A 57,155-nucleotide genomic window follows, 5' to 3' on the forward strand; every position below is an offset into this window, starting at 1 on the left:
TCGCGAACGCGATCCAGTCCGACCTCAAGGAGATCGGCATCGACGTGGTCCGCGAGGTGCTGGAGCCCGGTGCGTACAACGAGCAGTACGGCCCGAAGACGTTCGACCTCACCGACTGGGGCTTCTCGGGCGTGGATCCCGACTTCCTGCGCAGCCACCTGCACACGGACGGCTTCCAGAACGCGTCGCAGGTGTCCGATCCGGCGGTCGACGCGCTGCTCGAGCAGGCCGTCGCGTCGAGCGACCAGGACGAGCGCAACCTGCTCTACACGCAGCTGCAGGAGTGGAACGCCGAGCACACGGCGATCGTGCCCCTCTACAGCCCGTCCGCGATCACCGCGGTCGGCGAGCGTGTGAAGGGACTCGCCTACGACCTGTACGGTCGGCCGCTGTTCTACGATGTGAGCGTCGGCTGATGCCTCTCGGTCGTTGAGCGAGCGGAGCGAGACGAAACGGTGAAGGCTGTGCTGCTCCGTGTCGCCGGCCTCGCAGCATCCGTGGTCATCGTCCTGTGGGGCGCCGCGACGGTCGCGTTCCTCGCCTTCCGGGTGATCCCTGGTGATCCCGTGTCGGTGATGCTCGGACCGCAGGCGCAGGTGAGCGAGGCGGTCAAGGACGGCATCCGCGCCGACCTCGGCCTCGACCGACCACCGCTCGAGCAGTACCTGACGTACATCGGCCAGCTCGCGCGTGGCGATCTCGGCGAGTCGTACCAGCTGCGGATGCCGGTGACCGAGGTCATCGGGCGACAGCTCGGTGCGACGCTGCAGCTCTCGGTGCTCGCGCTCCTGATCGCGGTCGTGCTCGCGCTGGCCGTGGCGCTGTTCGTGCGCGGTCAGGCCGGTCGCGCCGTCGCGGCGGGGATCGAGCTCGTGGTGCTGTCGTCTCCGGTGTTCTGGATCGGGCTGATCCTGCTCAGCGTCTTCGCGTTCGGGCTCGGATGGTTCCCGGTCTCGGGCGCCCGCAATCCCGCGACGATCGTGCTGCCCGCGATCACCCTGGCGCTCCCGGTGGCGGCGCTGTTGAGCCAGGTGCTCCGCGACGGGCTCGTGCAGGCGGAGCGGATGCCGTTCGCCGAGACCGTCCGCGCGCGCGGCGCCGGTCCCACCTGGTTCACGCTGCGGCACGGCCTGCGGCACGGTGCCGCGGGGGCTGTTACGCTCGCCGCCTACCTGACCGGCTCGGTACTGGGCGGGGCTGTGCTGGTGGAGACCGTGTTCGCTCGTCCCGGCCTCGGACGCGTCACGCTCGCCGCCATCAGCGACCGTGATCTTCCGGTCATCACGGGGATCATCCTGCTGAGCGCCGTCGTGTTCGTCGCCGTGAACCTCATCGTCGAGCTGCTGCATCCGCTGATCGATCCTCGGGTGACGGCCGCGCGCTCCGGCGGTGGCCGATGAGGCGCGCGCAGCGGTGGCTGCTCGGGGTCGCGGTCACCGTCCTGCTCGTGATCGCGTTCGCGGCGCTCTGGCCCGGTGTCCTCGCGACCCACGACCCGCTGCAGACCGACGTGCAGTCTGCGCTCCTGCCGCCCGGTGCCGAGCATCTCTTCGGCACCGATCAGAGCGGGCGCGACGTGTACTCGCGGGTCGTGTACGGAGCCGGACGCTCGCTGGGCATCGGTCTGCTCGCCACCGGCATCGCCCTCGTCGGAGGTCTCCTCCTCGGGGCGCTCGCCGGCGTCGCGCCGCGCGGCATCGACGCGGCGATGATGCGCATCAACGACGTCCTCATGGCGTTCCCCGAGTTCCTGGTCGCACTCGTCGTCGTCGCGGTGCTCGGCCCGGGGCCGGTGAACATCGCGATCGCCGTGACGCTCGCCGCCGGCCCGGTCTACATCCGCCTCGCCCGGGTGCAGACGCGCACGCTGCGGGTCGCGGAGCACGTCGAGGCGGCGCGCATCCTCGGCGTCCCTCCGCTCCGGGCATTCCTCCGGCACGTCGCGCCGGGGGTGCTCGGCTCGCTGAGCGTGCTCGCCACGATCGGCATCGGATCGAGCATCCTCGCCGCCGCAGGCCTGAGCTTCCTCGGTCTCGGTCCGTCCGAGCCGACGCCGGAGTGGGGGCTGATGCTCGCCGGCGGACGCAACGTGCTGGGGCAGGCCTGGTGGATCTCCGTGTTCCCCGGCATCGCCATCACGCTCACAGTGGTCTCGGCGACGGTCGTCGGACGGATCCTGCGGGCACGGGGAGAGGGCCGGACGCCATGAGCGCCGCACTCGAGCTGCAGGGACTGCGGATCGCCTTCGACGGAGCGAGCGTCGTCGACGGTGTCTCGCTCACGGTCGCGCCGGGCGAGTGCGTCGCGATCGTCGGGGAGTCCGGCGCCGGCAAGTCGCTCACCGCACGCGCCCTCCTCGGATTGACGCCGACCGATGCCGACGTGCACGTCGACCGGCTCGTGATCGACGGCACGGATGCAGCAGCTCTCGGTGAGCGCGAGTGGCGGAAGCTGCGCGGTGCGCGCATCGGCCTCGTCTCGCAGGACGCGCTGGTGTCGCTCGACCCGCTGCAGCGCATCGGCGCCGAGATCGCCGAGCCGCTGCGGCTGCACGGCATCGTCCACGGTCGCACCGCGCTGGCCGAACGGGTGCGCTCGCTGCTGGCGCGCGTGTGGATGCCGGATGCCGAGCGCCGCATCCGCCAGTACCCTCACGAGCTGTCCGGCGGGCAGCGACAGCGCGCGCTGATCGCCTCGGCCATCGCCGCGGATCCAGCCGTCCTCGTGGCGGACGAACCGACCACCGCGCTCGATGCGACGGTGCAGGCACGTGTCCTGGACCTGCTGCGCGAGATCGCCGACACCGGGACGGCCGTGGTCTTCATCAGTCACGACTTCGCCGCCGTCCGCAGGCTCGCGGACCGGGTGCTCGTGATGCGCCGCGGAGAGGTGGTCGAGAGCGGGCCGGTCGCCGATGTGCTGGGACGACCGCAGCACGAGTACACGCGACAGCTCATCGCGGCGACGATGCACGAGCCGCGGGTCTCGTCATCGGCGGCGTCCGCTCCCGTGCTCACCGTCGTGGAGGCGTCGAAGAGCTTCGGCGAGGTCCCCGCGGTCGTCGCGGCATCGTTCTCGGTCGCCGAGGGGCGCACACTCGGTGTCGTGGGGGAGTCGGGGTCGGGCAAGACGACTCTGGCGCGCATGATCGTCGGCGTCGAGCAGCCGGATGAGGGAACCCTGCGCTGGATCGGCGATCGTCGCGTGCAGCTCGTGCATCAGAACCCGCTCGGGGCCTTCGATCCGCGGTGGACGGTCGGACGCTCGCTGCGGGAGGCGCTCGAGGCGGGAGGGGTTCCTCGGGACCGACGTGCTGCACGTGTGGCCGCCCTTCTCGCCGAGGTCGACCTCGACCCTGCTCTCGCCGACCGGCGTCCGGCCGCGCTCTCCGGAGGCCAGCGCCAGCGCGCGGCCATCGCCCGGGCGCTCGCCGCCGAACCGGAGGTGCTCGTGCTCGATGAGCCGGTCTCGGCCCTCGACCCGTCGGTGCGCGAGCGCATCCTGGGTCTGCTGACGAGGCTGCAGCAGGAGCGCGGGCTGACGATGATCCTCGTCTCGCACGATCTCGACGTCGTGGGCGCGGTCGCCGACGACATCATCGTGATGCAGGACGGGCGCATCGTCGAGCAGGGGGCGACGGGTGACGTCTTCTCTGCGCCGCAGCATCCGTTCACCCGGGAGCTGCTCGACGCGAGCGGAACCGTCACTCCTTGATCTGGATACCCAGGCCGACGGCGATCACGGGGGCGAGCTGCTGCACCTGGAACCCGGTGAGCGTGGTGCCGCGCAGGCTGTTCGCATCGAGATAGGCGAGGGCGTCGAGACCGCGCAGGTCCACGTCCTTCGCCTTCATGCCCCGGGGATCGACCTCGTCGCTCGACGTGGCCGTGAAGCGCGCGCGGGTGACCTCGGCCTGGGGCAGATCGATCGCGCGGATGCGGCAGCCGGAGATCTCGACGTCGGTCGCGCGCACGGCACCGAGGTTCAGGTAGTCGATGCGCAGGTCGCGGAGCTCGAGCTCGTCGATGCGCGCCCCACTGAGGTCGAGCGTGCCGATCCGGCCTCCGCTGATCCGCAGCCGCCGGATGCCGGCGTCGCGCATCTTCAGCGACGCGATGCGGACGCCGTCCATCGCGACGTCGAGGATCGTCGCTCCGGTGAGGTCGACCTCGTCGGCGTCGGCGCGCACCGTGCACTGCTCGAGCGACGCGTAGGCCAGATCGGCGCTCGCGGTGAGGTCGAGACTCGCGGCGAGGAGGTCGCCGCTGCGCGTCGGGGCGGCCGGCTCGAACACGTCGGGAAGGTCGGGAGGGGAGACGCGGGGTGCAGCGGGAGATTCTGTCGTGCGGGGCATGGGTCGAGGCTAGTGGGGCGGACCGACAGTCGCGTCGCCCGTGCGCCTGGACAGGACTCGTGCGCCAGACAAGGGCATTCTGCGGCAGGTCGACCTTGTCAGACGTTCTTGTCCTGCGCTGGCGTACGAGTCGCACGGGCGGGCGGGTGGCCGGCGTAGGGGGTGGAATCGCCGCGCCCGTCTCGCTGCACAGGGAGTGCCCCTTTCGACCTGTCCACATCTGCGGCGTCCTCGCGGCGGGGCGACGCGACGACGGATGCCGGAGCGCCAGGCTGTTCCGGATGACGCGCCTCGATGAACTGTCCGCCTTCCTCACCGTTCTCGGCGGGGTCGCTCGCTCTGTGGTCGTCGCGGAGCGGGGGTTCTCCCGCCGGACGGTCGATGCGGGCGTGGCGCGCGGGATCATCACGAGACCTCGTCGCGGATGGATCGCGGCGACGGATGCCGATAGGCAGCTGCTGGCCGCCGCACGGTTGGGGGTGGTGCTGACCTGCCGCACTCAGGCGAGCCGTCTCGGCTTGTGGCTGCATGATCACCGTGGTCGACCGCACTTCGCGGTGGAGTCGCTGCACGGCCTCGCCTGGAAGCCGGCCGCGAGGGGGATCCTGCTCCGCGCGTCGCCGTTCGCCGATGCCGGGCTTGAGACCTACGTGCGCGAGCGGCTTCGCTGGCTGAAGCTGCGCGTCCTGGTGCAGATCTGGATCGCCGGCCATCGTGTCGACACGCTCATCGGAGATCGCCTCGTCCTGCAGATCGACGGAGCGCACCACACGGGATCCCAGCGGTCCGAGGACATCCGCCACGATGCGGAGTTGTTGCTGATGGGGTACCGGGTGATCCGGGGGGAGATGTGCGCCTCGCAAGGATGCATCGGCCGTATCCGGCCTTGCGAAGAGCACATCTCCGCGCGGGGCGCTCACGCGCGGCGCAGGCCTCCGCGCCGGAGCGTACAATGGACGCACGAGCATCGATCCGGCATCACCGGGGAGCTCTCGGAAGAACGCTTCGGCAGGCTCAGCGCAGGCAGAAGTCAGTAGAACCGAGCGGGGCAGGCCCGTCACAGCCGCAGTGAGAGTGGCCCGCCGTGAGGCGCGCACGCGAGGTGGTACCGCGGTCCGCGAGGATCGTCCTCGCAGGAGCATCCGCCACGACGATCACTGCGAGACACGATGACCTACCCCCGCCCTTCGACAAGCTCAGGGACCTCCTCCTTCGGCCCCGCCGCCGACTCCGTCGCGCCGAGCCCCCGCTTCCCCCAGATCGAGGAGGAGGTGCTCGACTTCTGGAAGGCCGACGACACCTTCCATGCCTCGATCGCGCAGCGCGAGGGATCGCCCGAGTGGGTGTTCTACGACGGTCCGCCCTTCGCCAACGGTCTGCCCCACTACGGTCACCTGCTCACGGGTTACGCGAAGGACGTGTTCCCGCGCTTCCAGACCATGACCGGCCACAAGGTCGACCGCGTCTTCGGCTGGGACACCCATGGGCTCCCCGCCGAGCTCGAGGCGATGAAGCAGCTCGGCATCACCGAGAAGAGCGAGATCGAGGCCATGGGCATCGACGTCTTCAACGCGAAGGCGAAGAGCTCGGTGCTGGCGTACACGCACGAGTGGCAGGACTACGTCACCCGTCAGGCCCGCTGGGTCGACTTCGACCGCGGCTACAAGACGCTCGACCTCGGCTACATGGAGAGCGTGCTGTGGGCGTTCAAGACCCTGTACGAGAAGGGTCTCGCCTACGAGGGGTACCGGGTGCTCCCGTACTGCTGGCGCGACGAGACGCCGCTCTCGGCGCACGAGCTCCGCATGGACGACGACGTGTACCAGATGCGTCAGGACCCCTCGGTCACGGTCACGTTCCCGCTGACCGGCGCCAAGGCGGAGTCACTCGGCCTCACCGGCGTGCGGGCCCTCGCCTGGACGACCACGCCCTGGACCCTCCCGACGAACCTCGCGCTCGCCGTGGGACCCGACATCGACTACGTCGTCCTCCCCGCGGGTCCCGCCGGCGCGGCCGACGTGCATCAGACGCCGGGAACGACGGATGCCGCGGTCGAGGCCTCCGCCCACCGCTACCTGCTGGCGCGCGATCTGCTCGGCGGATACGCGAAGGATCTCGGCTACGAGAACGCCGAGGAGGCGCTCGCCGCCGTCGACGCGACCGTCCGCGGCTCCGAGCTGCAGGACGTCACCTACGACCGGCTGTTCGACTACTACGCGGATGCCGAGACCTACGGCACCGAGAACGCCTGGCGCATCCTCGTCGACGACTACGTCACCACGACGGACGGCACCGGCATCGTGCACCAGGCTCCGGCCTTCGGTGAGGACGACCTCCGGGTGGCGGGAGCCGCCGGCATCCCCACGATCCTCTCGCTCGACGACGGCGGTCGCTTCCTCCCGAACGTCACCGACGTCGCCGGGGAGCTCTGGATGGAGGCGAACACGCCGCTCGTCCGGATCATCCGCGACAGCGGACGCCTCATCCGTCTGCAGAGCTACGAGCACTCGTACCCGCACTGCTGGCGCTGCCGGAACCCCTTGATCTACAAGGCCGTGTCGAGCTGGTTCATCCGCGTCACGGACATCAAGGACGACATGCTCGCGAACAACGAGCAGATCACCTGGGTGCCGGAGAACGTCAAGCACGGACAGTTCGGCAAGTGGCTCGAGGGCGCACGCGACTGGTCGATCAGCCGTAACCGCTATTGGGGCTCGCCGATCCCGATCTGGAAGAGCGACGACCCCGAGTACCCGCGCGTCGACGCCTACGGATCGCTGGAGGACCTCGAGCGCGACTTCGGCACGCTGCCGCGCAACCCCGAGGGCGAGATCGACCTGCACCGCCCGTACATCGACGACCTCACCCGCCCGAACCCGGACGACCCCACCGGCAAGAGCACGATGCGCCGCATCGAGGACGTGTTCGACGTGTGGTTCGACTCCGGCTCGATGCCGTACGCGCAGGTGCACTACCCATTCGAGAACCAGGAGTGGTTCGACTCGCACGCGCCGGCCGACTTCATCGTCGAGTACATCGGGCAGACCCGCGGATGGTTCTACGTCATGCACGTGCTGTCCACCGCGCTCTTCGACCGTCCCGCGTTCACGGGCGTCAGCTGCCACGGCATCGTGCTCGGCAGCGACGGCTACAAGATGTCGAAGTCGCTGCGGAACTACCCGGACGTGTCCGAGGTGCTCGACCGCGACGGCTCCGACGCGATGCGCTGGTTCCTGATGTCGAGCTCCGTTCTGCGCGGCGGCAACCTCGCCGTGACGGAGGAGGGCATCCGCGCAGGCGTCCGCGAGTTCCTGCTCCCGCTGTGGAACTCCTGGTACTTCTTCGCGACGTATGCCAACGCTTCGGGCCCGGACGGGTACGAGGCGTCGTGGCGCACGGATTCGACCGACGTGCTCGACCGCTACATCCTGGCGCGCCTGGGCGACCTCGTGCGCGAGGTGCGCTCCGACCTGGAAGGCCTCGACTCGACGACGGCATCCGCTCGTCTGCGCGACTTCGCCGAGGTCCTGACGAACTGGTACATCCGGCGTTCCCGCGACCGGTTCTGGGTCGGCGTGACCGACGACCCGAAGAGCCGGGAGGCCTTCGACACGCTCTACACGGTGCTGGAGACCCTGACCCGCGTCGCCGCCCCGCTCGTGCCGCTGGTCAGCGAGCGCGTCTGGCAGGGGCTCACCGGCGGCCGCAGCGTGCACCTGCAGGACTGGCCGGACGCCGCCGCGTTCCCGGCCGCGGACGACATCCGCGACGCGATGGATGCCGTCCGCGAGCTGTCCAGCGTCGGAAACGCGCTCCGCAAGAAGGAGAAGCTGCGAGTGCGCCTGCCGCTGGCCCGCCTCACGGTCGTGTCGCCCCAGGCCGCGTCGCTCGGGCAGTTCGAGGACATCCTCCGCGAGGAGCTCAACGTCAAGGCGGTCGAGCTGGTGACGCTCGCCGAGAGCACGGCCGCCGACTACGGCATCACCCACCGCCTCAGTGTGAATGCCCGAGCGGCCGGTCCGCGTCTGGGCAAGAACGTCCAGACGGTGATCAAGGCGGCGAAGGCCGGCGACTGGTCGCAGGTCGACGGTGTGGTGACGGCCGGCGGGCTGGCTCTGGAGCCTTCCGAGTACGAACTCGCGCTGGAGACCACCGGTCGACCCGAGGGTGAAGCACTCGCCATCGTGCCGTCGGGCGGCTTCGTGCTGCTCGACACGCAGACCACGCCGCAGCTCGAGGCGGAGGGGCTCGCCAGAGATGCGATCCGTGTCGTCCAGGAGGCGCGCAAGAACGCCGGCCTCGACGTCAGCGACCGCATCGTCCTCGCGCTCAACGCCGCTCCGGAGCACGCCGCGGCGCTCGACGAGCACGCGGAGCTGATCGCGTCCGAGACGCTCTCGGTGGCGTTCGCCGTGCAGGCGACGGAGGAGATGGAGACGCTGGTGGATGACGTGACCAGTCCGGGTGACGGGGTCTTCCGCTCCGGCGCCCGCGCGCTCGGCGCCACGAAGGCACCGATCATCGTGACCATCGACGCCACGGCGGTCGTCAGCGGAAAGGCGGCGTCATGAGCGATCGCGAACGGGCCGACGCGGTCTACGAGGCCCTGCTGAGTCGTGCGGGGGAGCGCTGGGTGCAGCCGCGCAAGGAGCGCACCGCGCGCATCCTCGCCTTCCTCGACGACCCGCAGCGGACCTACCGGGTCGTGCACATCACGGGCACGAACGGCAAGACCTCGACCGCGCGGATGATCGAGAGCCTCCTGCGGGCCCATGACCTGCGCACCGGGCTCTTCACGAGTCCGCACCTGGAGCGCTTCACGGAGCGCATCATGATCGACGGCGAGCCCATCGGCGATGCCGCGGTCGCCGACGCCTGGGACGAGATCGAGCCGTTCGTCGACATCGTCGACGCCGAGCTCGAGGCCGCAGGCGACGCGCCCCTCACCTTCTTCGAGCTGCTCACCGTCCTGGCCTTCGTGGCCGCGGCGGATGCGCCGATCGACGTGCTCGTGCTCGAGGTGGGCATGGGCGGCGAGTGGGACTCGACGAACACCGCAGACGGCGACGTCGCGGTCTTCGCTCCGATCGACATCGATCACGCGGATCGGCTCGGGAACACGATCGCCGAGATCGCCCAGGTCAAGGCCGGCATCATCAAGGAGGGCGCCGCCGTGGTGTCGGCTCAGCAGCCGCCGGAGGCCGCCGAGGTGCTGCGACGCGTCGCAGCCGAGCGCCACGCGACGATCGCGTTCGAGGGCGAGGAGTTCGGACTCGTCGACCAGAAGCTCGCCGTCGGCGGACAGCTCCTCTCGATCCGCGGTCTGGCGGGGGAGTACGTCGAGGAGTACCTGCCTCTCTACGGCGCCCACCAGGGCCACAACGCCGCTCTCGCCGTCGCGGCGGTCGAGTCGCTCATCGGCGGCGGCACCCAGCGCATCGCCGCCGAGGTCATCACCGACGGCCTGCAGGGCGCCACCTCACCGGGGCGCCTGCAGCTGCTCGGCATCGCCCCGACCGTCGTCGTCGACGCCGCCCACAACCCGCACGGCGCGAAGGCGCTCGCGCAGGCGCTCGACGACAGCTTCGACTTCGACGAGTGGGGCCTCGTGCTCGGCGTGCTCTCCGACAAGGACGCCGCGGGCATCATCGCGCAGCTCGCTCCGGCGGCGGCGCACGTGTTCGCCACAGCACCCGACTCCGACCGGGCGAGCGATGCGGATGCCATCGCCGACCTGGTCGAGCAGGCGGGTCACCGCGCCACCGTGCACCACTCCCTGGCCGACGCGGCCGACGCCGCGCGCGAATGGGCGGCCTCGTCGGACCGTCGCGCCGTGGTCATCGCCGGATCCGTCGTGCTGGCCGGCGAGGCCATCGCCCTCGCCGAAGAAGAGGACTGGAAGTCGGGATGGCGCGCGTGAGTGCGGATGCCGCGCCCGCGCGCCGGCCTCGTCCGCCGCGCACGCTCGTGCAGAAGCTCGCACCGATCGTGCTGGGCTTCGAGGCGATCGTGGTGTTCCTCGCCGGACTCACGATCTTCGGCCTGAAGGCTCTCCCCGCCGGCATCGAGCCCTGGTGGGCGATCGTCGCCGGTGCGGTCGTCGGTCTGGCGTGCATCGCCGTCGCCGGCATGATCACCAAGCCGTGGGCGATCGCTGCAGGCTGGGTCATCCAGGTCGTCATCGCGCTGGCGGCGTTCCTCGAACCGGCCATCCTGCTCGTCGTCCTGATTTTCGGCGGCATGTGGGCGTATGCGACGATCATGGGGGCCCGCCTGGACGCACGACGTCCCGCCGAGCCCTCGACCGAGACTCAGACAGAGAGTGAATGACATGGCCACCGAAGAAACACTCGTCCTCGTCAAGCCCGACGGCGTCGCCCGCGGCCTCACCGGAGCGATCCTGGCGCGCATCGAGGCGAAGGGCTACGCGCTCGTCGACATCCGCCTCGTCGAGCCGGACCGCGACCTCCTCGCCGCGCACTACGCCGAGCACGAGGGCAAGCCCTTCTACGAGCCGCTGCTCGAGTTCATGCTCTCCGGCCCGTCGGTCGCGATCCGTCTCGCGGGCAACCGCGTGATCGAGGGCTTCCGCTCGCTCGCCGGCACCACCGACCCGACCACGGCTGCGCCCGGCACGATCCGCGGCGACTTCGGTCGCGACTGGGGCCTGAAGGTGCAGCAGAACCTCGTGCACGGCTCCGACAGCCCCGAGTCCGCCGCGCGCGAACTCGGCATCTGGTTCGACTGAGACCACGTACGACGAAGCCCGCCGGAGGATCCTCGGATCCCGGCGGGCTTCGTCGTCCGTGCGGTGCGAATCAGGAGATCATGCCGATGACCTCGCCGAGGAGGTCGAGACCGCGGAGCTGCACGAGCAGGATGATGACGGCGTAGGCGAGGATCGTCGCCAGCGGAACCCAGACCATGAGGCGGTTCGCCCGCTCCTTGACCTTCTCGTTGCCGGTGAACGTCCCGTTGCGCGTGAGATGGAGCATGGTCGCGAAGAACGTCGGGATCGTGACCGACCAGGTGAGCATGCACCAGGGGCACAGCACGCCGAGGTTCGGAGCGTAGAGGCTCTGACCGATGAGCCAGCAGACGAAGACGAAGGCGAGGAGGACGCCTGCCCCGAACGTCGCCCAGAACCACCGGGGGAAGCGCGCTCGGGCCAGGAGTGCCACGCCCACGAAGATCGGGGCCATCCAGCCCGCGATGCCCAGGATCGGATTCGGGAAGCCGAACAGCTCGCCCTGCCAGGAGTCGAGGTTCTTGCCGCATTGGATCATCACGCTGACGTTGCAGCTGAGATCGGCCTCCGGATTCGCCAGCTGGATGAACTTGTCCATCGTCAGCTGGAAGGCGGCGAACCAGCCGATGACGCCGGCGATGATCAACCAGACGGCGTAGACCACGGGGCGGGTGCGCTGCTCGCTCATATCGGGATTATCTCAGTGACGGCTATGGATGCGACGAGAACAGGCCGGAGAAAACGCGGGCTCGACGGTGGGATGCCGTATTCCACGCGACTTGGTGCGATAATGGCCTGTGATGCGATGGACGGCGCCGCCGTCACGCGCATCGACGCAGACTTCGGGGCCCCATGGCCCCACGCGATCAGAGCCATGAGCCGGTCGCACTTCGATTGAGTTCGCGGCACCCGCGGGTGTCGCATGAGATTTCGCGGAGCACCTGGTGCTCTGCGCAGGGAGCAAGCCAGAGATGGCCGATGAGAACAATGACAACAACGTCCCTACCCTCGACAACTCGGCTGACGCCGCGGAGTCTCTGACGGAGTCGACGGCTTCCGAAACTGATGCGACGCCGGATGGCGAGGCGGCCGAGCAGGCCGCGCCGGCGGAGGCGCCGACCATCGACGAGCCGCACACCGACGAGCCGATCATCGACTCCGAGGCCGTCGCTGTCGCGGTCGCCGAGGCCGAGATCGCCTCGGACGAGGCTGACGGTGGAGCATCCGCTGCGGGCGTCGACGAGACGTCTGTCGCCGAGGCGACGCCGGTCGAGGACGAGACCGTCGATGCGCCCGAGGGCGACGCCGAGGTGATCGCCGAAGCCCTCGTCGCCTCCAGCCTCGAGATCGAGTCGGACGTGAAGCCCGCTGATGACGCTGAGCTCCCGGCGGAGCCGGCGGCCGAGACTGAGACGAAGGCGGCCGAGGAGACGAAGCCGGCTGAGGAGCCCGAGGTCGCAGCACCCGTGACCGCGGTGTCGCTGGGCCTGCTGCCCGAGGTGTTCGTCTCCCAGGTCTCCACCCAGCTGCACTTCTACGCGCCCGAGATCGTGCCGCTCCCGGCGCGCCCCGAGCGCAACGATCGCATCTTCGACCGTATCGCCGAGCGCGACCAGGACGAGCCGGCATCCGGCCGCCGAGGACGCCGCCGTCGCGGCGGTTCCGAAGGCGATGACCAGCGGGACGAGCCTCGTCCGCGTCAGCGCGTCGTCGAGTACATCACCGAGCCGAAGGCCATCAAGGGCTCGACGCGTCTCGAGGCGAAGAAGCAGCGCCGCCGCGACGGGCGTGACGCAGGTCGTCGTCGCCCGGTCGTGACCGAGGCCGAGTTCCTCGCCCGGCGCGAGTCGGTCGATCGCAAGATGGTCGTCCGCGCCAAGAACGGCCGCACGCAGATCGGCGTCCTCGAGGACGGCGTCCTCGTCGAGCACTACGTCGCCCGCAACCAGGACGCGTCGCTGATCGGCAACGTGTACCTCGGCCGCGTGCAGAACGTCCTCCCCAGCATGGAAGCCGCGTTCGTCGACATCGGCCGCGGCCGCAACGCCGTGCTGTACTCCGGCGAGGTCGACTGGGACGGCGTCGAGACCGGCAACCAGCCGCGTCGCATCGAGCTCGCTCTCAAGCCGGGCGACCGCGTGCTCGTGCAGGTCACGAAGGACCCGATCGGGCACAAGGGTGCTCGCCTGACCAGCCAGATCTCGCTTCCCGGCCGCTACCTCGTGTACGTGCCGGGCGGCTCGATGAACGGCATCAGCCGCAAGCTGCCCGACAACGAGCGCGCCCGTCTGAAGCGCATCCTCAAGGAGGTGCTGCCCGAGTCGTCCGGTGTGATCGTCCGTACCGCCGCCGAGGGGGCCACCGAGGACCAGCTGACGCGCGACGTGCAGCGTCTCACCGCGCAGTGGGAGCACATCCGGAAGCAGGTCGAGAACCAGCAGGCGCCGGCCCTCCTGCACGCGGAGCCGGACCTGCTCGTCAAGATCGTCCGGGATGTCTTCAACGAGGACTTCACGAAGATGCTCATCCAGGGCGACGAGTCGCAGCGCACCATCCGCGCGTACCTCGAGAGCGTCGCTCCCGACCTGCTCGAGCGGGTCGAGGCCTACGAGGACGAGACAGACCCGTTCGACGCGTTCCGCATCACCGAGCAGATCGAGAAGGCGCTGGACCGCAAGGTCTGGCTGCCCTCCGGCGGCTCGCTCGTGATCGACCGCACCGAGGCCATGACGGTCGTCGACGTCAACACCGGAAAGTTCGTCGGCTCGGGCGGAAACCTCGAGGAGACGGTCACCAAGAACAACCTCGAGGCCGCGGAGGAGATCGTCCGCCAGCTGCGTCTGCGCGACATCGGCGGCATCATCGTCGTCGACTTCATCGACATGGTCCTCGAGTCCAATCGCGATCTCGTGCTGCGTCGCCTGATCGAGTGCCTGAGCCGCGACCGGACGAAGCACCAGGTCGCCGAGGTCACGTCGCTCGGTCTCGTGCAGATGACGCGCAAGAAGCTCGGCCTGGGCCTGCTGGAGACCTTCAGCGAGGCGTGCGAGGTCTGCGCCGGTCGCGGTGTCATCGTGCACCACGACCCGGTCGTCAAGCACCGCTCCAACGGCAACGATCGCAGCAACGGGAACGGGAACGGCAACAGCCAGGGCAACCGCCGCCAGCGCGGCGGGGGCAACGGCCAGAGCCAGAGCGCGCCGCCCGCGCCGAACGTCACGCACAGCATTCCCGAGGGCGCCAAGTCGGCGCTCGCGCAGATCGCCGCGTCGACCCTGGCACCCAGCATCGAGCCGGTCGAGATCGCCGCGGATGCCGGTTCGGCCGAGGCGGCGCAGAGCGCTGTGCCGGAGCGCGCGAAGAAGCCGAGGAAGAAGCGCGGCTCCGACCGCAAGGCGCCCAAGTCGCCGGCGGAGGCGCTGCTCGACTCGGTTCTCGACGCGCTGCCGGAGCCCAAGGCTCCCGGTCAGGGCCGAGGACGTCGTCGCGTGAGCACGGCCGCGCTCACCGGTACCCCGGTGTCGGTCAACAACGACGCGTCAGCGGCGCCGGTCGCGTCCGCGGACACGGAGTCCTGAGGCGATCAGTCGTCGAACCAGCTCTTTGCCCGCGACGTGCTCGGCGCCCCCGGCGATGAGCCGGGGGACCAGCTCGGCGGGAACGTCGTAGTGATCCAGGTCGAAGGCGCGCGCAGGGACGTCGTGCGCCTTCGCGAAGGCGTGCAGCTCGTCGAGATCGGCGTCGCTCACCAGGTGGGCCCAGAGGCGCCCGTGCGCGGGCCAGAGCGGGTCGTCGACGAGTACGGTCATCCCGCAAGCCTAGGACGCGGACACGCCACCCGGCTCGCTTTGCGACACCGCTCCGCATCCGGTAAAGTAGTCCCTTGGTGCGTATGCCGTCCCGTCCTCGTCGGTCGGAGCGGAGAGCCTTGCTTTCGCACTCGTCGTCCTGCGACGCATGCAAGCAACAGTCTTCCCGTGAGATTCTCGGAGCCGCGTGCTCCCCAACGAAACAGGTATGAAGTGGTTTACGCAGTAGTGCGCGCCGGTGGGCGGCAGGAGAAGGTCGAGGTCGGCACGATCGTTCAGCTCGACCGTGTCAAGGCTGCCCAGGGCGAGAAGATCGAGCTTGCCGCTGTGCTGCTCGTCGACGGCGCCACGGTGACCACCGACGCTGACAAGCTGGCGAAGGTCAAGGTCACGGCCGAGGTCATCGGCAACCTCCGCGGCCCGAAGATCATCATCCAGAAGTACAAGAACAAGACCGGCTACAAGAAGCGTCAGGGCCACCGCCAGGAGCTCACGCGCGTCAAGATCACCGGCATCAAGTAAGACCGAGGAGACCAGGACATGGCACATAAAAAGGGCGCAAGCTCCACCCGCAACGGTCGTGACTCCAACGCTCAGCGACTTGGCGTCAAGCGCTTCGGTGGTCAGCAGGTCCTCGCCGGCGAGATCATCGTCCGCCAGCGCGGCACGCACTTCCACCCCGGCGTGAACGTCGGCCGTGGTGGCGACGACACGCTTTTCGCTCTGGCCGCCGGTGCGGTCCAGTTCGGCGCGAAGGGCGGCCGCAAGGTCGTCAACATCGTCGCCGCTGCCGAGTGATCTCAGCGCGACACTAGTCATCCGGACGGGGCGGGCTTCGGCTCGCCCCGTCTGTGTATCTGCCCGCCGGGACTTCGGCGGGCAGCACAGATTCAAACAGGAGGAGATCGAGACATGGTCACGTTCGTCGACACCGTGACGCTGCACCTGCGTGCGGGCAAGGGCGGCAACGGCTGTGTCTCGGTCCACCGCGAGAAGTTCAAGCCTCTCGGCGGCCCGGACGGCGGCAACGGCGGTGACGGCGGAGACGTCGTGCTGGTCGCCGACCCGCAGACCGGCACCCTCCTGTCGTACCACCACTCGCCGCATCGCAGCTCCGGCAACGGCGGACCCGGCATGGGCGACCACCGCTCGGGGTTCCTGGGCGAGACGCTGGAACTGCCCGTTCCCGTCGGCACCGTCGTGAAGAACACGGCCGGCGAGGTCCTGATCGACATGATCGAGCCGGGGGAGCGCTTCGTCGTCGCCGCCGGAGGTCAGGGAGGCCTCGGGAACGCGGCCCTCGCGACCCCGAAGCGCAAGGCGCCCGGTTTCGCGCTGCTCGGCACTCCCGGGTACGAGGGCGATGTCGTCCTCGAGCTGAAGACCGTCGCCGACATCGCACTCGTCGGCTACCCGTCCGCCGGCAAGTCGAGCCTGATCGGTGCGATCTCCGCCGCCCGGCCCAAGATCGCGGACTACCCTTTCACCACGCTGCACCCGAACCTCGGTGTCGTGCAGTCGGAGGACTTCCGTTACACGGTCGCCGACGTCCCCGGGCTCATCGAGGGCGCGAGCGAGGGGCGCGGTCTCGGCCTCGAGTTCCTGCGCCATGTCGAGCGCTGCACCGCCCTGCTGCACGTTCTCGACTGCGCGACGCTCGAGCCGGGCCGCGACCCGATCTCCGACCTCGACGTGATCCTGGCGGAGCTCGGGGCATACGAGGTCCCCGAGGGACAGACGCCGCTCCTCGAGCGTCCGCAGATCATCGCCCTGAACAAGATCGACGTGCCGGAGGCGCGCGATCTCGCAGAGATGGTGCGCCCCGACCTGGAGGCACGCGGCTTCCGCGTCTTCGAGATCTCCACGGTCTCGCACGAGGGGCTGCGTCCGCTCACCCTGGCCTTGGGCGAGCTCGTCGAGAAGCACCGGGCCGAGGCGGTCATCGCGCCGCCGAAGGAGCGCGTCGTCATCCGCCCTCGCGGCTCGAAGAAGGAGTTCTCGATCCGCGTCGAGGGCGGCACCTACGGCAACGTGTACCGCATCCTCGGCGAGAAGCCGGTGCGCTGGGTCCAGCAGACCGACTTCCAGAACGAGGAGGCCGTGGGCTACCTCGCGGACCGGCTCGAGAAGCTCGGCGTCGAAGACGAGCTCTTCCGCGTGGGCGCCGTGCAGGGGTCCACCGTCGTGATCGGCGAGGCCGACAGCATCGTGTTCGACTGGGAGCCGACGATGAGCTCGGCCGCCGAGCTGATGGCTGCGCCCCGTGGAACCGACCCGCGCCTCGCGCCGAACGATCGGCGCACCACGTCGGAGCGTCGCGCCACATACTACGAGCGCATGGACGCCAAGGCCGCTGCACGTGCGGAGGTGGAGGCCCAGCGCCTCGCGGCATACCGCGAGGAGGGCGAGTGACCGCTCGCACCCGCGCCGATCTCGCCACCGCCTCCCGCATCGTCGTGAAGGTGGGGTCCTCGTCCATCAGCGGGGAGTCGTCCTGGCGCATCCCGGTGCTGGTCGAGGCCCTCGCCGCCGCGCACGCCCGCGGCGCCGAGGTCGTGCTGGTCTCCTCGGGCGCCATCGCCACCGGCATCCCCTTCCTGCGTCTCGACGCACGCCCCACCGATCTCGCCACGCAGCAGGCCGCCGCGGCCGTGGGGCAGAACATCCTCGTCTACCGGTACCAGGAGTCGCTGCGTCCCTTCGACATCGTCGCGGGACAGGTGCTGCTCACGACCGGCGACCTGGAGCACCCGACCTCGCGATCGAACGCCCGCCGCGCGATGGAGCGGCTGCTCGGCCTGCGCATCCTCCCCATCGTCAACGAGAACGACACCGTGGCGACGCAGGAGATCCGCTTCGGCGACAACGACCGGCTCGGCGCCCTCGTCGCGCAGCTGATCGAGGCGGACGCGCTCATCCTGCTCAGCGACATCGAGTCGCTCTACACGAAGCCGCCGTCCGATCCCGGAGCGGAGCCGATCGACATCGTCGCACCGGATGCCGACCTCGCCGGGCTCGAGTTCGGCGCGACGGTCGTGAACAGCGTCGGTACCGGGGGAGCGGCGACCAAGGTCTCCGCCGCGCGTCTCGCCGCGGCATCCGGCATCGGCGTCCTGGTGACCAGCGCCGACCTGGTGGACAAGGCCCTCGCCGGCGCTGAAATAGGAACCTGGTTCGAACCGGCCATCTCCTAAACTGATCGGATGACCGACCAGACCCCGCAGGTGCGCCTGGAGCGCGCCAAGGAGGCGTCTCGCGCCACTGCCGCCCTCACCAGCGACGACAAGGTGCGCGCCCTCGAATCGATCGCCGTGGCGCTCGAGCAGAACAGCGCCCGCATCATCGAGGCGAACGCCCGCGACATCGAGCGCGGCCGCGCCGACGGCATCGGCGAGTCGCTCATCGACCGGCTGCGGCTCGACGAGAAGCGCGTCGCCGCCCTCGCCGCCGCGGTGCGCCAGGTCTCCTCGCTTCCGGATCCGGTCGGCCGCGTCGTGGGTGGGCACCGCATGCCGAACGGCGTGGCTCTGGAACAGGTTCGCGTGCCCTTCGGCGTGGTCGGAGCGATCTACGAGGCGCGTCCCAATGTGACGGTCGACATCGCCGCTCTCGCCCTGCGATCGGGCAACGCCGTCGTGCTGCGTGGCGGAAGCGCGGCGCGCGAGTCGAACACGGTGCTGGTCGAGGTCATGCGCGACGCGCTCGAGGGCGCCGGAGTCACGGCAGAGGCGATCCAGACCGTCGACGACTTCGGGCGCGAAGGCGCGAAGGCGCTCATGAACGGCCGGGGCTTCATCGATGTCCTCGTGCCGCGGGGGAGCGCCGGGCTGATCGAGACCGTCGTCACCGAGTCGACGGTCCCGGTGATCGAGACGGGCGCGGGCAACGTCCACATCCTGCTCGACGAGACCGCTCCCGACGACTGGGCGCGTGACATCGTGGTGAACGCCAAGGTGCAGCGTCCGAGCGTGTGCAACGCGGTCGAGACCGTGCTCGTGCACCGGCAGGCCGCGCCGCGACTGATCCCGCTCGTCGCCAGTGCGCTGCAGAGCGAGGGCGTCGCGATCCACGGAGACGACGTCGTCGCCGGCCTCGTGTCGAACGTGATCCCCGCGACGGAGGAGGACTGGGCCACCGAGTACCTGAGCCTCGACATCGCGATGAAGGTCGTCGATTCGCTCGACGAGGCGCTCGACCACATCCGCCGCTACAGCACGGGTCATACCGAGTCGATCGTCACGACCGACACGCGCAATGCGGAGCGCTTCCTCGCGGAGGTCGACTCCGCCGTGGTCATGGCCAACGCATCCACCCGCTTCACCGACGGAGGCGAGTTCGGGTTCGGTGCGGAGGTCGGCATCTCGACACAGAAGCTGCACGCTCGCGGCCCGATGGGGCTCTCCGAGCTGACCAGCACGAAGTGGCTCGCGCGTGGATCGGGTCAGACCCGCGGCTGAGGGCTAGACTGGGGGACGCTGTCCCGCTCAGGATCCCGAAGAGCACGCCACGAAACGGAGTCACGATGAACCTCGTCGCACAGATCGCGATGGCCGCCGCCGAAACCGAGCACCACGGTAACGTCGCGCTCGAGACGGTGATCTTCGGAGTCATCGCTGCGATCGTGTTCGCGTTCCTCGGGCTCGTGACGCTGTCGTACAAGAACGTCGCCAACCGTCATTCGGCGAAGGCCGAGGCCTGGGCCGCGAAGCACGGCAAGGACGGACACGAGGCAGGACACGGCCACTAGGCCCTTATGGACACTGCTGCGACCACGCGCACCCCGCGCATCGGCGTGATGGGCGGAACGTTCGACCCCATCCATCACGGCCACCTGGTCGCCGCGAGCGAGGTCGCGCACTCCTTCGACCTCGACGAGGTGGTGTTCGTCCCGACCGGCCACCCGTGGCAGAAGTCCGACGTCACCCCCAGCGAGCACCGCTATCTGATGACGGTGATCGCGACGGCATCCAACCCCCGATTCACGGTGAGCCGCGTCGACATCGACCGTGAGGGACCGACCTACACGATCGACACGCTCCGCGATCTGAAGCGCGACCGGCCCGATGCGGAGCTCTTCTTCATCACCGGAGCGGACGCCGTAGCGCAAATTCTCAGTTGGAGGGACCATGATGAGTTGTGGGAGTTGGCCCACTTCGTCGCGGTCTCTCGCCCAGGACACGTTCTGAGCACCGACGGCCTCCCGAGCGACAACGTCAGCCAACTGGAGGTACCGGCACTGTCGATCTCATCGACGGTCTGCCGTGAACGCGTTCGCGACGATCAGCCGGTCTGGTACCTGGTCCCCGACGGAGTCGTTCAGTACATCGCGAAGCATCATCTGTATCGGAGCAAGGCATGAGTACTTCGGATCAGCCGGATCACGGTCCGCTGACGCGCAAGCAGCTGCGGGAGATCCGCCTGACGGGGTCGACCCCCGTGATCACCCCGGAAGAGGCGGCAGCCGTCGCCGAGGCCGCCCCGCCGGCGCCGCCCCTGCCCCGCGCCGCAGAGCCGGTGCAGGTCCCGTCCGCCCCGACGGATGCCGTCGACGGCGCGGGAGCGCCGCTGACGCGCCGTCAGGTCCGCGAGCAGGAGCGCCTCAAGACCGGCGCCGTCTCCGTCGGCGAGACCGACGCCCCTGCCGTCGATGACGCGCCTGCCGCTGATGCTGCCGTCGTCGTGCCCGAGGTCATCGAGCCGGAGATCGTCGAGCCCGAGGTCATCGAGCCCGAGGCGGTCGCACCGGCGATCGCGCAGCCTGAGGTCGTCGAACCTGAAGCCGCCGCACCCGAGGCCGTCGAGCAGCCTGCTCCGGCGTCGTCCGGCATCGTGTCCGGTCTGCCGGACTTCTCCGCTCCCGCGCCGGTCGATGCCCCGGCCGACACGGCAGGCGACGACGACGACATCGACGACGAGATCGTGGTAGAGCCGGTCCGCGCCTCCGATGCGTCCGACAGCGTGGGCGTCGTCCCGCTCGACGTCCTCGAGGAGCCGGCGGAAGCCGAGCGACAGGACGACGTCGCCGCGGTCCTCGGGTTCTCGCCCGAGCCGCAGGACGCCACGGCCGACGACGACGTGCTCGCCGACGTCGATGACGCGGACGACGACGATGTCGTCGAGGATCCTCGCCCGACCGTCAACCCCGCATTCGGCGAGGGCGTCCTGACGGATGCTCCCGACGTGCATGCTCCGTTCCGCCCTTCGTTCGACGAGCTGCTCACCGTGGGCGACTCCACGGGGTCGCAGCATTCCGCTCCCAACGCGCTGATCTTCACCCCGTCCGCGGGGGAGGGCTCGCTGTCCGGTCCCGTCGCCTCGACCGGCGAGATCCTGGTGACCGGCTCGTACGAGCTCCCCAAGGGCCTCGGCTCGCAGGGCCACGCGCACGGGACGACCGACGGCAAGGACGTCGACGCCGTGCTGATCGACGGCGAGCTGCCGCCGGCATCCTCTCCCACGCCGATCGCCGCGAGCGCCGCGGTCAGCACCATCAAGCCCGCGGGCGAAGTCATCCGTCCGCCCGCCCCCGAAAAGGGCAACCGACTCTTGCTCATCCTGGCCATCGTCGCCGGAGGTCTCGCCCTCGCGGTGGGTACTGCCGTCATCGTCGCCTTCTCAACGAATGTGTTCTGATGCAATCACCTGAAACCGCCGAAGAGATGCTGCGCCTCGCAGCACAAGCCGCCATCGACAAGGGCGGTGAGGATCTCGTCGCGCTCAACGTGTCGGAGCCGCTGCCGCTCGTCGACATCTTCCTGCTCGTCACCGGAAACAGCGAGCGCAACGTCGCCGCGATCGCCGACGAGATCGAGGACCGGCTGATCGAGTCGGGGCACAAGCGCGTCCGCCGCGAGGGACGCGCCGAGGCGCGCTGGGTGCTCCTCGACTTCGGCGACCTGATCGTCCACGTCTTCCACCAGGAGGAGCGGGTCTACTACGGTCTCGAGCGCCTCTGGAAGGACTGCCCCGTGGTCCCGATCGACGTCGCCGAGCCGGCTGCGGATCGTCCCTGACGTGCAGACGCACCTGATCACCGGTGCGGGCTCCGGCATCGGCGCCGTCCTCGCGCGTCGGCTGCTCGATCGCGGAGATCAGGTCATCGCGGTCGCGAGAGACGTCGGTCGCGCCCGCGAGATCGTGGCGGAGCTTCCCGGTGCCTCGACGCTGGTCGCGGATCTCGCGAACCCCGGCCGCATCTCCTGGGCGCTCTCCAAGCAGCACCTGCCGGAGCGCATCGATTCACTGCTGCACGTGGCCGGCGTCGTCGACCTCGGCACGGTCGCGGACCTCCCGCCGACGCTGTGGGAGCAGCAGCTGGCCGTGAACCTCGTCGCACCCGCCGAGCTCACCCGGCTCCTCCTCCCGGTGCTGCGCGTGACGCGCGGACAGGTGGTGTTCGTCAACTCGGGCGCCGGCCTGCATGCACACGCCGGGTGGTCGGCATACGCCGCCTCGAAGCACGGACTCAAGGCGCTGGCGGACGCCCTGCGGGCGGAAGAGGCCGAGCACGGTGTGCGCGTCACCTCGATCTTCCCTGGACGGACCGCCACGCCGATGCAGGAACGCGTGCACCAGCAGGAAGACAGCGAGTACGTACCCGAGCGCTTCATCAGCGCGGATGCCGTCGCGACGACCGTCCTCACCGCACTCGATCTGCCGCGTGACGCGCAGATCACCGACCTGACGGTGCGTCCGGGCGTCTGAGCCCGGTCACGCCGTCAGACGCGTCCTCCGGGAGAGCATCCCTCGCTCGGCGCGCGTCTGCGGAGGGATCGCCGAGAGCAGCGAGCGCGTGTACGGGTGCGTCGGGTTCCGATAGACCTCTTCCGTGTCGCCGATCTCGACCATGTGTCCGAGGTACATCACGGCGACGCGGTCGGCGATGTGGCGCACGAGCGACAGATCGTGCGCGATGAAGACGATGGACATGCCGAGGCGCTCGCGCAGGTCGCAGAGCAGGTCGATGATCTGCGCGCGGATCGACACGTCGAGCGCGGAGACCGGCTCGTCGCACACCAGGACGTCGGGGTCGAGGGCGAGAGCGCGGGCGATGCCGATGCGCTGGCGCTGGCCGCCGGAGAACTGATGCGGGAAGCGCGAGGCCATCTCCGGGGTGAGCCCCACGAGCTCGAGCAGCTCGGCGACGCGGTCGCGTCGGCTCGCCGGACTCCCGGTGTGCGTGGCGGCGAGAGGCTCGGCGATGATCTGCTGGACGGTCATCCTCGGATTCAGCGACATGTACGGGTCCTGGAACACCATCTGCACGCCGCGACGCAGGATCCTGCGGTCGCGCAGTCGGCCTCGGGTCACGTCCTCGTCGCGGTAGCGCAGGGTGCCGGCATCCGGGGAGTCGAGGCCGACCAGCATCCGCGCCAGCGTCGACTTGCCGCTGCCGGACTCCCCGACGATCGCGAGGATCTCTCCGCTGCGCAGCTGGAGGTCGACACCGGCGACGGCGGCCACGCGATGCGCCCGACGCCCGCTCCCGGATCGGAAGGTGCGTTCGAGACCGCGTCCGTCGAGGATCGGCGTCGAGCCGTCGTCCTCCACCGCGGCGCTCACGTCCTGCGGCACGGCGTTCAACAGCTGCAGGGTGTACGGATGCTGGGGGCGGGTGAGGACGTCGTCGGCCCTGCCGGCCTCGACGATGCGTCCCGTGCGCATGACGGCGACGTGATCGGCGACCTCCATCACGACGCCGAGGTCATGGGTGATCAGCAGGATCCCCATGCCCAGCCGATCGCGCAGCGAGAGCAGCAGATCGAGGATCTGCGCCTGCACCGTGACGTCGAGCGCGGTCGTCGGCTCGTCGGCGATGATCAGGTCGGGCTCGAGGGCGATCGCCATCGCGATCAGGATGCGCTGTCGCTGACCGCCGGAGAACTGATGCGCGTAGTCGTGCACGCGCTTCTCCGGCGTGGGGATGCCGACCAGCGTCAGGAGCTCGACCGCGCGCACCAGTGCAGCACGGCGGCTGTCCGGTCGGTGCGCGCGGATGAGGTCGACGATCTGATCGCCGATGCTGAGCACCGGGTTGAGGGCGGAGAGCGCGTCCTGCATGACGAGACTGACCTTGACGCCGCGCAGGCGGCGATGCTGCTCGGGGGAGAGGGCGAGCAGGTCGGTGGAGCCGAGCGTCATGCTGGTCGCCTCGACCTCGCCGTTGTCGATCAGACCCATGATCGCCCGTGCGGTCATGGACTTCCCCGACCCCGACTCGCCGAGCAGGGCGAAGACCTCGCCACGGCGCACCGTGACGTCGATGTCGTCGACCACGCGGTTCGGACGCCCATCGGTGGACAGCGTGACTGTGAGCCCGCGGACGTCGAGGACGACGCCGTTCTCCGGCGCTGACGTGTTCTCCATGCTTGCCATCATGCCAGGAGAGTACCCCCGAATTGTTTCGAACAGGAAACATCTCAGCCGAATTTGTTCAGCAAGGTTGACATTTGCGCCGAAATCATCGAGATTCGAGGAAATCTCCCACTCGTTGATCGGGAGAGGCATCCGCACAACCGAACCGAAGGAGCGCATTCGTGCTCGAAGAAGCAGACCGCTACAGCGGCTACACCGCCTACGACTACCTCGAGGCGGGCAAGGACTACCGCGAGTTCCGCTACGCGAAGCAGATCGGCCGCGTGCCGGCGTACGAGGGTCTCGAGCTCAGCGACTCGCAGAAGGAGCGCACCGAGCGCCTGTTGCGCGAGGAGACCGTCATCTCGCTGCACGAGCACGTGCAGGTGTTCCCGGAGGACATGGGTGAGCTCCGCGACCACATCCGTCAGGGCCGCGAACCCACCGGCTACCAGGGTCTGGCCCGCTCGGGTCTGACCGCCGTCTTCGACAACGGCATGGACGGCACCTGCTGCATCTCCAGCGACGCCGGCTGGAAGTACCAGGACGTGCTGTTCGACCTCGGCGTGCGCATGGCCGACCTCGCGCACCAGGACTTCGTCATCAAGGCCGAGTCCATCAAGGACATCCGGTACGCGGCGGAGACCGGGCGCGTCGCCCACATCTTCGCGCTCGAGGCGTCGACCATGATCGAGAACGAGGTCGACCGGCTCGACGTGCTCTACGGCTTCGGCGTGCGGCAGATGGGCATCGCCTACTCGGAGGCCAACATGCTGGGCGGCGGCCTCAAGGAGCGCGGCGACGGCGGCCTGACGTACTTCGGCGAGCGCGCCGTCGAGCGCATGAACAAGCTCGGCATCGCGATCGACATCTCGCACTCCGGCGACCAGACGTGCCTCGATGTGATCGCCCACTCGCAGAAGCCGGTGTTCATCACGCACGCCGGTGCGCGCGGCCTCTGGCCGACCAACCGCATGAAGACCGACGAGACGATCATCCAGTGCGCGAAGCGCGGCGGCGTGATCGGCATCGAGGCGGCGCCGCACACGACCATCTCGCCGCAGCATCCGAAGCACTCGCTGGAATCCGTGATGGACCACTTCCAGTACTGCGTCGACCTGGTGGGACTCGAGCACGTGAGCTTCGGTCCCGACACCCTGTTCGGCGACCACGTCGGGCTGCACGACGCCTTCTCGTCGAACCTCTCGCTCGGCCAGGCGCACGCCAACGTCGAATACGAGAAGCAGCCGTACGTCGACGGCATCGAGAACCCGGCCGAGGCGTTCTACAACATCATCGGCTGGCTTGTGAAGCACGACTACTCCGACGACGAGATCCGCGCCGTCGTCGGGGGGAACACCATGCGCGTACTCGAGGAGGTTTGGGTCTGATGAAGCACAGCAAGTACCTCGCACTCGGCGCCGCCGCGGCTCTCGCCGTCGGCCTCGCCGCGTGCGCCCCCACGGCTCCGGAGCCTGGCGAGACATCGGGGAGCACCGGTCCGAGCGATGAGACGCTCAGCATCGGCACGACGACGGACGTCGTCAACTTCAACCCGGTGCTCGGCAACAGCCGGACCGACTCGTGGATAACGAACCTGATGTATCCGCACCTGCTGAGCATCAGCGAGGACGGCACCAAGGAGGCCCACGTGGCCACCGACTGGGGCTACGTGGACGACACGACCGGGTTCTACGAGATCCGCGACGATCTCACGTGGAGCGACGGCGAGCCGTTGACCGCCGAGGATGTCGCCTGGACGCTGAACGCGGTCAAGCGCGATCAGGCACCGGGCACGTTCTTCGGGCAGCTGGGCAACCTCGACACCGCGACCGCGGTCTCGGACACCCGCGTCGAGCTCACGCTCACCCAGCCGGACTCGTCGATCATCGAGGAGATCGGGTTCTGGGGCGTCGTGGTTCCGAAGCACGTGTTCGACCCGAAGGGCTCGATCGCCGAGTTCGCGAACGACGGCAGCGACGGCGGCTGGGTCGGCATGGGCCCGTTCGTGCTGAGCGACTTCCAGGTCGGCCAGCACTACACGCTCGAGCGTGTCGAGGACTACCCGCTCGTCGAGGGCGGCGTCCCCGGTCCCGCCGAGGTCGTCTACCGCGTGTATCCCGACGTGAACACCGAGATCCTCGCACTGCAGAGCGGCGAGATCGACGTGATCGCGAACGCGCTTCCGCCCGCGCAGGTCGAGCAGCTCAGCAGCACCGACGGGCTGCAGGTCATCGAGGCGGCGGGTCTCGGCTACGCGCACCTCGTGTACAACATGGAGAAGCCGGACCTCGCGAAGACCGAGGTCCGTCAGGCGCTCGCCCATGCCGTGGACTACGACGCGATCCGGACGGTGGTGCTGCAGGATCAGGCCGTCTCGACCGGCTCCAGCGCGCTGATGCCGGTGCTCGCGAAGTACTACGACGACTCGGTGAAGGAGTACGAGTTCGACCCCGAGAAGTCGCGCTCCCTCATGGAGGACGCCGGCTACACGGCCGACGCCAGTGGCAACTTCCCGGTGTCGTTCCGCCTGATCTACTCCCTGCAGGACAGCGTCACGAGCCAGTGGGCGCAGATGGTGAAGGACAGCGCGGCGGAGGCCGGCATCACGATCGAGCTCCAGGGCACCGAGCGGAACACGTACCTCTCGATGACCAGCGAAGGGGACTACGACATCTATGCGGGCAACTTCGCCATCATGGACGACCCGGTGACGAACTTCGCCCTGTCGTACCTGCCGGGCGGAGCGATCAACTACACGCACGTCGACGACCCCGAGCTGAACGCCCTGATCGAAGAGGGCATGGTCACCTTCGACGAGGACGAGAAGATCTCGATCATGCGCGACGCGAACAAGATCGTGCACGAGCAGGTCTACGACAACATCATGTACACGCAGAACCTGTTCTTCGCCGCCAGCGACGAGTGGGCCGGCTTCATCTCGAAGCCGAGCGAGCTGCTCTCGATCGTGAACCCGCTCTCGCTCGCGAGCGCGCACCCGGTCGAATAACACCACTGAAATCTCGAGGAAGGTCGCCCGGGTGTCCCGAGCATCGTTCATTCTCCGTCGCGCAGGTCGAGGTCTGCTCACGATCTGGTTCGCCGTGACCGTGACGTTCCTGCTCCTGCGGCTGCTTCCCGGTGATCCGGCCCTGGCGCTGGCGAGCCCGAACATGACGGACGACATCCGGGCGACCATCCTCGAGCAGTACGGGCTCGACCAGCCCCTGATCGTGCAGTACGGCCTCTACATGTGGCAGCTGGTGCAGGGGAACCTCGGCATCTCGTTCACGCAGTCCATCCCCGTGCTCGACGTGCTCCTGCAGCGGCTGCCCTGGACGCTGCTGCTGACGCTCACCGCCCTGGCGCTGACGATCATCATCGGCATCCCGCTGGGGGTCGCTGCCGCCTCGCACAAGGGACGATTCATCGACCGGGCGGTGCAGATCGTCGGGGTCACGGGCCAGTCCCTGTTCGTGCCGAGCGTCGCGATCCTGCTCCTGTTCGTCTTCGGGCTGAACCTCGGCTGGTTCCCGATCGGCGGCGCGTACACGAACAACACCTACGGCATCGAGTGGTACCTCAGCGTCGCCCAGCACCTGGTGCTCCCCGCCGTCTCGCTCATGCTCATCCAGGTCGGGTCCTACGTGCTCACGATGCGCTCGACGCTCATCGAGACGCTCGGAGAGGACTACATCCTGCTCGCGAAGGCCAACGGGCTCCGCGGTCGGCGCATCCTGTGGAAGCACGCGCTCCGCAACGCGCTGCTGCCGACGACCACGCTGATCGGCCTGCAGCTCGGCTTCCTCGTCGGCGGGGCGGTGCTGACCGAGACGGTGTTCGCCTACCCGGGCATCGGGCGCGGCATCTACGAGGCTGTCACGCAGCTCGACTTCCCGGTGCTGCAGGGCGCGTTCCTGATGCTCGCCACCACAGTCGTGGTCGCGAACACCGCCACCGACATCATCTACGGCTACCTGGACCCGAGAGTGAAGACCTCATGACCGCGCCGCTCCCTTCGTCCGTCCCTCTCGCCCCGAGCGAGCCCGCCGCCGTCGGCAGCGAGCGCGCCGGTGCGCACACCTGGCGGGCGTTCCGCCGCGATCCGCTCGGCATGATCTCGCTGGGGCTGCTGATCCTGCTCGTGATCATCGCGCTGGCGGCGCCGCTCATCGCACCGTATCCGGCCAGCTACGGACCCGACGTGCTGCGCCCGCCGAGCGGCGACCACTGGTTCGGGACCGACGCGCTCGGTCGCGACGTGTTCGCCGAGGTGATCTGGGGCACCCAGCAGAGCGTGCTCGTCGCTGTCGCGGCCTCTGTGATCGCAATCGTCTTCGGCACGATCATCGCCGTGATCGGCGCCTACTTCCGCAAGCTCGACAGCATCATCAGCGTGATCGTCGACATGACGCTCTCGCTGCCCGTGCTGCCGCTCATGATCCTGATCGCCGCGCTCGTGGGTCCCAGCACCTCGACGATCATCTTCGTCGTCGCGGCGTTCTCCTGGCCCGAGGTGACGCGCCTCGTGCGCTCCCAGGCGCTCACCGTGGTCGGCCTCCCGTATGTGGACGCCTCGCGGCTCATGACGACCTCTCCGCTCTGGATCATCTCGCGGCACGTCCTCCCTGCCGTCACCCCGGTCGTGGTCGTCTCGGTCGTGGTGACGGCGTCTCGTGCCGTGCTCTCCGCCGCAGGCCTCGCATTCCTCGGGCTGGGGGATCCGACCACCTGGTCGTGGGGGCGCATCCTCTACGAGGCGCAGCAGGCGGGTGCGATGGTGAGCGCCTGGTGGCTGACGCTCTTCCCGTCGATCGCGATCCTCATCCTCGTGCTCTCGGCGACGCTGCTGTCGATCGCCTACAACGACGCGCGCAATCCGCGCCATCTCGCCCGCTAGGAGACCGACATGACCGAGTTCGACCAGCGTCTCGACCCCGCGTTCTTCGACCGGGTGCAGGCCCGTGTGCGCGACCGCATGGCCGAAGAGGGCTTCGATGCCTTCCTCACCGACCACCCCGAGGACATCGCGTACCTCACCGGGTTCTTCCACCACCCGTCGGAGCGTCCGGTGGCGATCTGGATCGAGGCCGGCGGGCGCGTGGTGATGCTCCTGCCGGAGCTCGAGCGGGAGTACGCGCAGTCGCAGTCGGCGCGCGCGGAGCTGGTCGCATTCTTCGAGTTCCCGGGGGTCGTCTCGCCGTTCGAGGTGCTCGCGAACGCGGTGGCGCCGCGGGGCCGGGTCGGCTTCGCCTCGACCATGCCCTACCAGCGCCTCTCGGCGGCACGGGCGGCGATGAGCGGTGCGGAGCTCGTCGGGTCTGACCTGCTCGCCCGCGCCCGGTACGTGAAGTTCCCCGAGGAGGTCGTCCTGCACCGCGAGGCCGCGCGCATCACCGACCGGATGCTGGAGGCCGGCGTGCAGCTCGTGAGCGACGCGGTCGCCGCCGGCGGCGACCTCCCCACCGAGACCGAGCTCGAGCGTCACGTGACCTCGGCCGGGACCGCGCTGATGTACGCGGAGCACCGCAACGTGGTCGTCGCCTCGCTGCTCGCGGGCGGACTGGTCTACTCCGGGGCGAACTCCGCTTTCCCGCACGGTCTGCCGTCCGTCAACCGGCTGAAGTCGGGGGACACGTTCATGCTGTCGCTCGGGTGCGCGGTCGGCGGACGCTTCATCGAGGGGGAGCGGACCTTCGTGCTCGGCGAGCCGACGGTCGAGCAGCGGCGCTACCACGACACGATCCACGCGGCGCAGCAGCTGGGCCGGGAGACGATCCGTGCGGGGCTCGAATGCCGCGAGGCGAATCGGCTCTGCCTCGACGTCATCCGCGAGGCGGGTCTCGGCGAGTTCATCCGGCACCGTCAGGGGCACGGCATCGGCCTCGGCATGCACGAGGCGCCGTGGCTGGAGGACGGCGATGCGACCCTGCTCGAGGCGGGCATGGTGGTGTCGAACGAGCCGGGCATCTACGTGCCCGGCCATGCCGGCTACCGCATCAGCGACAGCATGCTCGTGACCGACGACGGCGCCGAGGCGCTCACGACCTTCCCCCGCGGTCTCGACGACTGCACCATCGCGCTCTGACGCACCCGATCTCTAGAAAGAGGACGACATGACATCCACCCCGCCGGTTTCCCCGGAGTTCGCCGCGGCGACGAGCGCCTACGAATGGGTCGAGATCAACGGCAACCACCTGGCGGTCGAGGTGCTCGGTCCCGAAGGTGCTCCGGTCATCATCACGCACCACGGCGCCCCCGGGCTCGGCTCCAGGGCGGAGCCGCGTGCGAGCTTCGGCCGTCTCGCCGACGAGTACCGGGTCGTGGTCTTCGACGCCAGAGGGAGCGGGCAGAGCGAGGGAGAGGGCACGTACAGCCACGAGCAGTGGGCGGCCGACATCGACGGCCTGCGCGAGTGGATCGGCGCGGAGAAGATCGTGATGGCCGGCGGATCGTACGGCGGGTTCATGACGATGGAGTACGCGCTGCGCTACCCGGACCGCGTCGCCGCGATCGTGCTGCGCGACACCTCGGCCGACAACTCCAATGCGCACCTCGCGCGCGAGAACGCCCTGGCCTCCGACCGCGTGACGATCGACATGGAGAAGTTCGATCGCATCGACGTCGGCCAGGTGCGCGACGACGAGGACCTGAAGGACTGCTGGCGCGAGATCCTGCCCCTCTACGACTTCGTGTACGACCCGGATGCCGTGGAGCGGAAGGTCCAGGCGACGCCGTACCGGTACCGTGCCCACAACTATGCGTTCTCGGTGAACCTGCCGAACTACGACCTGAAGCCGCGTCTTCCCGAGATCGCCGTGCCGACACTCATCACCGTGGGCCGGACCGACTGGATCACGCCAGTATCGTGTAGCCAGGTGATCGCCGACCTCATCCCGGACTCCGAGATGGTGGTGTTCGAGAAGTCGGGTCACTCCCCGCAGATCGAGGAGGCAGAGGCGTGGACCGAGACCGTGCGCACGTTCCTGCACCGGGTGTACCCGCCGCTGACGCGATGAGCAGCATCCATATCGGCCGTGAGTTCAGCGATCTCGACCGCCGCATCGTCGTCGCCCTGCAGCAGGACGGCCGAGCGAGCTGGACGTCGATCGCCGAGTTCGCCGGGGCATCCGTCTCGACCGTCACCCGTCGGGGCCAGCAGCTGCTGTCGGAGGGCGTCGTGCAGGTGGGGATCGTGCCCACGCTCGGCAGCGAGGGGCATGTGGAGACCTTCTTCGTGCGGATCAACTGCACGCCCGGTGCGCAGCTGGCCGTCGCGCAGGAGCTGATCGGATCGCCGTACGTGCGGTTCGTGACCCTCGTGACGGGCAAGTTCGACGTGTTCGCCGAGGTCGTGATCCCCGGAGATTCGGCGACGTACGCGCATGTGCTCACCGATCTCCAGGGCATCCCCGGCGTCGAGCGGTGGCGCAGCGACCTGGTGGTGCATACCTACAAGGTGAGCTTCGACTGGGGGCGCCAGCTGTACGACGCCCACGCCGAGGCGACGAGCGACCCGAAGTCGTATATGCCTGCTCCGAACACCTGCGACCCGACGCACTTCGACGACGCCGACCGTGCGATCGTCGAGGAGCTGCGGCACAACGGCCGCGCGTCGTTCCTCTCGATCGGCGCGAAGCTGGACATGAACGAGAGCAGCGTTCGCCGCCGCTACGAGCGCATGCGCAACGGGGGCTGTCTCACCACCGTGACGATGGTCCCGGCATCCGCGCTCGGGATGAGCGCCGAGACCCTGCTCATCCTCCGGGTGGAGCCGTCGAGGATCGCGTCGGTGGCCCAGACGCTCGCGCAGCACGTGTCCGTGCGCTTCCTCGCGGCCGCCCTGGAGGAGAACTCGCTCTACTGCGAGATCATCCTCCCGAGCACGGAGACGCTGCACGACTTCCTCACCGGGACGATCGCGCACCTGAAGGGCGTGCGCGGCTGGAACGCCTCGATGGAGCTCGTCTTCATGAAGCGCGGCTTCATCGAGACGCCCTGGTGGCGCGCACAGGTCGCCTCGGCGGGTGGGACGGAGATCGAGGGCTAGGGCAGATCGTCCTCGTCGTCATCGGCGGCCCCGGAGGCGACGCGGTCGGCCTCGGCGCTGTCGACCAGCGCATCGTCGATGTCGGTGTCGGGCACCTGCTCGCCGTCGACCTCCTTCGTCGGGACGCCGTCGGGGGTGTCGTCGTCCGGGAAGGGGACGACGGGCGGGATCGGGTTGGACATGATCGCATCCTTTCGCGTGGCGGATCTGGATGCGGTCACGATAAAACGCGCCCGACGTGCGAGAGAGCGGGTTGACCGCGGTCGGACGGCGCGCTAGGACGGGAAAAGCCCCCGGTGCACCGGGGGCTTTCGTTGTGGACCTGGGGGGACTCGAACCCCCGACCCCCTGCATGCCATGCAGGTGCGCTACCAGCTGCGCCACAGGCCCAGAACGCCGCTCCGAACTTCCCGGAGCAACTTGAAAAGAGTACTACACGAATCCGCGCGAACACCAATCGGGGCGGGCCTCCCGGGCGCGTCGTCGCGGGGCGGAACAACGACGTGCTCGAAGACGTTCGATACATCGTGAGCATCCTCGACAGCCTCGTGATCGGTGCAGGGCAGGCCGGCCTCTCGTCGTCGTTCCACCTCTCCAGCCTCGGGATCTCCCACGTCGTCCTGGACTCGGGCGATCGTCCGGGCGGAGCATGGCAGCACCGCTGGGATGCGCTGACGATGCGCGACGTGCACGGCGTCGCCGAGCTTCCGGACGACATCGCACCGCCCCGGGACGACGAACGTGCGAACGTCGCCGTGCCCGCGTACTTCGCCGCCTACGAGCAGAAGCACGCGCTCCCCGTCATCCGTCCGGTGAAGGTCGACCGTGTCGAGGACCGGGACGGACTCCTCGTCGTGCGCGCTCAGGAACGGGAGTGGACGACGCGCACCCTCGTGAACGCGACAGGCACGTGGACGCACCCGTTCCTGCCGCATGTGCCCGGCATGGAGACCTTCGTCGGGGAGCAGCTGCACACCGTCGACTACCCGGGTCCCGCGCACTTCGTCGGCAAGCGCGTGCTCGTGGTCGGGGGAGGAGCCTCGGCCGTGCAGTTCCTCGGCGCGCTGGCTCCCCTCACGGAGACGCTGTGGGTGACGCGCCGCGAACCCGTCTGGCGCACCGACGACTTCTCTCCGGAGGCCGGGGCCGCCGCTGTCGCGCTCGTCGAGCAGCGCGTCGCGGCCGGACTCCCGCCGCAGAGCGTCGTCAGCGTCACGGGGCTCATGCTGCGTCCCCAGGAGCGCGAGGCGGAGCGCCTGGGCGCCTACGCCGATCGGCGCCCGATGTTCGAGCGGATCGAGGCCGACGGCGTGCGCTGGGCGGACGGCTCGTTCGAGCGAGTCGACGTGATCCTGTGGGCGACGGGCTTCCGTCCCGCGATCGCGCATCTCGCTCCGCTCCACCTCCGCAGCGCCGCGGGCGGCATCCAGCTCGATCGGAACGGGCGGGGCACGACCGCCGTCGCAGATCCCCGGATCCAGATGGTCGGATACGGTCCGTCGGCGAGCACGATCGGCGCGAACCGCGCAGGGCGCTCGGCGGCGACGGGCGTGCAGCGGATGCTGCGCCTCTCCGGGGCTCCGGTCACCGTCGGGTAGCACGTCCGCACGCGGAACCTGTGTTCGGTAGGTCGCGCACCCCGTCGCTACGCTGAGGGCATGCTCCGCATCGTGTTCGTGATCGTCTGGCTTCTGCTCTCGGCCTGGCTCCTCATCTGGGTCGGCGAGGGCCTCTTCGGCGTCGACCAGCGGCATTCGATCCTCCCGTTCTCCGGCGAGGACACGCTCGGCGGGCCGATCCTCATCGGCGTCGCGTGGGGGCTGCTGCTCACCTTCGGCGGCATGTTCCTCGGTTTCCGGGGGCGCAGGATCCCGCGCGGCGAACAGCAGATCGGGGTGGGCACGATCGTCGAGGTCTCCCGCACCGGGCTGACCGTGAACGACGTGCCGCAGTATGACGTCTTCATCCGCGTGACGCCGTCTGCCGGAGACGACTTCATCGGACAGCTCCGGATGCTGGTGGAGGCGACCGACGCGGCCGCGCTGCAGGTCGGCCAGCCGCTGGCGGTCCGCTACAGCCCGACCGATCAGGACACGATCGAGTTGGCCGATCCTTCCGATCCGGCCGTCCGGGACGCCCTGTTGCAGTGGCGGATCGGTCGCGGGCTGATCGATCCGAGTCAGGTACGGGCGCGGACGACCGGCACCCAGGTCCCGGCATCCGTCCTCGAGGTCCGTCCGACGGGCCGTCGCCGAGAGGGACAGAGTGAGCTCGCGCTCCGAGTGCTGATGGCTCCGGAGGGTGCGGCGACGTGGGAGGCGGACACCACGGTCTTCGTCTACCCGCAGGCGATCTCCCATCTGCAGGTCGGCGCGCCGATCTGGGCGTTCTACCGGCGAGAGGATCCGCAGACGGTCGCGATCACGATCGAGAAGGAGGCCGGGCGATGAACCCCATGGAAACGCTGATCTGGCTGTTGAACTTCCCGGCGGCGCACGGCTACGCGATGGTCTTCATCGCGGGCTTCTCGATCCTCGGCCTGTTCGCGATGTCCGTGCGTGCAGCTTCACCGGGCGGCGAGCTCCGTGCCATCCGCGAGCGCGAGGGGCTCCTGCGGCCGGAGGAACGGGCGCGAGGGCAGGTGGGCGGACGCATCCTCCGCGTGTTCTTCCGCATCCTCGCGTTCATCATGCTGGGATCGCTGGTGATCGGCATCCTGAGCCTCACGGGTGTCCCGGTGACGCGCGCCTACATCCACGACAACGGCCGCCCGACCACGGCGACGATGGACGGAGACTGGGTGACCTTCACGACGGCCGAGGGCGTCGAGTACACGCTGGAGAGCAACTTCTTCACTCCGGCGGTCTACCCGGACCGCGACAGCTACCTGCCGAGCGGCTCGCCCGTCGTCGTGCGGTATCTGGCATCGCATCCGCAGGCTTTCGTGATCGACAGCACGCAGACCCCGCGCTGACGTCATCCCCCGCGTCGCACCCGGAGCGTAGGGTGAGGAGCATGTCGCGCATCATCGTGTTCGGCGGCCACGGCCGCATCGCCCTGCTCCTCGCGCCCCTGCTCGTCGAGAGGGGTGACGAGGTCACCGGGGTCATCCGCAACCCCGAACATGCCGACGACGTCGAGGCGGGCGGGGCCCGCGCGCTGGTGGCCGACATCGAGACGATGGATGTCGAGGCTCTCGCCGAGATCATCCGTGGTCACGATGCCGTCGTCTGGTCGGCCGGTGCCGGCGGGGGAGATCCGCAGCGCACCTACGCCGTCGACCGTGACGCGGCGGAGCGGTCGATGGATGCGGCGGAGCGCGCCGGCGTGCGCCGCTACGTCATGGTCTCGTGGATCGGTTCGACGGCCGATCACGGCGTTCCGGAGGGCGACTCGTTCTTCGCCTACGCCGATGCCAAGTGGGCGGCCGACGAGCACCTGCGCGGCGCGGGGCTCGAGGGCACGATCCTCGCTCCCGGAACGCTCACGCTCGACGACCCGACCGGCCGGATCCGGATCGACCCCGACGGCCGCGGAGAGGTGTCCCGGGCCGACGTCGCCGCGGTCATCGCCGCGTCGCTCGCAGAGCCGTGCACGATCGGTCGCACCCTCCGCTTCGGCAACGGGAGCGCGCAGACCGCGCTGCCCATCGCCGAGGCGCTCGCCTGCTGAGCGTGCCACGGGCAGGGAGAACGAGGAAGAGCACCGTGACGCGTCGACATCGTGGGTGGGCGGCCGCCGCCCTCGCCGGGATCGTCGTCGCCGTGGTGTGCGTCGCGACGTCTGCGTCGGCGACGGCGACGACGCGCGCACCCGCTCCGGCGGTCGCTGCCGTGCCCTCCGGTCCGAGCGATCGTGCTGACCAGCTCGTCGCCCGGATGACGGTGGCGGAGCAGGCGGCGAGCATCGTCATGGGACACGTGCCGAGCACCGATGCGGGGGCGCTCCGCTCCTACATGGAGTCCGGCATCGGCGGCTTCATCCTGATGGGCGCCAACATCCCGGCGACCGAGGCCGAGCTCCAGGGCCTCACCGCCGCGCTGACCATCGATCCGGCCCTTCCGCCGCTGATCGCCGTCGATCAGGAAGGCGGTCTGGTCTCGCGGCTCGACGGCGACGACTTCGCCGCCTCGACGACCCTCAAGGTCCTCCCGCCGGAAGACGCGGCCGCGGCCTTCGCCGCCCGCGGGTCTCTCGTCGCCCGCGCCGGCATCACGGTGAACTTCGGAACGGTCGCCGACTTCACGGCGGACACCGCATCCTTCAGCTACGGTCGGTCGCTCGGCACCGACGCGACGTCCGCGGCCGATCGGGTCGCCGCTGCCACGACGGCTCAGGAGCAGTTCGTCGGGTCGACGCTCAAGCACTTCCCCGGCCACGGGGCCGCACCGGGGGACTCGCACAGCGCGATCCCGAGCACGCCGATGGGTCTGGACGAATGGCGCGCGACGGAGGCTCTGCCCTTCGCTGCCGGCATCGATGCCGGCGCGTCGCTGCTCATGTTCGGTCACCTGTCGTACACGTCGGTCGATCCGACGCCCGCGTCGCTGTCGGCGACGTGGCACGAGATCGCCCGGGACGAGCTCGGCTTCGAGGGCGTCGCGGTGACCGACGATCTGGGCATGCTGCTCTCCTCCGGAGATCCCGCGTACGCCGACCCGGTGGCCAATGGCGTGGCGGCCGTCGCCGCGGGCAACGACCTCGTGCTGATGATCGCCGGGTCCGATGCCGAGACGGCCGGGCAGATGTCCGCCGGCATCGCGGCCGCCGTCGAATCCGGGTCGCTCCCGGCGGCGCGGCTGACCGAGGCCGCGACACGGGTGATGGCGCTTCGCCTCAGCCTGTCCACCGCGACGGCGCAGTGGGCCGTGTGCCCGGACTGCGAGCCGGCGGACTGAGGATCAGGCGGCCTGACGCTCAGGCGGCCTCGGCGGTGCTCTCTCCGAGCCATGCCGTGAGCAGCGCGGAGCGCAGGACCATGCCGCGGTCGGCGAACCTGCGCTGACGGCGCACGTACTCGCTCTTTCCGTCGACAGTCTCGATCGGCACCGGCACGACACCCCAGGCCGAGAGATCGTACGGTGCCGCCTCCATGTCGAGCAGACGGATGTCGCGCGCGAGCTCGAAGGTGTCGAGCAGCAGCTCGCCCGGGATCAGCGGTCCGAGTTTCATCGCCCACTTGTACAGGTCCATCCCGGCGTGCAGGCAGCCGGGTTGCTCGAACAGGGGCTGCTCCTCGCGTGACAGCGCGGTGCGATTGCGCGGCACGGCGTCGGGGGTGAAGAAGCGGAACGCGTCGAAGTGCGTGCAGCGCAGGTCGTGCCCCTCGACCACCGCGTCGGTGCCGGCCTGTCCGAGCCGCAGCGGCACGGGGTGGCGATGTTCGTCGGCGCGGTACACCATGGCCCACTCGTGCAGTCCGAAGCATCCGAACTGTCCGGGTCGAGAGGCCGTGCGGCGCAGCATCCGTTCGATGAGTCCGGCGAGCTCCTGCTTCTCCGCAGCGAACGCCTCGGCGTCGGGCACGACGGAGTTCTCCGTGGAGCCGGGGGAGTACCAGCGCCACGAGGCGCGCTCGGGAGCATCCGCCAGCTCGACGCCGGCGCCGGGATGCCAGCGCCGCAGCTGGGCGGGCTTGTAGGCGTAGTAGGTGAACAGGAACTCCCACACCGGGTGCTTCTCTCCGCGCGCTGCGCGGTCGCGATGCGCGGCCGTCAGGGCGTCTGCTCGCTCCTGGTGGGCGCTCTCGCGCGCCAGCCACTCCTCGCGTGCGAGTGCCATGTCAGTGCAGGATGCCGGCTTCGCCCAGCTGATCGCGGAGCCCTGCGCCGTCTTCGGCGCTGACCCAGGGAGCGGAGTCCGCGGCGTGCGGCTCCGACTCGGCACGACCACCGGCGAGCACGGCTTCGGCGGGGAGCAGGCGACGGATGGCGACGCCCGCCACCGACTCGGGATGCTCTTCCATGAACTGCGTGTAGATGGACTCGTCGTGCTGACCGTCATCGCCGATCAGCAGCCACTTCACGTGGGGGAACTCCGTGGCGAGTCGCCGCAGGTTGGTGAGCTTGTGCTCGCGTCCGCTGCGGAACCAGCGGTCGTGCGTGGGACCCCAGTCGGTCAGCAGCATGGAGCCGGCCGGGAACAGGTGACGGCTGAGGAAGCGCCACAGCGTGGGCGCCACGTTCCAGGCGCCGGTCGACAGGTAGACCATCGGGGCGCCCGGATGCTGTCGCAGCAGCTGATCGAGGAGCACGGCCATTCCGGGGACGGGGAGGCGCGCATGCTCGTCGAGCACGAAGGAGTTCCAGAAGGCGATGAACGGACGCGGGAGTGCGGTCACCATCACGGTGTCGTCGACGTCGGACAGCACGCCGAACGTGGTGCTCTCGGCGACGATGAACGCCCGCGCCTCGACGGGCTCCTGTCCCTCGACGGAGATCGTGAAGGTCTGCCACCCCGGTTCGAGGTCGGCGTGGATGACGGTGTCGACGACACCGCCGCGGTCGGCGACCACCTGGTGCGTCGACCCGCCGACGTGGACGGCGACGGCGGCGAAGCTCACCGGGATGCCGACGAAGCTGCGCCATCCCCGGACGCTCGCCGGCTCGCCGTCGCGGGTGCGGCGCTGCGGCGGGACGATCAGGACGCGGCCGACGACGCGGACCCAGCCCGGTCCGCCGTATCCGGGGAACGGCAGGATCGTCGCGACCCGTCCGCGGCGACGCGCACGGCCCTCACGCCAGACGTGGAGGCGGTGCTCGAGTCGCGCGAACCAGTGGATCCGGGGCGCCGGGGGTGCGGAAGCCATTGCCTCAGTCTTTCACGTCGGCGTCCGTCTCCGCGTCCTCCGTCTCCAGGTGACGGGATTCCAGGCGCTGGAGCAGCTTCTTGCCGAGGAAGGCGAGCACGAGGAACAGAGCGATGATGCCGACGAAGATGTATCCCGCGAAATGCACCCGGTCGACGAGTTCCCGGAAGCTCCCGGCCGCCAGCGAGGAGACGCTGACGTACGCCGTGGCCCAGATCACGCACGCGGGGGCGGTCCACGCGAGGAACCGGCGGTACGGGTACTCGCTCATGCCGACGGTGAGCGGGACGAGGGAGTGCAGGACCGGGAGGAACCGGGAGAGGAAGATGGCGATCCCTCCGCGGCGCGCCAGATAGTTCTCGGCGCGCACCCAGTTCTTCTCGCCGATCCTCCGCCCCAGCCACGACGCGCGGATATGCGGACCGAGCCAGCGACCGAGGAAGAAGCCGATGCTCTCGCCGATGAGTGCGCCGATGACGACGGCGATCCCCATCGCGATGCCCTCCAGCGGGCTGGTGACGCCGATGGAGGCGATGATGACGATCGTGTCGCCCGGGACGATGAGCCCGATCAGGATGCTCGTCTCCAGCATGACGGCGAGCCCGGCCACCAGCGTGCGCGTGACCGGATCGATCGACTGCACGGTGTCGAGGAGCCAGAGCAGGAGGTCGTCCACCTCATGAGGATACGGGAGCAGCCCGGTCCTAGGCTGGACGCGTGCGCGAACGCCTGAGTCCCCGAGAGCTGCCCCGGTGGGTGGACCCGGCGAGCGTCTTCCGGATGCTGGAGGACCAGGCGGCCGACGTGTTCTGGCTCGATGCCGGAGCGGCTGCGACCGAGGGCTGGAGCTTCGTCGGCACGGGGGAGCCATCTGACCTTCCGGAGGACGTGCGTCTCGACGTCGCCCCCACGGACGGCGCTCTCCCGCCCTTCACCGGCGGGTGGGTCGGCTGGCGCGACTACGAGAGCGGTGCGAGCGCGGCCGGGGCCCCTGTCTCCGACGACGGGGATGCCGCGGGCTCCTCCTGGCTGCGTGTCACCCGCGTCGTCGCCTTCGATCACGCGTCCGGGCGCACGTGGACGCTCAGTGCGGAGGAGGATGCCGAGACCTGGGCGGTCGCCGTCGTGGCGGCATCCGCTCGTCCGGACGGAGAACCTTGCAGCGCGGGCGGCGCCGCTCCTCGGATCGCCGAGGCTCGCCACGATCCCCAGGAGTATGCCGCTCTCATCGAACGCTGCCGCGAGCTGATCCGCGCGGGCATCGCGTACCAGCTGTGCCTCACGACGCGCTTCACGGTCCCGGGGGCGCATGACGCGGTCGCGGTCTACGAACGCCTGCGAGCAGCCACGCCCGCGCATCACGGCGGTTTCCTCCGTATCGGAGGGCGCGCGCTGCTGAGCGCGAGTCCCGAGCAGTTCCTCCACGCCGGGGGAGGAATGATCCGCTCCCGGCCCATCAAGGGGACGCGCCCCCGCCATGCAGACCCGGAGACGGATGCCGCGCTCGCCGCCGAGCTCGCCGTGAACGTCAAGGAGCGCGCCGAGAACGTGATGATCGTGGACCTGATGCGCAACGACCTCTCGCGGGTGTGCGTGCCCGGCTCGATCCGAGTGGACGGCCTGTGGACGGTGGAGAGCTATCCCGCCGTGCACCAGCTGGTCAGCACGGTCAGCGGAACGGCGGCTGAGGGCACCACGGTCGGGGCCCTGCTCGAGGCGACGTTCCCGGCCGGGAGCATGACCGGCGCGCCGAAGCTCTCGGCCATGACGCGGCTGCACGAGCTCGAGGGCGGCCCGAGGGGCGTCTACGCGGGGTGCTTCGGGTATGTGGGCGTCGACGGCGCCGTCGACCTGGCGATGGTCATCCGCAGCATCGTGATCGACGAGCATGAGGCGGTCGTCGGCGCCGGGGGCGGAATCACCTGGGGGTCGGTCGCCGTCGCCGAGGTGGCCGAGGTCGCGACCAAGGCGCGGGCCCCGCTGGCAGCGCTCGGTGCGGAAATGCCCGTGCTCTGGCGTTCCGATATCCTGAACTGATCCCGTTTTTCCCTGCAGATTGGTCGTGCGTTCGTTGTCTGAGAACCTGTCCTTCGGTCCCGCCGACGAGGAGACCCCGTCGGCGCACGCCATCCAGAGCAAGTGGCAGAAGTACTGGGCGGAGAACGAGACATTCCTCACCGGCGGCGATGACGACACCCGCCCGCGGCGCTACGTGCTCGCGATGTTCCCGTACCCCTCCGGTGACCTGCACATGGGACACGCGGAGAACTACCTCTACTCCGACATCGTGGCGCGCTTCTGGCGTCACCGCGGGCACAACGTGCTCAACCCGATCGGCTGGGACTCGTTCGGCCTGCCGGCCGAGAACGCCGCGATCCGGCAGGGCGCCGACCCCCGCGAGTGGACGTACCAGAACATCGCGCAGCAGAAGAAGGCGTTCCAGTCGTACGGCGTCTCCTTCGACTGGTCGCGCGTGCTGCACACCTCCGACCCGGAGTACTACCGCTGGAACCAGTGGCTGTTCCTGAAGCTGCACGAGCGCGGGCTGGCCTATCGCAAGAAGAGCGCCGTCAACTGGTGCCCCAACGACCAGACGGTGCTGGCGAACGAGCAGGTCGTCGACGGCCGCTGCGAGCGCTGCGGCTACGAGGTCGTGAAGAAGAAGCTGACCCAGTGGTACTTCAAGATCACCGACTACGCCGACCGTCTGCTCGACGACCTGAACCAGCTCGAGGGGTTCTGGCCGCACAAGGTGCTGCAGATGCAGCGCAACTGGATCGGCCGCTCGGTCGGTGCCGACGTCGACTTCCGCATCGAAGAACGCGACGAGCCGGTCACGGTCTTCTCGACGCGCCCCGACACGCTGCACGGAGCGACGTTCTTCGTCGTGGCGCCGGACTCCGACCTGGCCGCCGAGCTCGCTGCTGGTGCGCCGGTCGAGGTGCAGGAGCGGTTCCGCACCTACCTGGAGCAGGTGCAGAAGGAGAGCGACATCGATCGGCAGTCCACGGACCGTCCGAAGACCGGTGTCTTCCTGGAGCGCTACGCGATCAACCCCGTCAACGGCGAGAAGCTGCCGGTCTGGGCGGCCGACTACGTGCTGGCCGACTACGGCCACGGCGCGGTCATGGCCGTGCCGGCGCACGATCAGCGCGACCTGGACTTCGCCCGCGCCTTCGACCTGCCGGTCAAGGTCGTCGTCGACACCACGGCCCCCGTCACCGGTGCGATGCCGGTCATCGAGGTCGACGAGGAGGGCGTGCCGATCGACACCGGTGCAGCTCTGGATGAGCAGAACCCGGCGTCCACCGGCATCGCCCTGACCGGCGAAGGCCGCATGATCAACTCGGGCGCGCTGAACGGCCTGTCCAAGCGCAACGCGATCGCCCGCGCGATCGAGCAGCTGGAGGCGTCGGGCACCGGGCGCGCAGCCAAGAACTACCGTCTGCGCGACTGGCTGATCTCGCGCCAGCGCTTCTGGGGCACCCCGATCCCGATGCTGCACGCCGAGGACGGCCGGATCATCCCGGTTCCCGAGGACCAGCTGCCGGTGAAGCTGCCGAGCGTCGAGGGCCTCGACCTGAAGCCGAAGGGCTCGTCGCCGCTGGGCGCGGCCGAGAGCTGGGTGCAGACCGTCGATCCGCAGACCGGCGACCCGGTGCTGCGCGACCCCGACACCATGGACACCTTCGTCGACAGCTCGTGGTACTTCCTGCGCTTCCTGTCGCCGAACAGCGACACGGTCGCCTTCGACCCCGCTCAGGCGGCGCGCTGGGCACCGGTCGACTCGTACATCGGCGGTGTCGAGCACGCGATCCTGCACCTGCTGTACGCGCGCTTCATCACCAAGGTGCTGTTCGACATGGGGCTGATCGACTTCACCGAGCCGTTCTCGAATCTGATCAACCAGGGCATGGTGCTGCTCGACGGCGCGAAGATGTCGAAGAGCAAGGGCAACCTGGTGCTGTTCGAGGAGGAGCTCGACGCCTACGGCGCCGACGCCCTGCGCGTGGGTCTGGCGTTCGCCGGACCGGTGGAAGACGACAAGGACTGGTCCGACGTCTCGACGACCGGTGCGCAGAAGTTCCTGGCGCGCGCTCTGCGGATCGCGGGCGAGGTCGACAGCCCCGTCGACGTCGTCTTCGCCAGCGGTGACGCGGCGCTGCGCCGTGCCACGCACAAGCTGCTGGCCGAGGCTCCTGCGCTGGTCGAGCAGACGAAGTTCAACGTGCTGGTCGCCCGCCTGATGGAGCTCGTCAACATCACGCGCAAGACGATCGACGGCGCTGCGGGTGCGTCCGACCCCGCCGTGCGCGAGGCCGCGGAGACCATCGCCGTGATGCTCGACCTCATCGCCCCGCACACCGCGGAGGAGATGTGGGAGATCCTCGGGCACGAGCCGTCCGTGGGCCTGGTCACCTGGCGTTCGGCCGACCCGGCGCTGCTCGTGGAGGACACGATCACCGCCGTCGTGCAGGTGGGCGGCAAGGTGCGCGCCCAGCTCGAGGTGTCGGCGAGGATCGGCGAGGCCGAGCTCGAGGCACTCGCCCGCGCGGACGAGCGCGTGATCCGATCGATCGGCGACCGCGAGATCGTGAAGGTCGTCGTGCGCGCGCCGAAGATCGTCAGCTTCGTCGTCAAGGGCTAGAACCGCTTCCTGCACCGGGGACCGATCCTGAGGGATTGTCCCCGGTGCCTGGTTCTCAGGCTTCGTCGGGTGTCCGGGGCGGCCTAGCGTTGCGGGATGCCTCCAGAGCCGCCCCCTCCGCCGCCGCGACGTCGTCTGCGGTTGAGCATCGGGGCGGGCGTGGTCCTCGCGCTCGTCGTGCTCTCGGCAGCGGTCGGCTTCGGCATCCTGCGCGGCCAGGCGGAGCCGGTGGATTCCCTGCCGCTGGCAGAAGCCGGTGCGACTGCGGGCCCGACGGGTGAGCTCTACGTGCACGTGCTGGGCGCGGTCGCGCACCCGGGGCTCTACGTGCTCGATCTCGATGCGAGGCTGGTGGATGCCCTTGCGGCAGCAGGAGGCACGACCGACGACGCCGACCTGGCGGCGGTGAACCTTGCGCGTGTCCTCGCCGATGGCGAGCAGATCGTCGTGCCCACGGTGGGGGCGACCTCGGATGCCTCGGGCGGCGCGGCGCCGGGGGACGACCGCATCGACCTGAATGCCGCTGACCAGGCGGCGCTCGAGACCCTGCCGCGCATCGGGCCGGCACTCGCGGAGCGGATCATCGCCTGGCGCGACGAGAACGGGCGCTTCGCCTCGGTGGACGATCTGCTCGCCGTGCCGGGTATCGGCGAGAAGCTGCTGGCCGGCATCCGCGAGGCCGTGCGCGTATGAGGCCACGCGATCTGCGTCTGCTGCCGCTCGCGGCCGCGGTGTGGTGCGTGGCCCTCTTCTGCGTGTTCGTCCCGGGGTCGGCGTGGGGGAGCGCGGCGATCTGCGGGATCGCCGCCGTGTCCGTTCTCGGGGCGTTCTGGTGGCGGCGACGTCATGGCGGGCTCCATGCCGGCGCAGGACTTCTGATGGTGACACTGGCCGCGGGTGCCGCGGTGGCGATGTCGACGGGGTTCGCCTCACCCGCGCGTGACCGCATCGCGGAGTGGGACGGACGCGTGGTCGAGGTGGTCGCCGCCGTGACATCGTCGGCGTCGACCGGTCAGGACGGACGGCTCTGGTTCGAGGCCGTCTCGATCGACGTCGGACCGCCGGGGCAGGCGAGGCCGCTGGCGGCACCCGTGCGGATCGGCATCGACCCGGCCGACGGCTTCGACCTCGGAGCGCGGATACGCGTCACGGGAGAGGCAGCCGCGACCGATGCGGGTGAGCGCTCGGCGCTGGTCGTCTTCGGCGGCGAGGCCGAGGTGGTCTCGCCGGCAGCGGGCGTGTTCGGTGCCGCGGCGGCGCTGCGGCTGGCGTTCGTCGAGCGCTCGCTTCGGCTGCCCGATCCGGGTTCCGGCCTGCTTCCCGGACTCGCTGTGGGAGACACCCGGGCCGTGACGCAGGAACTGACCGACGACATGCGCACGAGCGGGCTCAGCCATCTCACGGCGGTCAGCGGTGCCAACTGCGCGATCGTGGTCGGGGCCGTGTTCTGGCTGACCGCGCTGTGTGGTGGAGGGCGGATGCTGCGCGTCGTGCTGGCGGCGATGGCGCTGGCCGGATTCGTGGTGCTCGTCACTCCCGAGCCGAGCGTCATCCGTGCAAGCGTGATGGCCGGCGTGGCGATGCTGACCGTGCTGCTCGGAAGACCGACTGCGGGCGCGGGCATGCTCGCGCTCTGCGTCGTCGGTATCCTGCTGGCCGACCCGTGGCTGGCCGCGACACCCGGCTTCGCCCTGTCCGTCGTTGCGTCCGGGGCGCTGATCCTGCTGGCGCCGCCACTGAGCCGCGGGATGACGCGATGGATGCCCGCGCCGGTGGCGCTGGCGATCGCCGTGCCGCTCGCCGCGCAACTCGCCTGCGGGCCCATCATCGCCCTCTTCGCCGAGCAGCAATCGCTCATCGGGATCGCCGCCAACCTGCTCGCGGCGCCGGCCGCGCCCGTCGCGACGGTGATGGGATTGCTCGCGTGCCTCGCCGCACCGATACCGCCCCTCGCCGACCTGCTCACGGCATCAGCCTGGCTGCCGGCCGCATGGATCGCGACGACGGCGACGACGACCGCGCAGCTGCCCGTCGCGCAGATCCTGCTCCCGGCCGGGCTCGCCAGCGCGCTGCTGGTGCTCGTGGTCAGTGCCTCGCTGGCGGCCGTGCTGATCGCTCGGCGCGGCGCCTTCCGACCACGGATCGCTCGGGCGATCGCGCTGGCTCGACAGGGCGCAGCGGGTGTCCTCATCGTGGTGCTGTCCCTCGCCGGCGCGCATCTCGTCCTGTCCGGCCCGCTCGCGAGTTCCACCGCGCCGGACGGCTGGTCGATCGCCGCATGCGACGTGGGGCAGGGCGACGCGCTCCTCGTGCGCTCCGCCGGGCAGGTGGCGCTCATCGACACGGGGCCGGAACCGGGTCCGCTGGCCGAGTGCCTGGCGTCGCTGGGCATCCAGCACGTCGACCTGCTCGTGCTGTCGCACTTCGACCTCGATCATGTCGGCGGAACGGCGGCGGTCTTCGGAAAGGTCGATGCGGTGCTGCACGGCCCCACGGCGGAGCCGGCCGACGAGAGGCTCCTGGACGACCTGGTCGCGGGCGGAGCGCGTCTCACACCGGCTTCAGCCGGCCTGCGGGGCCGTCTGGGGTCCGCCGCGTGGCGGGTGCTGTGGCCGATCCGGGACTCCGCGGCCTTCCCGCCCGGCAACGACGCGAGCGTGGTGGTCGACTTCGACGGCGGGGGAGTACCCCGCTCGCTCTTCCTCGGAGACCTCGCGGCCGAGCCGCAGCGCATGCTGCTGCGCACGGTGCGGCTCGGGACATATGCGGTGGTGAAGGTCGCCCATCACGGCAGCGCGGATCAGGATCCGGGGCTCTACGAAGCCGTGCGGGCGACCGCGGCGATCTTCAGCGCCGGAGCCGAAAACGACTACGGTCATCCTCGGGATGCGGCGCTCGACATGCTGACCGCCGCCGGCGCCCACAACCTGCGCACCGACACGCAGGGGCGCATCCTGCTCGGCATCCGCGATGAGGAGCTGCAGGTCTGGACGGAACGGTGACCGGGACCGTCGCCGTGTCCCCGGCCCCCGGTAGTCTGGATCCATGGCAGCTTCGCGTCCCCCCTCCCGTGGCGGCGCGAAGGCCGGCAAGATCCCCCAGGTGTCGTGGCGCGAGCCGCATCCGGCACCGCTGGTGCTGGTCTTCGGACCCGAGGAGATCTGCGCCGAGCGCGCGATCGCGGGCGTGCGCGATTATCTTCGCGCCGAGGATCCCTCGCTCGAGGTCAGCGACGTGCGCGCCGACGACTACGAACCCGGCACACTGCTGTCGCTCACCTCGCCGTCCCTGTTCGGCGAGCCGCGGCTCGTCCGCGTGTCCGGCGTGGAGAAGTGCACCGACGCGTTCATCCAGGAGGCGGTGTCGTACCTCGACCATCCTCAGGAGGGCGCGACCGTCGTGCTGCGGCACACCGGCGCGAGCGTCCGCGGCAAGAAGCTCCTCGACGCGCTGCGTGCCGGGAACGGCGGCGGTATCGAGATCGCGGTGCCTGCGATCAAACGCGACAGCGATCGGGTCGACTTCGCGGCGGGGGAGTTCCGCTCCGCGAAGAAGCGCATCGCGCCTCCGGCGCTGCGCGCACTGGTCTCGGCCTTCGCCGACGATCTCACCGAACTGGCGGCGGCCTGCCAGCAGCTGATCGGCGACGTCGAGGGCGACATCTCCGAAGACACCGTCACCCGGTACTACGGCGGGCGGGTGGAGGTCTCGGCCTTCGTCGTCGCAGACACGGCGATCGCCGGTCGCTACGGCGAGGCGCTGATCGCGCTGCGCCATGCGCTGTCGTCCGGCGCCGACCCCGTTCCGATGGTGGCCGCATTCGCCATGAAGCTCCGCACCATGGCGCGAGTGGCGGGCAACCGCGAACCCAGCAGGCAGCTGGCTCAGCGCCTCGGCATGAAGGACTGGCAGGTGGATCGTGCACGGCGCGACCTCGCCGGGTGGAACGAGCGCTCACTCGGCATGGCGATCCAGGCGACTGCGCGGGCCGACGCCGAGGTCAAGGGCGCGGCGCGCGACCCGATCTTCGCGCTCGAGCGGATGGTCACGGTCATCGCCACACGGGAACCGTTCGGCGCGTGACACCGCCGGTGCAGACATCGGGCAACGAAAAAGCCCGCCTCGAGGAGGCGGGCTGATTCAGAAGCTGATGCTCAGAGAGCGGAGACCTGCTTGGCGAGTGCCGACTTGCGGTTCGCGGCCTGGTTCTTGTGCAGAACGCCCTTGCTGACGGCCTTGTCGAGCTTGACGGCGGCCTTCTTGAGGGTGGCCTCGGCGGCGGACTTGTCGCCGGCAGCGACAGCCGTCTTGGTCGAGCGGATGAGCGTCTTGAGCTCGCTCTTCACGGCCTTGTTGCGCTCGTGAGCCTTCTCGTTGGTCTTGTTGCGCTTGATCTGCGACTTGATGTTTGCCACGTGTGGACACTTTCTGTACAGGAGTGATGGGAATGCCGGCAGCAGAAGAGGGCTGCTGCACAGCGGTCGTGAGGGAAGAACCCACACGCAAGCCAAGAGTCGAGTCTATCAGCAGACGGCTCGATCACGCGAAACGACCACGAGAAGCGACACTGAGTCGCGGATCTGCTGGTACCGGGTGCAGAATCAACGGTATCCGGACACCGATGTCGAGGAGCCACATGACCGCCGTTCCCACCCGATCGCCCCTGCCCACCGGACTCCGCTGGTCTGCCGCGACGTCCGCCTTCCAGATCGAGGGGGCTCGCGACGTCGACGGCCGAGGCCGATCGATCTGGGATGAGTTCCTCGAGGCCCCCGGCGCGATCACGGACGGCTCCACGGCCGATCCGGCCTGCGACAGCTATCGGCATCCCGAAGCTGACGTCGCTCTCGTCGCCGGTCTCGGTCTCGATCGCTACCGCTTCTCGATACCGTGGGCGCGCGTGCAGCCCGACGGTCGCGGCATGGCGAACACCGTGGCACTCGATCACTACTCGCGATTCGTGGATCGCCTGCTGGAGGTCGACGTCGTTCCGTTCCCGACCCTGTATCACTGGGAGATGCCCAGCGCGGTCGAGGCCGACGGCGGATGGCTGAGCCGCGATACGGTCGAGCGCTTCGCCGACTATGCGGCGATCGTGGTCGACAGCCTGGGCGATCGCGTCGCGCACTGGTACACGCTGAACGAACCGGCGATGACCACGCTGCAGGGCTACGCGGTCGGTGCGCTGGCCCCGGGGCGACAACTCCTCTTCGACGCCCTGCCGACGGTGCACCACCAGCTCCTCGCGCATGCCCGCGCCGCCCAGGTCATCCGCGCCCAGGTCATCCGCTCCCGGGCCTCCGCACAGGTCGGCCTGGTCAACAACCACACCTGGGTGCTGCCGCTGAACGACACAGCGGAGGACCGCGACGCCGCAGCCCTCTACGACCTGATCCACAACCGGGTGTTCAGCGAGCCGCTCCTGGCCGGCGAGTATCCGGATCTCGCGGCCTGGGGCCTCCCTGCGATGCCTGTGCAGGACGGCGACCTCGATGCGATCCGCGCGTCGATCGACTTCTACGGCATCAACTTCTACAACCCGACCACCGTCACCGCCGCCGATGCGTCGAGCCCCATCCCGTTCGACATCGTGCCGACACCCGGCGTTCCCGTCACGGGCTTCGGTCCCGAATGGCCGATCATGCCGGTGGCGCTGCGCGATCTGCTGGTCGACCTGCACGCGCGGCATCCGCTGCTCCCTCCCGTCATCATCGGGGAGAACGGCGCTTCCTTCCCCGAACCCGACCGCGCCGCGCGCGTGGAGGATGCCGATCGCATCGCGTATCTCGCCGGCCACATCGCGGCCGTGGGAGAGGCGATCGCCGCGGGAGTCCCCGTGGAGGAGTACACGGTGTGGTCTCTCCTCGACAACTGGGAATGGGCGGACGGCTACACGCAGCGCTTCGGTCTCGTCCACGTCGATTTCGCGACGGGGGAGCGCACCCCGAAGGCGTCGTACGACTGGTATCGGGACCTCATCGCCGGTGCCCGCTCCGCAGCAGCAGCTCGGGAGGAGACACGATGAGCGGTGCGACCAGGGCCGGCGCGCGGTGGATGTCGCTGTTCACGCTGGCGTGGCTCGCCATCTGGACCGTGCAGTTGACGCCCGTGCAGCTCCTCCTGCCTCTCCAGCTCGACACTCCGGAGGACGACTGGATCCGCGGCGTGGTCTCCTCGGGGCTCGTCCTCGGGATCGGCGGACTTGCCGGCATCGTCGCGGGGCCGGCGGCGGGAGCGCTCTCGGATCGCGCTGCCGCCGGACGGCACCGCCGGCGGCCCTGGGCCCTCGGCGGCGTCTGGCTCACCGCCGTGTGCCTCGTGCTCACCGGATTCGCGAGCGGCCCCTGGGCGGTGGGAGCCGGATGGGTGGGCGTCTCGATCGGCGTCGCCGTCTCCTCCGCCGCCTTCACCGCGCTGATCGCGGATCAGCTGCCCACCACACAGCGCGGCGCCGCGGCTGCCGCCGTCGGATCGAGTCAGGCAGTCGGCATCGTGCTGGGTGTCGGCCTCGTCGTGCTCCTCGGTCTCGGCATCGTCGCCGGATATCTCCTGCTCGCCGGCATCATCGCGGTGATCGGCACGGCGGCGGCGCTGCTCCTGCCCGACCCTCCGGGGACGGCGGAGCTGCGGCCGAAGGGCGAAGGTCGAAAGACCCTCGCGTCGCTGCGCGACCGCGACTTCGCCTGGATGCTGTCCGGTCGGCTCGTGACCAACATCGGCAACGCGCTCGGCACCGCCCTCTTCCTGTTCTTCCTCCTGCACGGGCTCGGACAGCCGAGCGCCGTCGCGCAGGACAACCTGCTGCTGCTCATCCTCGTCTACACGGTGTTCGTGGTGATCGCCGCGGTGCTCACGGGCATCGTGTCCGATCGCACCGGCAATCGGCGCACGCTGACCGTCGCGGCGACGGTCGTGCAGGCGGCATCCGGTGTCGCGATCGCGCTCGTCCCGACGTTCGAGATGACGATGGTCGCAGCGGCGCTGATGGGGCTCGGGTACGGAGCCTTCTCGACCGTGGGGCTCGCCTTCGCCGCAGACCTGCTCCCCGACGAGCAGGACCACGCGCGCGACCTCGGCATCGTCAACGTCACCGCGGCGCTGGGGCAGCTGATCGGTCCGGTGCTGGGGGCGGCTCTCGTCGCACTCGTCGGTGGATTCTGGCTCGTGTTCGTCGCCGCCGCCGTGCTCTCGCTCGTCGGGGGCGCGCTCACCGCCTTCGCCCGCCAGCCCGCGCGGTCATGAGCGGTCGGCGGCGTCGATCGTCGCGACCGCCAGTTCCAGGACGGCGTTGAACACGCGTGGTCGCATCGCCGTCACGAGGTGCGTCGTCCGCGGTACGACGATGAGCTCGGCATGGGGCGCGAGGCGCTGGAACAGTCGTTCGTTCACCCGCAGCTGGTCGTACTGGCCGTTCACGAACCACAGGGGGATCGTGATCCGCTCGACGGCCGTCGCGACATCGAGGGTGGAGAGGCTGCGCAGCGCGGCATCCTGTGTGTCCAAGGCGTAGCCGCCGGCGGCGAAGTCGGAGCGGTTCTCGGCCGGGATGGTCGCTGCCAGCATGCGACGGGTGATCCACATCCCGCGATCCGGCAGCGAATCGACCGCGCGGAAGAGCAGCCGATAGGCGGAGAGACCGGCGCCGCGGGGGAGCGAGGTGCAGGCGGCAGCGACGACCCCGGCGACCGGAGGCGTGTCCGCCCCGCCCGCGTAGGTGAGCGAGAGCAGTCCGCCCATCGAATGGCCGACGAGAAGCACCGGTCCGTTCTCCGCGGCCGCTCGCACCGCGGCATCGATCGTGTGCAGCGCCTCGTGGAGGGTGAAGTCCTCCTGCATGCGGGAGCCGTGACCGGGAAGGTCGACCGCGGTGTACGCGTACCCGCGGGCATCGAGGTGGGCGAGCTGCGAGCGCCACATGGTCGCAGAGGTGCGGATGCCGTGCACGAAGACGATCTGGACGCTCACGCGTTCAGCATAAGGAAAGCGGGGCCGGTGGATGAACCACCGACCCCGCTGCGGGTCACTTCGACGAGCTTAGTGACCCGGGAGGATCACTTCTCCCAGCCGAGGTTCTCGACCGGGGTGACTCCGAAGAGGTCGAGACCCACGTAGGGCTCCGGGGTCAGGTTCGCCAGCCCCTTCTGCGCCACGTACACCGACGGACCGTTGTAGAGCGGGATGACGCCCCAGGTCTCCTCGATGATCTTCGGCTCGAGCTTCATCGCGGCCGCGGTCCAGCTCTCGGCGTCCTTCTGCGACTCGACCTCGTCAGCGATCTGCTTGTCGATGTCGGCGGTGCCCGTACCGGAGAGGTTCAGGCCGCTGTCGGAGCAGTAGATCTGGCACATCCAGGCCGGTCCGAACGGGTCGGAGTCGGTGAAGCGGAGACCGAAGATGTCCCAGTTCTTCGACGTGAAGTCGTCGGAGAAGTCAGCCGACGCGCGGACCTCGATCTGCACGTCGATGCCGATCTCCTTCTGCTGAGCCTGCAGCGACTTCGCGAGCGCCTCCTGAACGGGGCTGTTGCTGAAGATCGGGTAGATGACCGTGAACTTGACGCCGTCCTTCTCGCGGATGCCGTCTTCGCCCTCGACCCAGCCTGCGTCGTCGAGGAGCTTCTTGGCACCGTCGACGTCGTACTTCAGACCGGCCTCGCCGAACGCGTCGCTCCATCCGTCCTGGAAGGAGTACATGTTGAGCGAGCCTGCGGGGCCCTCTTCGTAGCCGAGGCCGTTCCAGGCGATCTGCTTCTGCTGATCGATGTTGATGCCCATGAAGAACGCCTTGCGGACCTCGAGGTCTGCGAACTGCGGCTTGTCGCCGTCGACCATGAGAACCGTCTTGGCGGTCTGCTGTGCGCGACGGACGACAGCGCCGTCGACGTCCTCGACCTGGGCCAGACGCTCCTGGCTGCCGGCCTCGACCTGGTCGATCTCACCGTTCTTGAAGGCGTTGATCGCGGCGTCGTCTTCCAGAGCCGTGAACGTCACCTTGTCGAGGAGCGGAGCGTTGCCCCACCACTCGGGGTTCGGCTTGAACGAGACGAAGCCCGCGTTCGCGTCGAACTCGTCGACGGTGTAGGGACCTGCACCCCACTCGGCGTTGAGGTTGCCGATGTACGCGTTGTTGAACGTCTCGACGTCGGCGTGCTTCGGGTTCAGGACGCCACCCGTGAGGAACGCCATGGAGGGCCAGGCGTAGATGCCGTCGAAGGTGACCACGGCGGTCTTCGCCGAGTCGCCCTGCTCGACCGAGGTGATCTGCTTGTAGCCGTCGGTCGCGTTCGGGTTGAAGCCCTCGTCGTACGAGCGGTTCGCCTTCCACGTCGCGTCGATGGCGGTCCAGTCCATGTCGGTGCCGTCGTTGAAGTGGGCCTCGTCCGTGAACGTGAAGGTCAGCGTGGTGTTGCCGCCGTCCTCGCCGATCTCGTAAGCGTCGAGGTACGCGTCGTTCTTCGTGACCTCGCCCTCCGGCGAGACCAGGAGGAGCTGCGGCATGTAGTAGTACCAGAGGCGAGCGGTGTCGGCGCTGGCGTCGCTGTTGAAGGCGTTCAGCTGCTCGGGAACCTCGTTGATCTCGAAGTTGACCTCGCCGCCCTCCTTCAGGTTCTCGCGGGGCTGCGGGTTGTAGTCCGCTGCCTTGGTCTCGACGGTCTCGCCGCCGCCGTTGTCCCCGCCGCCGGTGTTACCGGAGCCGCTCGCGCAACCCGCGAGGGCGAGTGCGAGGGCGCCGCTGATCGCGATGGCCCCCAACAACTTCTTGTTCTTCATGGTGCTCCTTCCGCCTTTCGGCGATTCATAAAGGGAAGAATAGTTCGACGGCTTCCGAACCACAGCGGGCGACAGTGAATACCGCCTAACCGTTATCGGACGGTGACCCATGCTCTCCGGCATCCGGTCCCAGGCTCGTTCAGGCGAGGACGGGGCGGGTCGTCATCGTCTCGGCATCGAACACGACACGCTGGCGTGTGCGCTCGATGTCGGGGTCGGGGACCGGGATCGCCGAGAGCAGCGCCTTCGTGTAGGGATGCTGCGGGTTCTCGAAGACCTCGTCCACGTCGCCGTGCTCGACGAAGTCGCCGAGGTACATCACGGCCACGCGGTCGGCGATGTGGCGCACCACCGAGAGGTCGTGCGCGACGAAGAGGTACGAGAGCCCCAGCTTCGCCTTGAGCTCGTCGAGGAGGTTGATCACGCCCGCCTGGATCGAGACGTCGAGCGCCGAGACCGGTTCATCCAGCACGACGATCTTGGGGTTGGTCGACAGGGCACGGGCGATGCCGATGCGCTGCCGCTGTCCACCGGAGAACGCTTGCGGGAAGCGGTCGCTGTGCGCGGGGTTGAGGCCGACGAGGTCCATCAGCTCATCGACCCGGCGGTGCGCCTCCTCCTTGGGGGTGCCGATCGCGAAGAGCGGCTCCGAGATGATGTCGGCGACCGTCATACGCGGGTCCAGCGCTCCCATGGGGTCCTGGAAGACGATCTGGATGTCGCGGCGCAGCTGACGCTCGACCTTGTGGCTGTGGATGTCGTTGACGCTCGTGCCGGCGATGACGATGTCGCCGTCGGTCTGCTTGACCATGTCCATGATCTGCAGGAGGGTCGTGGTCTTGCCGCTGCCGGATTCGCCGACGATGGCCATCGTCTCGCCCTCGCGCACGTCGAAGCTGACGCCCTTGATGGCGTGCACCTCGCCGACCTTGCGCTTCAGGAACGCGCCCTTGAGAAGGGGGAACGTCTTGGTGAGGTTCTTGACCTCGAGGGTGATCGGACGCTCCTCGCGCGGGAGCTTCGCCAGCGGGCTCTCCGGCACCTCGCGCACGGGGTACACGGGGATGCCGCCGAGGAGGCCGCCGTCCTCGATCTCGTGGGCGCGGATGCACGCGGCGCGGTGCTGGTCGCCGGAGCCGGTCGCGACCGGAAGGAGCTCGGGCTCCCTGGTGCGGCACGCGTCCATCACGATGGGGCAGCGGTCGGCGAACGGGCAGGCGTCCGGCAGGTTGATCAGCAGCGGCGGGTTGCCCTTGATCGGGGTGAGAGGTTCCTTCTCCGCCTTGTCGACGCGCGGGATCGCGCCGAGCAGGCCGATCGAGTACGGCATCCGGGTCTTGTGGAACAGCTCGTGCACGGGCGCCTGCTCGACAGGCTTCCCCGCGTACATCACCATCACGTCGTCGGCCGTGCGGGCGACGACGCCCATGTCGTGGGTGATCATGATGACAGCGGCGCCGGTCTCCTGCTGCGCCTTCTCGATCAGATCGAGGATCTGCGCCTGGATCGTCACGTCGAGTGCGGTGGTCGGCTCGTCGCAGATGATGAGCTTCGGGTTGTTCGCCATGGCGATCGCGATCACGACGCGCTGGCGCATGCCGCCGGAGAACTCGTGCGGGAACGACTTCATCCGTCGCTCCGGCTCGGTGATGCCCACGAGCTTGAGCAGCTCGACCGAGCGGTTCCAGGCATCCTTCTTCGACAGGCTCCGATGCACGGTCAGTGCTTCGATGAGCTGGTCGCCCACCGTGAACACGGGGGTGAGAGACGTCAGCGGGTCCTGGAAGACCATCGACATGCCGTTGCCGCGGATCACGGAGAGCTGCTTGTCGGTCATGCCGAGAAGCTCCTTGCCCTCGTACATGATCGACCCGGTGACCTTGGCGTTCTCGTCGAGGAGCCCCATGATCGCGAGCGAGGTGACGGACTTGCCCGACCCGGATTCGCCGACGATCCCGAGAGTCCTGCCGGCCTCGAGATCGAACGAGACACCGCGGACGGCCTCGACGCGTCCCGCCTCGGAGGCGAAGCTGACGGTGAGATCGCGGACGGAGAGTACGTTGCTCATGCTCGGCCTCCAGCCGCAGAGGTGGGATCGAGGGCATCGCGCAGGCCGTCGGCGACGAGCGCCATCGACACCGTGAGAAGGGTGAGCGCGGCCGCGGGGAAGTAGAACAGCCAGGGCGACGTGATCAACGAGCTCGACCCGGCGCCGATCAGCGCGCCGAGGGAGACATCGGGGATCTTGACGCCGAACCCGAGGAACGACAGGCCGGTCTCGGCCACGACCGCGTTGACGACGCCCAGGGTGAAGTTGATCACGAGGAGCGATCCGATGTTCGGCAGCAGGTGGCGCAGGACGATGCGGAAACCGCGCACGCCCATGTACCGGGCGGCGCTCACGTACTCGCGCTCGCGCAGCGACAGCGCGAGAGTCCAGATCACGCGGGCGGGGAAGTACCAGCCGATCACGAAGATCATGATGAGCGCGATGACGCGCCAGTCGCCACCGGACTTGTTGGAGATCATCGCCAGGATGAGGAACGAGGGGATCACCATCATGAAGTGGATGACGAGCAGGGCGATCCGCTCGGTCCAGCCGCCGAAGTAGGCGGCAGCGGTGCCGACGAGCGCCGAGACGATGGTCACGCCGACCGATACGGTCACCGCGATCATCAGCGAGCGCTGCAGCCCGACGGCCACCTGGGCGAAGAGGTCGTTGCCGGCGTTGTTGGTGCCGAACCAGTGCTCGGCCGTGGGGCCGGTGCTCAGGGCGAGGAAGTCGAGCTCGACGTGGTCGTAGCGCGCGATGAGCGGTCCGAAGATCGCGAAGAGCACGAGCAGTGCGAAGATGACGAGGCCGGCGACGGCGCCCTTGTTGCGGGCGTAGCGCCGCGAGTACAGCGTCCACTTCGACAGGCGGCGAGTCGCGACGCGCGTCGTCTCGGGGCCGGCGGGGCTCGGCGCTGCTTCGACGGTGGGGTCGATCATTTCCGAGGTCATGTCAGCTCACTCTCACTCGAGGATCGAGCACCACGACGGCGACATCGGCGAGGATCGCGCCGATCGCGGTGAGGACGGCGCCGAAGGCTGCGACCGCGACCGTGCCGTGGACGTCGTTCTTGGTGATGGTCTCGATGAAGTACTTGCCCATGCCGTTCCAGGCGAAGATCGTCTCGGTGAGGACCGCGCCGGTGAAGATCGCGGGAATGGTGAAGGCGACCTGTGTCGCGACGGGGATCAGCGAGGTGCGCAGGGCGTGCTTGCGGATGGCCTGCTGCTTCGTCAGGCCCTTGGCCCGTGCCGTGCGCACGTAGTCGGCGCCGATGTTGTCGAGCAGGAGCGAGCGCTGCAGGAAGTGGATGCCGGCGTAGCCGACGAGCACGAGCGCTATCGTCGGCAGCGTCAGATGTTGAAGGACGTCTATGAGGACCGGGAAGAACCCTTCGACTCCTCGGCTCGCGTTGCCCGTCACGTAGAAGATGCGGATGCCGGTGGCGTTGTTCAGGCCGATCGCGAGGAGCACGATCGCGAAGGCTGCGACGACGATCGGGATGTTCATCGTGATGATGCTGGTCGCCTGGCCGATCCGGTCGGCGAGCTTGTACTGGCGC

General features: G+C 69.2%; 53 protein-coding genes and 1 tRNA gene (2 of these 54 cut by a window edge). 39 read left to right on the forward strand and 15 right to left on the reverse strand.

Going from position 1 to position 57,155, the window contains the following annotated elements; translation table 11 throughout:
• The 4 genes in view from LBN7_RS18010 to LBN7_RS18025 are tightly spaced (at most 39 nt apart) and all read left to right on the forward strand, a layout consistent with a single transcriptional unit that may run on beyond the window.
• Nucleotides 1–416, forward strand: the end of a protein-coding gene (locus LBN7_RS18010) for an ABC transporter substrate-binding protein (RefSeq protein WP_407360421.1). It extends 1,192 nt beyond the left edge of the window; 416 of the gene's 1,608 nt are visible here — the last part of the coding sequence; its start codon lies beyond the left edge, outside the window; its stop codon occupies nt 414–416.
• 39 nt (nt 417–455) lie between these two features.
• Nucleotides 456–1,400, forward strand: a complete 945-nt coding sequence (locus LBN7_RS18015; protein WP_407360422.1) for an ABC transporter permease — start codon at nt 456–458, stop codon at nt 1,398–1,400.
• The gene (locus LBN7_RS18020; protein WP_341945215.1) at nt 1,397–2,209 is read left to right on the forward strand and encodes an ABC transporter permease; all 813 of its coding nucleotides are present in this window, start codon (nt 1,397–1,399) and stop codon (nt 2,207–2,209) included. Before LBN7_RS18015 ends, LBN7_RS18020 begins: the two co-directional genes overlap by 4 nt.
• Nucleotides 2,206–3,714, forward strand: a complete 1,509-nt coding sequence (locus LBN7_RS18025; RefSeq protein ID WP_407360423.1) for an ATP-binding cassette domain-containing protein — start codon at nt 2,206–2,208, stop codon at nt 3,712–3,714. The genes LBN7_RS18020 and LBN7_RS18025 overlap by 4 nt, the downstream gene beginning before the upstream one ends.
• Here LBN7_RS18025 and LBN7_RS18030 read toward each other — a convergent pair.
• Nucleotides 3,704–4,354: a pentapeptide repeat-containing protein gene (locus LBN7_RS18030; protein WP_407360424.1), complete on the reverse strand. Its 651-nt coding sequence runs from the start codon at nt 4,352–4,354 to the stop codon at nt 3,704–3,706. The genes LBN7_RS18025 and LBN7_RS18030 overlap by 11 nt on opposite strands.
• Before the next feature lie 281 nt (nt 4,355–4,635).
• On the opposite strand from LBN7_RS18030, the gene LBN7_RS18035 reads away from it, so the two are divergent.
• From LBN7_RS18035 to ndk, 5 genes are all read left to right on the forward strand, one after another.
• Nucleotides 4,636–5,391 carry a hypothetical protein gene (locus tag LBN7_RS18035; RefSeq protein ID WP_407360425.1) on the forward strand — a complete coding sequence of 252 codons (756 nt, stop codon included), beginning with the start codon at nt 4,636–4,638 and terminating at the stop codon, nt 5,389–5,391.
• Nucleotides 5,392–5,523: 132 nt separating this feature from the next.
• Nucleotides 5,524–8,925, forward strand: coding sequence for an isoleucine--tRNA ligase (ileS, locus tag LBN7_RS18040; protein ID WP_407360426.1), 3,402 nt, complete (start codon nt 5,524–5,526; stop codon nt 8,923–8,925).
• A complete protein-coding gene (locus LBN7_RS18045) occupies nt 8,922–10,274 on the forward strand; it encodes a bifunctional folylpolyglutamate synthase/dihydrofolate synthase (protein ID WP_407360427.1) in 1,353 nt (450 codons plus the stop codon). Before ileS ends, LBN7_RS18045 begins: the two co-directional genes overlap by 4 nt.
• Complete coding sequence (locus LBN7_RS18050; RefSeq protein WP_116636710.1) at nt 10,262–10,684, forward strand: DUF4233 domain-containing protein; 423 nt, start codon at nt 10,262–10,264, stop codon at nt 10,682–10,684. Before LBN7_RS18045 ends, LBN7_RS18050 begins: the two co-directional genes overlap by 13 nt.
• Nucleotide 10,685: 1 nt before the next feature.
• Nucleotides 10,686–11,102: a nucleoside-diphosphate kinase gene (gene ndk, locus LBN7_RS18055; protein ID WP_067120383.1), complete on the forward strand. Its 417-nt coding sequence runs from the start codon at nt 10,686–10,688 to the stop codon at nt 11,100–11,102.
• A 70-nt stretch (nt 11,103–11,172) separates the two neighbouring features.
• On the opposite strand, the gene LBN7_RS18060 is transcribed toward ndk, so the two are convergent.
• A complete protein-coding gene (locus LBN7_RS18060; RefSeq protein ID WP_407360428.1) occupies nt 11,173–11,790 on the reverse strand; it encodes a vitamin K epoxide reductase family protein in 618 nt (205 codons plus the stop codon).
• A gap of 283 nt (nt 11,791–12,073) precedes the next feature.
• Here LBN7_RS18060 and LBN7_RS18065 point away from each other — a divergent pair, with 283 nt between their 5' ends.
• On the forward strand, nt 12,074–14,680 hold the full coding sequence (locus LBN7_RS18065; RefSeq protein WP_407360429.1) for an Rne/Rng family ribonuclease: 2,607 nt from the start codon (nt 12,074–12,076) through the stop codon (nt 14,678–14,680).
• Here the strand turns inward: LBN7_RS18065 and LBN7_RS18070 are convergent.
• On the reverse strand, nt 14,642–14,911 hold the full coding sequence (locus tag LBN7_RS18070; RefSeq protein WP_407360430.1) for a DUF4031 domain-containing protein: 270 nt from the start codon (nt 14,909–14,911) through the stop codon (nt 14,642–14,644). The two genes, LBN7_RS18065 and LBN7_RS18070, sit on opposite strands and share 39 nt — an antisense overlap.
• Nucleotides 14,912–15,124: 213 nt before the next feature.
• Between LBN7_RS18070 and rplU the strand changes: the two genes are divergently transcribed.
• The 10 genes from rplU (at nt 15,125) to LBN7_RS18120 (ending at nt 22,615) form a co-directional block, all read left to right on the forward strand.
• Nucleotides 15,125–15,433 (forward strand): 50S ribosomal protein L21, encoded by a 309-nt coding sequence (rplU, locus tag LBN7_RS18075; RefSeq protein ID WP_046012653.1) that lies wholly within the window; start codon nt 15,125–15,127, stop codon nt 15,431–15,433.
• An 18-nt stretch (nt 15,434–15,451) separates the two neighbouring features.
• Nucleotides 15,452–15,709 carry a 50S ribosomal protein L27 gene (gene rpmA / locus LBN7_RS18080; RefSeq protein ID WP_028501603.1) on the forward strand — a complete coding sequence of 86 codons (258 nt, stop codon included), beginning with the start codon at nt 15,452–15,454 and terminating at the stop codon, nt 15,707–15,709.
• Between the two features lie 114 nt (nt 15,710–15,823).
• A complete protein-coding gene (obgE, locus tag LBN7_RS18085; protein WP_116636706.1) occupies nt 15,824–17,323 on the forward strand; it encodes a GTPase ObgE in 1,500 nt (499 codons plus the stop codon).
• Entirely contained in the window at nt 17,320–18,105 is a 786-nt protein-coding gene (gene proB, locus LBN7_RS18090) for a glutamate 5-kinase (protein WP_116636705.1), read from the forward strand. Before obgE ends, proB begins: the two co-directional genes overlap by 4 nt.
• A gap of 9 nt (nt 18,106–18,114) precedes the next feature.
• Nucleotides 18,115–19,368, forward strand: a complete 1,254-nt coding sequence (locus tag LBN7_RS18095) for a glutamate-5-semialdehyde dehydrogenase (RefSeq protein WP_116636704.1) — start codon at nt 18,115–18,117, stop codon at nt 19,366–19,368.
• Nucleotides 19,369–19,433: 65 nt separating this feature from the next.
• Nucleotides 19,434–19,658: a hypothetical protein gene (locus LBN7_RS18100; protein ID WP_116636703.1), complete on the forward strand. Its 225-nt coding sequence runs from the start codon at nt 19,434–19,436 to the stop codon at nt 19,656–19,658.
• 6 nt (nt 19,659–19,664) lie between these two features.
• Entirely contained in the window at nt 19,665–20,270 is a 606-nt protein-coding gene (gene nadD / locus LBN7_RS18105; protein WP_116636702.1) for a nicotinate-nucleotide adenylyltransferase, read from the forward strand.
• Nucleotides 20,267–21,544 carry a hypothetical protein gene (locus LBN7_RS18110; protein ID WP_407360431.1) on the forward strand — a complete coding sequence of 426 codons (1,278 nt, stop codon included), beginning with the start codon at nt 20,267–20,269 and terminating at the stop codon, nt 21,542–21,544. The genes nadD and LBN7_RS18110 overlap by 4 nt, the downstream gene beginning before the upstream one ends.
• Complete coding sequence (gene rsfS / locus LBN7_RS18115) at nt 21,544–21,924, forward strand: ribosome silencing factor (RefSeq protein WP_116636700.1); 381 nt, start codon at nt 21,544–21,546, stop codon at nt 21,922–21,924. The genes LBN7_RS18110 and rsfS overlap by 1 nt, the downstream gene beginning before the upstream one ends.
• Nucleotide 21,925: 1 nt before the next feature.
• Nucleotides 21,926–22,615, forward strand: coding sequence for an SDR family oxidoreductase (locus tag LBN7_RS18120; protein ID WP_407360432.1), 690 nt, complete (start codon nt 21,926–21,928; stop codon nt 22,613–22,615).
• Nucleotides 22,616–22,621: 6 nt separating this feature from the next.
• Here LBN7_RS18120 and LBN7_RS18125 read toward each other — a convergent pair whose 3' ends face one another.
• Nucleotides 22,622–24,277, reverse strand: coding sequence for a dipeptide ABC transporter ATP-binding protein (locus tag LBN7_RS18125; protein WP_407360433.1), 1,656 nt, complete (start codon nt 24,275–24,277; stop codon nt 22,622–22,624).
• 170 nt (nt 24,278–24,447) lie between these two features.
• Between LBN7_RS18125 and LBN7_RS18130 the strand changes: the two genes are divergently transcribed.
• The 7 genes from LBN7_RS18130 to LBN7_RS18160 are packed head-to-tail and all read left to right on the forward strand — an operon-like array spanning nt 24,448 to nt 32,315.
• Nucleotides 24,448–25,656, forward strand: a complete 1,209-nt coding sequence (locus LBN7_RS18130) for a membrane dipeptidase (protein ID WP_341945229.1) — start codon at nt 24,448–24,450, stop codon at nt 25,654–25,656.
• Complete coding sequence (locus LBN7_RS18135) at nt 25,656–27,275, forward strand: ABC transporter substrate-binding protein (RefSeq protein WP_407360434.1); 1,620 nt, start codon at nt 25,656–25,658, stop codon at nt 27,273–27,275. The genes LBN7_RS18130 and LBN7_RS18135 overlap by 1 nt, the downstream gene beginning before the upstream one ends.
• A 31-nt stretch (nt 27,276–27,306) precedes the next feature.
• On the forward strand, nt 27,307–28,269 hold the full coding sequence (locus tag LBN7_RS18140; RefSeq protein WP_116636695.1) for an ABC transporter permease: 963 nt from the start codon (nt 27,307–27,309) through the stop codon (nt 28,267–28,269).
• Nucleotides 28,266–29,165 (forward strand): ABC transporter permease, encoded by a 900-nt coding sequence (locus LBN7_RS18145; protein ID WP_116636694.1) that lies wholly within the window; start codon nt 28,266–28,268, stop codon nt 29,163–29,165. The genes LBN7_RS18140 and LBN7_RS18145 overlap by 4 nt, the downstream gene beginning before the upstream one ends.
• A 9-nt stretch (nt 29,166–29,174) precedes the next feature.
• On the forward strand, nt 29,175–30,353 hold the full coding sequence (locus tag LBN7_RS18150; protein WP_407360435.1) for a M24 family metallopeptidase: 1,179 nt from the start codon (nt 29,175–29,177) through the stop codon (nt 30,351–30,353).
• Between the two features lie 28 nt (nt 30,354–30,381).
• Nucleotides 30,382–31,284 carry an alpha/beta fold hydrolase gene (locus LBN7_RS18155; RefSeq protein WP_407360436.1) on the forward strand — a complete coding sequence of 301 codons (903 nt, stop codon included), beginning with the start codon at nt 30,382–30,384 and terminating at the stop codon, nt 31,282–31,284.
• Nucleotides 31,281–32,315, forward strand: a complete 1,035-nt coding sequence (locus tag LBN7_RS18160; protein WP_341945232.1) for an Lrp/AsnC family transcriptional regulator — start codon at nt 31,281–31,283, stop codon at nt 32,313–32,315. The genes LBN7_RS18155 and LBN7_RS18160 overlap by 4 nt, the downstream gene beginning before the upstream one ends.
• Here LBN7_RS18160 and LBN7_RS18165 read toward each other — a convergent pair.
• Nucleotides 32,312–32,497 carry a hypothetical protein gene (locus LBN7_RS18165; protein WP_116636690.1) on the reverse strand — a complete coding sequence of 62 codons (186 nt, stop codon included), beginning with the start codon at nt 32,495–32,497 and terminating at the stop codon, nt 32,312–32,314. The genes LBN7_RS18160 and LBN7_RS18165 overlap by 4 nt on opposite strands.
• A gap of 135 nt (nt 32,498–32,632) precedes the next feature.
• Nucleotides 32,633–32,705, reverse strand: a tRNA-Ala gene (locus LBN7_RS18170).
• 137 nt (nt 32,706–32,842) lie between these two features.
• On the opposite strand from LBN7_RS18170, the gene LBN7_RS18175 reads away from it, so the two are divergent.
• From LBN7_RS18175 to LBN7_RS18195, 5 genes are read left to right on the forward strand one after another with little or no spacing between them, the layout of a single operon-like run.
• A complete protein-coding gene (locus LBN7_RS18175) occupies nt 32,843–33,913 on the forward strand; it encodes an NAD(P)-binding domain-containing protein (RefSeq protein WP_407360437.1) in 1,071 nt (356 codons plus the stop codon).
• A 60-nt stretch (nt 33,914–33,973) separates the two neighbouring features.
• Entirely contained in the window at nt 33,974–34,765 is a 792-nt protein-coding gene (locus tag LBN7_RS18180) for a hypothetical protein (protein WP_116636688.1), read from the forward strand.
• Nucleotides 34,762–35,289, forward strand: coding sequence for a hypothetical protein (locus LBN7_RS18185; protein WP_133192838.1), 528 nt, complete (start codon nt 34,762–34,764; stop codon nt 35,287–35,289). Before LBN7_RS18180 ends, LBN7_RS18185 begins: the two co-directional genes overlap by 4 nt.
• 41 nt (nt 35,290–35,330) lie before the next feature.
• Nucleotides 35,331–35,987 carry an SDR family oxidoreductase gene (locus LBN7_RS18190; RefSeq protein ID WP_407360438.1) on the forward strand — a complete coding sequence of 219 codons (657 nt, stop codon included), beginning with the start codon at nt 35,331–35,333 and terminating at the stop codon, nt 35,985–35,987.
• A gap of 35 nt (nt 35,988–36,022) precedes the next feature.
• A complete protein-coding gene (locus LBN7_RS18195) occupies nt 36,023–37,213 on the forward strand; it encodes a glycoside hydrolase family 3 N-terminal domain-containing protein (RefSeq protein WP_407360439.1) in 1,191 nt (396 codons plus the stop codon).
• 19 nt (nt 37,214–37,232) lie between these two features.
• Here LBN7_RS18195 and LBN7_RS18200 read toward each other — a convergent pair whose 3' ends face one another.
• The 3 genes from LBN7_RS18200 to LBN7_RS18210 are packed head-to-tail and all read right to left on the reverse strand — an operon-like array spanning nt 37,233 to nt 39,799.
• On the reverse strand, nt 37,233–38,096 hold the full coding sequence (locus tag LBN7_RS18200) for a 3-methyladenine DNA glycosylase (protein WP_407360440.1): 864 nt from the start codon (nt 38,094–38,096) through the stop codon (nt 37,233–37,235).
• A 1-nt stretch (nt 38,097) separates the two neighbouring features.
• Entirely contained in the window at nt 38,098–39,123 is a 1,026-nt protein-coding gene (locus LBN7_RS18205; RefSeq protein WP_116636684.1) for an App1 family protein, read from the reverse strand.
• Nucleotides 39,124–39,127: 4 nt separating this feature from the next.
• Nucleotides 39,128–39,799: a DedA family protein gene (locus tag LBN7_RS18210; protein ID WP_116636683.1), complete on the reverse strand. Its 672-nt coding sequence runs from the start codon at nt 39,797–39,799 to the stop codon at nt 39,128–39,130.
• Nucleotides 39,800–39,840: 41 nt separating this feature from the next.
• On the opposite strand from LBN7_RS18210, the gene LBN7_RS18215 reads away from it, so the two are divergent.
• The 5 genes from LBN7_RS18215 (at nt 39,841) to holA (ending at nt 47,854) form a co-directional block, all read left to right on the forward strand.
• Nucleotides 39,841–41,160, forward strand: coding sequence for an anthranilate synthase component I family protein (locus LBN7_RS18215; protein WP_407360441.1), 1,320 nt, complete (start codon nt 39,841–39,843; stop codon nt 41,158–41,160).
• 34 nt (nt 41,161–41,194) lie between these two features.
• A complete protein-coding gene (gene leuS, locus LBN7_RS18220; protein WP_407361733.1) occupies nt 41,195–43,771 on the forward strand; it encodes a leucine--tRNA ligase in 2,577 nt (858 codons plus the stop codon).
• A gap of 96 nt (nt 43,772–43,867) precedes the next feature.
• Entirely contained in the window at nt 43,868–44,464 is a 597-nt protein-coding gene (locus LBN7_RS18225; protein ID WP_341945242.1) for a ComEA family DNA-binding protein, read from the forward strand.
• Nucleotides 44,461–46,773, forward strand: coding sequence for a ComEC/Rec2 family competence protein (locus LBN7_RS18230; protein WP_407360442.1), 2,313 nt, complete (start codon nt 44,461–44,463; stop codon nt 46,771–46,773). Before LBN7_RS18225 ends, LBN7_RS18230 begins: the two co-directional genes overlap by 4 nt.
• Nucleotides 46,774–46,816: 43 nt before the next feature.
• Complete coding sequence (holA, locus tag LBN7_RS18235; protein WP_116636679.1) at nt 46,817–47,854, forward strand: DNA polymerase III subunit delta; 1,038 nt, start codon at nt 46,817–46,819, stop codon at nt 47,852–47,854.
• A gap of 71 nt (nt 47,855–47,925) precedes the next feature.
• On the opposite strand, the gene rpsT is transcribed toward holA, so the two are convergent.
• A complete protein-coding gene (gene rpsT, locus LBN7_RS18240; protein ID WP_116636678.1) occupies nt 47,926–48,186 on the reverse strand; it encodes a 30S ribosomal protein S20 in 261 nt (86 codons plus the stop codon).
• 221 nt (nt 48,187–48,407) lie between these two features.
• Between rpsT and LBN7_RS18245 the strand changes: the two genes are divergently transcribed.
• Nucleotides 48,408–49,796, forward strand: coding sequence for a GH1 family beta-glucosidase (locus LBN7_RS18245; protein WP_407360443.1), 1,389 nt, complete (start codon nt 48,408–48,410; stop codon nt 49,794–49,796).
• Nucleotides 49,793–51,013: an MFS transporter gene (locus LBN7_RS18250; protein WP_116636676.1), complete on the forward strand. Its 1,221-nt coding sequence runs from the start codon at nt 49,793–49,795 to the stop codon at nt 51,011–51,013. Before LBN7_RS18245 ends, LBN7_RS18250 begins: the two co-directional genes overlap by 4 nt.
• Here LBN7_RS18250 and LBN7_RS18255 read toward each other — a convergent pair.
• The 5 genes from LBN7_RS18255 to LBN7_RS18275 all read right to left on the reverse strand — a co-directional run.
• Nucleotides 51,008–51,736, reverse strand: coding sequence for an alpha/beta fold hydrolase (locus LBN7_RS18255; RefSeq protein ID WP_116636675.1), 729 nt, complete (start codon nt 51,734–51,736; stop codon nt 51,008–51,010). The two genes, LBN7_RS18250 and LBN7_RS18255, sit on opposite strands and share 6 nt — an antisense overlap.
• An 86-nt stretch (nt 51,737–51,822) precedes the next feature.
• The gene (locus LBN7_RS18260; protein ID WP_116636674.1) at nt 51,823–53,541 is read right to left on the reverse strand and encodes an ABC transporter family substrate-binding protein; all 1,719 of its coding nucleotides are present in this window, start codon (nt 53,539–53,541) and stop codon (nt 51,823–51,825) included.
• Between the two features lie 139 nt (nt 53,542–53,680).
• Nucleotides 53,681–55,609, reverse strand: coding sequence for an ABC transporter ATP-binding protein (locus tag LBN7_RS18265; protein WP_116636673.1), 1,929 nt, complete (start codon nt 55,607–55,609; stop codon nt 53,681–53,683).
• A complete protein-coding gene (locus LBN7_RS18270; RefSeq protein ID WP_243409003.1) occupies nt 55,606–56,544 on the reverse strand; it encodes an ABC transporter permease in 939 nt (312 codons plus the stop codon). Before LBN7_RS18270 ends, LBN7_RS18265 begins: the two co-directional genes overlap by 4 nt.
• 1 nt (nt 56,545) lies before the next feature.
• Nucleotides 56,546–57,155, reverse strand: the 3' portion of a protein-coding gene (locus LBN7_RS18275) for an ABC transporter permease (RefSeq protein ID WP_116636671.1). 374 nt of this gene lie beyond the right edge of the window; the window shows 610 of its 984 coding nt (coding positions 375–984); its start codon lies beyond the right edge, outside the window — the gene reads right to left on this strand; it ends in the stop codon at nt 56,546–56,548.

The organism is Microbacterium sp. LBN7 (assembly GCF_045690345.1).
GTDB lineage: Bacteria > Actinomycetota > Actinomycetes > Actinomycetales > Microbacteriaceae > Microbacterium.

Coding starts and splice junctions, on each gene's coding strand:
- LBN7_RS18020 (WP_341945215.1), top strand. CDS start 1,397: ATGAGGCGCGCGCAGCGGTGGCTGCTCGGGGTCGCGGTCACCGTCCTG.
- LBN7_RS18025 (WP_407360423.1), top strand. CDS start 2,206: ATGAGCGCCGCACTCGAGCTGCAGGGACTGCGGATCGCCTTCGACGGA.
- LBN7_RS18030 (WP_407360424.1), bottom strand. CDS start 4,354: ATGCCCCGCACGACAGAATCTCCCGCTGCACCCCGCGTCTCCCCTCCC.
- LBN7_RS18035 (WP_407360425.1), top strand. CDS start 4,636: ATGACGCGCCTCGATGAACTGTCCGCCTTCCTCACCGTTCTCGGCGGG.
- ileS (WP_407360426.1), top strand. CDS start 5,524: ATGACCTACCCCCGCCCTTCGACAAGCTCAGGGACCTCCTCCTTCGGC.
- LBN7_RS18045 (WP_407360427.1), top strand. CDS start 8,922: ATGAGCGATCGCGAACGGGCCGACGCGGTCTACGAGGCCCTGCTGAGT.
- LBN7_RS18050 (WP_116636710.1), top strand. CDS start 10,262: ATGGCGCGCGTGAGTGCGGATGCCGCGCCCGCGCGCCGGCCTCGTCCG.
- ndk (WP_067120383.1), top strand. CDS start 10,686: ATGGCCACCGAAGAAACACTCGTCCTCGTCAAGCCCGACGGCGTCGCC.
- LBN7_RS18060 (WP_407360428.1), bottom strand. CDS start 11,790: ATGAGCGAGCAGCGCACCCGCCCCGTGGTCTACGCCGTCTGGTTGATC.
- LBN7_RS18065 (WP_407360429.1), top strand. CDS start 12,074: ATGGCCGATGAGAACAATGACAACAACGTCCCTACCCTCGACAACTCG.
- LBN7_RS18070 (WP_407360430.1), bottom strand. CDS start 14,911: ATGACCGTACTCGTCGACGACCCGCTCTGGCCCGCGCACGGGCGCCTC.
- rpmA (WP_028501603.1), top strand. CDS start 15,452: ATGGCACATAAAAAGGGCGCAAGCTCCACCCGCAACGGTCGTGACTCC.
- obgE (WP_116636706.1), top strand. CDS start 15,824: ATGGTCACGTTCGTCGACACCGTGACGCTGCACCTGCGTGCGGGCAAG.
- LBN7_RS18095 (WP_116636704.1), top strand. CDS start 18,115: ATGACCGACCAGACCCCGCAGGTGCGCCTGGAGCGCGCCAAGGAGGCG.
- LBN7_RS18100 (WP_116636703.1), top strand. CDS start 19,434: ATGAACCTCGTCGCACAGATCGCGATGGCCGCCGCCGAAACCGAGCAC.
- nadD (WP_116636702.1), top strand. CDS start 19,665: ATGGACACTGCTGCGACCACGCGCACCCCGCGCATCGGCGTGATGGGC.
- LBN7_RS18110 (WP_407360431.1), top strand. CDS start 20,267: ATGAGTACTTCGGATCAGCCGGATCACGGTCCGCTGACGCGCAAGCAG.
- rsfS (WP_116636700.1), top strand. CDS start 21,544: ATGCAATCACCTGAAACCGCCGAAGAGATGCTGCGCCTCGCAGCACAA.
- LBN7_RS18125 (WP_407360433.1), bottom strand. CDS start 24,277: ATGGAGAACACGTCAGCGCCGGAGAACGGCGTCGTCCTCGACGTCCGC.
- LBN7_RS18135 (WP_407360434.1), top strand. CDS start 25,656: ATGAAGCACAGCAAGTACCTCGCACTCGGCGCCGCCGCGGCTCTCGCC.
- LBN7_RS18145 (WP_116636694.1), top strand. CDS start 28,266: ATGACCGCGCCGCTCCCTTCGTCCGTCCCTCTCGCCCCGAGCGAGCCC.
- LBN7_RS18150 (WP_407360435.1), top strand. CDS start 29,175: ATGACCGAGTTCGACCAGCGTCTCGACCCCGCGTTCTTCGACCGGGTG.
- LBN7_RS18155 (WP_407360436.1), top strand. CDS start 30,382: ATGACATCCACCCCGCCGGTTTCCCCGGAGTTCGCCGCGGCGACGAGC.
- LBN7_RS18160 (WP_341945232.1), top strand. CDS start 31,281: ATGAGCAGCATCCATATCGGCCGTGAGTTCAGCGATCTCGACCGCCGC.
- LBN7_RS18165 (WP_116636690.1), bottom strand. CDS start 32,497: ATGTCCAACCCGATCCCGCCCGTCGTCCCCTTCCCGGACGACGACACC.
- LBN7_RS18180 (WP_116636688.1), top strand. CDS start 33,974: ATGCTCCGCATCGTGTTCGTGATCGTCTGGCTTCTGCTCTCGGCCTGG.
- LBN7_RS18185 (WP_133192838.1), top strand. CDS start 34,762: ATGAACCCCATGGAAACGCTGATCTGGCTGTTGAACTTCCCGGCGGCG.
- LBN7_RS18190 (WP_407360438.1), top strand. CDS start 35,331: ATGTCGCGCATCATCGTGTTCGGCGGCCACGGCCGCATCGCCCTGCTC.
- LBN7_RS18200 (WP_407360440.1), bottom strand. CDS start 38,096: ATGGCACTCGCACGCGAGGAGTGGCTGGCGCGCGAGAGCGCCCACCAG.
- LBN7_RS18205 (WP_116636684.1), bottom strand. CDS start 39,123: ATGGCTTCCGCACCCCCGGCGCCCCGGATCCACTGGTTCGCGCGACTC.
- LBN7_RS18225 (WP_341945242.1), top strand. CDS start 43,868: ATGCCTCCAGAGCCGCCCCCTCCGCCGCCGCGACGTCGTCTGCGGTTG.
- LBN7_RS18230 (WP_407360442.1), top strand. CDS start 44,461: ATGAGGCCACGCGATCTGCGTCTGCTGCCGCTCGCGGCCGCGGTGTGG.
- holA (WP_116636679.1), top strand. CDS start 46,817: ATGGCAGCTTCGCGTCCCCCCTCCCGTGGCGGCGCGAAGGCCGGCAAG.
- LBN7_RS18245 (WP_407360443.1), top strand. CDS start 48,408: ATGACCGCCGTTCCCACCCGATCGCCCCTGCCCACCGGACTCCGCTGG.
- LBN7_RS18250 (WP_116636676.1), top strand. CDS start 49,793: ATGAGCGGTGCGACCAGGGCCGGCGCGCGGTGGATGTCGCTGTTCACG.
- LBN7_RS18260 (WP_116636674.1), bottom strand. CDS start 53,541: ATGAAGAACAAGAAGTTGTTGGGGGCCATCGCGATCAGCGGCGCCCTC.
- LBN7_RS18265 (WP_116636673.1), bottom strand. CDS start 55,609: ATGAGCAACGTACTCTCCGTCCGCGATCTCACCGTCAGCTTCGCCTCC.
- LBN7_RS18270 (WP_243409003.1), bottom strand. CDS start 56,544: ATGACCTCGGAAATGATCGACCCCACCGTCGAAGCAGCGCCGAGCCCC.